Raw genomic sequence first — 57,227 nt, forward strand, 5'->3', positions numbered from 1 at the left:
CCAAACTCCGGTGCTAGCGCTAATCTATGACCGGCAGAAGGAAATCGAGAATTTTGATTCGCTGACTTACTATGAAATCAAAGCGGAATTTAAGCAGGATACCCGTAAGTATACCGGAAGCTGGCAAGGGGACCGGTTGACGGATAAGGAGAAGGCGGAGGCAATTGCCACGAAGGTTCGCGGCAAGGAAGGGCGCATCACCGAATACGAAGTGAAAGACACGAAAGAATATCCGTACAAGCTGTACGATTTGACGTTGCTGCAGCGGGAGGCAAATGCGAAGTTCGGATATTCTGCCAAGAAGACGTTGGACATTGCCCAGGCGCTCTATGAGCGCCATAAGGTGATCTCCTATCCACGGACAAGCTCCAACTATGTGACCGAGCAAAATATCGATGGGATGCATAAGGTGCTGCATATGCTGAAATCGTCGAGCTATAAGGAGCTGGCGGAAGGCGGACGTCCGAACCTGGTGCATGTCGGCAACAAGGCGGTGTGCAATCCGTCCCGGGTAGAGGATCACCATGCGATCCTTCCGACGCTTCGGCGTCCGGGCACGTTAAGCAAAGAAGAGCAGAACATCTACGATCTTGTGATCCGGCGCTTTTTGTCCCATTTCTATCCGGCGGCGGAATATAAGCAACACACTGTACTCACTGAGGTGGATGGTGAAACGTTTAAAACCAACGTGAAAGAGCTGTTGTCGCTGGGGTGGAAGGTATGTCTTCCTGGCGATGACGGAGCGAAAGCCGGTAAAGGACGCGGCAAGAAGAAAGACGAGGAAGAAGAAACCGAAGAGCTGATCAGCGAACCGTTCGAGATCGACCGTAACCGTCCAGTGCAATGTACAGACGCCGAGGCGAAGGAGAAAGCAACTCAGCCGCCAAAGCATTATACCGAAGGCACGTTGCTTAAAGCGATGGAAAGCGCCGGGAAAAATTTGGAGAACGAGGAGCTGCGCGAAGCGATGAAGGATGCGGGTCTCGGTACTCCGGCCACTCGGGCAGCAACGATTGAGCGGTTAAAGAACGTGGGATATATCACGATGCAGGGGAAAAAGATCACAGTGACGCAAAAAGGCCGGACCGCCGTTGAGCTAATTCGGCGCGCTGGTGTCGAGCTGCTGACCTCGCCGGAGATGACGGGGCAATGGGAGCGTCGATTATACCAGATTTCCAAGGGAGAAGCGGCGCGGGAGCAGTTTATGGAGAACGTGCGCCGATTCACCATCTCGATTATCGAGAAGGTGCGAACGCAGCAGAAAGCGGACGCCTCCATGTTCGCGTCGGCAGAAGCGGAGAAGGGTGGTCGGCGCGGAAGCCGAAGCAGCAGCGGCGGTAAAACGGGACGATCCGCCTCTTCTACAAGGGCAGGCGAGCGTCGTACAGCGCAAGCGACCACGAAGCAACTGCCGGCAGGCAGCCTTCAACCGTTGGCACCTTGCCCGCGCGAAGGCTGCGGCGGTCAAATCATCGAAGGTCGCAGGGGCTTTGGCTGCACGCACTACAAGCAGGGCTGCGGCTTCGTTATCTGGAAGGAGTTCGGCGGCAAGAAAATCTCGCCGTCGATGCTAAACGCGCTGTTGACGAAAGGCCAAACTCAGCTGTTATCTTTCAAACGCGAGGAAGGCGAAATCAAAGCCCGCATCGCTTTAGCCGATCGCACGTCGGGCAAGCTGGAGCTCATAGAGGCGGAGCCTTCCCGAACTTAAGCGAAGACAAAAAACGGACCTTATAAGGTCCGTTTTTGTTTTTGATGCGTATGGTTAAAAATCACGAGCGGAACTTCGACCAAGGACGTAACGGTATGCATTTCCGAATCCCTGTCATGCTGAAGCTCCACAATATTGTACAACCACTCGTTGGGGATTTTAATGTAAATCGCCTTAATTCCGACGGAAAGGGCTGGCATGACATCCGTCCGCAGGCTGTTGCCGATCATCCAGGTTCGGGAACGGTCAAACCGCCGCGACTGAAGAATTTCTTCTAAGGCTTCCGCATTTTTGTGTTGGCGAATGTAAATCCGATCCTCAAAATACTCGGCCAATCGCATCTGCTCGATTTTACGCTGTTGGATCTCGGTATCTCCGCCGGTATACAAGTGCAGTTCATGACCTTGACTGCGCAGTAGATTTAAGGTTTCGACCATGCCGGGATACGGTTCGATAGGTTGCTCATAAACGCTAAGCCCCAGCTTCATCAGCCGTTCTTCTTCCTCCGGAAGAGTCTGTCGTCCCGTAACTCTAGCGAAATAGCGGTAGGTGTCAACCAACGATTCGGGAAAATGCGAGCTGGCAAAACCGATTTGATGGACTCCGGCTACATCAATTTCCGTTTGCTTCTCTCGGATCTCATTTGACGTAATGCCGAATGTCTTAAACCAATCGGTCATTAGGTCAGCGAATTGGTCTAGAATTAGATCAAAATATTTATTGCAATAAACTAAGGTATCATCCAGATCAAAAATAATTTGTTGCGTCAAGGGCGTTTTCATATCTCACGGGTCACTCCTTATCCAAGAAACGCTTGTCTCTACGTATAGCTCTATCCTAACACAAGCGGAAGCGTCCCGCCAAAGCCAACTGCTTTGCTTAGTTCACAACTACAGCCGGATATAGGATTCCAGGAACATCTGGAGCTCTGCCGCTCCGTCTGGACGGATACTGAACTTCTCCGTATCTTGGGCGAGCAGATGGATGCGCAGCAGTCCGGCGACCCGGAGTCGCATCAAGTCGTGCATCAGCTGATCCTTAGGTTCGCCTAGATCCTTCAGCATATCTTGCATCGATTTGGGTTCGTCGGCAACATAGCGGAGTAGGCGCAACCGCTGCGGTTCGGCCAAGGCACGGGTCAACCGTTTTAACACCATCGGCGGTTCATCCTCATCAAGCTCCGGAATATCGAGCGGGTACTGGATGAACAGCACGTTTTCGTAGAAAACGTATGTATTTATCGGTCGAAAATGGATCGAAGGGGTTAACACGACCAACGAGATCGGCTTCAAAGGTTCCAGCACCAACCCGCCGGAGGCGTATTCGATCAGCGCGTCGGTGTCCATCTTTTGCAGCAGCGTATGCTTCTCGGCTGCATCTTCCTCCAGGAGCGGAAGAAATTGATGCTCGATAGGGCTCATATACAGCCGATGCCAGCATTTGAGCAACGGGATATAGTTGCTTTGAATTCGCGCGATTGTCTCACTATTCACAGTGGGAATGTAGGTTTTAGTGCGATCATATAGGGACTCGACAGAGCTTTCTGCAATGTCGTTCAGAAATTGTGGGATATCGATCGCGCCTTTTCGCTCCAAGGCCCAAACGTACAAAACGTCGTAGTCTGTGAACGGGTACTTGGCCGCTTCGACAAATTGATGTCGCTCCTCCGGCGTGAGGCGAGTGTCTACCTCAGCTATCCATTCCAAGCCTACATCGAGATTGTTCACCCATTTGTGTGTAGTATATATCATAAAGCTGCTGATCAGTTCGTAGACCAAGGAATGATCCACTTTCACGTCATAGGCCATGATTGAACTAACCTCCCAAAGAACTTTGCATTCAGATTCATTATGGCTTGTTCGGTAGTGGATTGTCTACTATAATGTTAAAGGATTATTCGGAAAATATTATTTGGGGAAAAGTCGTCAACATATTGACGATTTTCTTTGTTTTTTAAGGAGTGTTTTTCATTTGGAAAGTTCGATCAGAAGGCATCACCGCATATTTACCCCCACCTTTATTCTGATCTCTGTCATTATTATCGCGGGGCTCAGTCAAGGACTGCTGCTGCCGGTGTTGTCCATATTTATGGAAGAAAGGGGGATCCCCTCCTCCGTAAATGGGTTGCATGCTGCAGCTCTTTATGTCGGATCGTTTGCTATGTCGCTGGTGGCGGAGAAGCTGCTGCGACGAACCGGGTTTAAACTCTTACTGCTGAGCGGCGTCGTTCTCGTTATGCTGGCTTTGCCGGTGTTTTCGCTGGTCTCCGATTTAAGGTTGTGGTTTATTCTAAGATTGCTTGTGGGGATCGGGGATAGTGCGATTCATTTTACCTCGCAGCTCTGGATCATTCTTGTTTCACCGCCGGACAAAAGAGGCCGGAACATCTCCTTGTATGGAATGTCCTACGGATTAGGTTTCAGTATTGGACCGCTGGGCATCCGACTGCTGGATTACGGGCAAGCCGTTCCGTTCGTCTTGCTGGCGATCCTGTTCCTCATGATCGTGATCCTCGCCGCTATATATTTGCCAGATCGAGCACCGGAACCCGTTCGTCAGGAGGAAGCCGGTGCTCCGCGCAAGGTTCCGCAGATCTACCGGATGGCTTGGTTCGCCTTGCTGCCTGCCTTGCTATATGGTTATATGGAAGCTTCGATGAACAGCAACTTTCCGATATACGGCTTACGTTCAGGGCTTAGTGCGGCGGATATCGCGGCCTTGCTGCCGTTCTTTGGCATCGGCGGTTTGATTCTTCAGCTCCCTCTGGGCATCTTAAGCGACCGGTTCGGCCGCAAAAAAGTGCTGATGACCGCAGGACTCACCGGCGGACTTCTGTTTCTCGCGGTTCCATTGGCGGGGAATCACTTTATGGCGTTGCTGCTACTGTTCATGGGTGCAGGCGGCTTGGTGGGTTCGTTCTTCTCGTTAGGCCTGGCGTATGCAGCGGATTTGCTCCCGCGTCATTTACTTCCGGTGGCCAATGTGATTGCATCCTTTCATTTTAACTTTGGCAGCATCATTGGCCCGAACCTCGGTGGAGCGGCCATGCAGTTAGGAGCGGCTCCGATGTTGTTTATGCTTCTGGGGTCGGCATATCTGTTGTTTTCCGCATCCGGGCTGGTGTTTCGGCCGGAACGTTACAAAAAAAGCGTAAATATGAACAGGCTGTAATGGATTTTCGTTGATTTTTCCAATACACTAAAGGGTAAGAAAAGGTAATGCAAATTTCATGTTAGTTCAAAAAAGTGAACAACAACTTGAGTACCTCTTAATCGTAAAAGGAGAAATCGGACATGATCAGAGTCAACCACTTGCAGAAATCGGTGGATGGAAATAAGAAGAAGGTGCTTCGCGATATTACCGTCCAGTTTGGTGCAGGGGAAATGATTGGCGTTGTAGGGGCCAGCGGCAGCGGCAAAAGCATGCTCCTTCGTTGCTTGGCGCTGCGAGAGAGTTGGAACCGGGGCGATTATACCTGGAACGGGGATAAAGTGATTGAAGGCGGCGGACGCGGTTCACAGAAATACCGCTCCCAATGCGCCTATCTCGAACAGAACCCTTCCTTGTATCCGGAGAAAACCGCGCTCAAAAATGTCCTGATCGGACAAGCGGGTCAAACTCCGCTTCTGCGCCGACTGACCGGGATGGTACGATCGGACGATTACATGGGCGCCATGGACGAGTTGGAGAAGTACGGCCTGCTGGACAAAGCCCATGTTAAAGCTGGGAAGTTGAGCGGCGGCGAGCGCCAACGTGTGGCTATTTGCCGGGCATTGGTTCATGGGGCTAGCTTCCTGGCGGCGGACGAGCCGGTGATCGGGCTGGATCCTAAGTCGGCAGAACGCGTATTGGAGACGTTAAAGGAGCTGTGCACCCAGCAAAATAAGATCGTTATTACGGCATTGCCGCTGGAATTGGCAGAGCGTTACTGCACCCGGATCTGGGGACTGTCTGAAGGAGAGATCAAGCTTGACGTGTCCGGACGGCGGCTCTCGATGGAAGAGAAACGCCTGATTGATCTGGTATGAAACGAGTGGTGAGTATGTTGACGAAGAGGAGATTATTAGCTTGGGCGGGAGCTTGCCTGCTTCTGATCCTAAGCGGCTGCAGCGTGATCAGCGATCCGAAGTCTTTGATGCAAACGCCGCAGCTCTCCACCGACCGTGCCTCGTTAATCAGCGTCATTAAGGCCGAGCTGAAAGGCGGAGAGATCGTCTCGCCGCGGGACGTCCGCAATATCAGCTCCATTCGCACACCTGACCTGAACAACGACGGGATCAAGGAGGCGGTGGTCTTCTATGAGACGCCTGATGAAGCGGTGCGGATCCACGGCATGATTTTAGAGCATCAGGGCAATTCCTGGGCACTGAAGGTTCGCTTTGACGGCGAAGGCCAGGTCCTTGAAACGTTTGATATTCTGGACTTAAACGGCGACGGCAATTTGGAGATTATCGCTGGTTTCTCCAGCGGCTCCGATGAACTGCAGAAAGGATTAACCGTATATACTTACAATGGCAGTGAAGTCGAGAAGGCAATTGCGTTGCCGTACAACTACTTTATGGTGGACGATTTAAATCAGGATAACATTCCTGATATCACGGTCGTGAACTTAAAACGCGAGCAGTATACGACGGTGACGACGTATCAGTATGATGGATCGTTTAAAGAAATAAGCCATCTGGAACTCGACGATCCGATCAGCGAGTATTATAATGCGGTCAGCGGCAACATTACGCCTAACCTGAAGGGGATTATTCTTGATGCAACGGTGGGAACCCATTCCGCCTTCTCGACGGTGATTGTGATGAAGGACGGGGAGCTTGTTAACCTGTTGCCTTCACAGGATATGACGCTCAAAGGGTATCCGATTCTCAGCGGTGACGTTAACAATGATGGACTGCTGGAAATCGGCATGTTGGAGAAGCCCAAAGGCTGGGAGTATATTTCATTTGATGAAATTCCGTGGCTGTTCTCCTATTATCAGTGGGATGAGAACGAAGGCCTCAAATTCGTCATGCAGCAATACATGGATATGGCTGGACGCTTCTACTTCAACTTCCCGAAAGAATGGCAAGGCAATGTTACGATCGATACGAAGTCCGACAAAAATGAGCACCTCATTTTCGTCAAGATCGATACAAATGAGCCTGTCGCGGAAATCCGCTTCTTTACGCTGTCGGAATGGGAGCGCAATAAAGGAGATTGGGAGCTGCTCGCACGGGATGCCGATAAGGTGATCGGGTTCCTGAGTCATACGGATTTAAAAGTCAACAAAGGCGAGACGGAAATTAAACGTTAAGCCGTTTTTTGAAAGAGGGGGCAACCAAATTGAGCAAAGTGCTGATTTTGGAGGACGAAGAGTCTATCCGTAGTTTTATCGTCATTAACTTGAAGCGGAACGGCTTCGATGTACTCGAAGCGGCGGACGGCAACGAAGCGTTAAGCAAGCTGCAAAGCGTTCCGGACATTGACATCGCGCTCCTCGACGTGATGGTGCCAGGGATTGACGGTTTTGAAGTGTGCCGGCGGATCCGCGAAACGAATGAACGGATCGGGATTATTTTCCTCACCGCTAAAGTGCAAGAGCAGGATAAGGTCTACGCGTTGTCCGTGGGCGCGGACGATCATGTCAGCAAGCCGTTTAGCCCAACAGAGCTGATCGCCCGCATTCAATCCCTGCTGCGCCGGGTGAATGTTTACCGTGAGAGCAGTGCGAAGGTGACGTTTACGTCCGGACCGTTTACACTGGATTTGATCTCCAAGCAATTTAAGAAAAACGGGCAGCTGATTGAACTGACCCCGACGGAGTTTTCGTTGATTCAGTTTTTCCTGGAGAAGGAGAATACCCCGCTTAGCCGTGACGTCCTGTTGGATCACGTCTGGGGCAAGGAATATATGGGCGATCCGAAGATCGTGGATGTGAATATTCGTCGTCTGCGGCAGAAGATTGAAGCGAATCCGTCCGAACCGGCTTTCCTGCAAACCGTGTGGGGGCACGGTTATAAGTGGAAAGGCGAGGGACAATGATCAAGAAAGGGATTGGACGGCAAATCGTCTTACACTATTTCATCGTTGTATTCGTAACCTTGTTTATGGTCGAGGTGATTTTCACATTGGCCATTCGCATGTATTATTACGATACGATCTATAATCACATGTCCAATCACTCGATGTGGGCTTCGGACTACTTCCAGAAGTTCGTCCGATTGAATGCGGAGGGGGATCCGGATTATTTTACGGAAATGCTCCGCACTTTTGAGCTGGATAATACCGAACTGATGATTCTGGATCGCAACGGCGAGGTGAAGGCAAGCACCAATCCGTTCCAAGCTGATAAGGCGATTCAAACCAGCGATGTTCCGCAAGCGTTAGCCGGGAACGTTGGCAAATGGATCGGGCGGCAACCGACGACCGGCGAGCTGGTGATGGCCGTTTCAAGGCCGCTGCAGATCCAAGGGCATACGCAATACATCGTACGTTACGTCACCTCGATGGAGTCGGTCAATTCCAAGCTGCTGAACTTGACCTTCATGTCGATTGCGGTTTCGGCGGCTGTACTGGCTATCGTTACGTTGTTTAGCATCGGATTGGCGAACTCGATTGTTAAGCCCATTAATAATATTCGTGCCGTATCGGCGCAAATGGCGCGAGGGAAGTTCGATGCGCGAATCAAGGGCAATTACCGTTATGAGCTTGGTGAACTGGCAGCTACCTTGAATTATATGGCCGAGGAGATCGTCCGCAGCAATCAGATCAAGGACGATTTTATCTCATCAATTTCACATGAGCTGCGCACGCCATTGACGGGGATTAAAGGCTGGAGCGAGACGTTAACCTCCGGCGGCTTCGATCCAGAGGAGACGAAGATCGGGATGGGGATTATCGCGAAAGAGACCGATCGTTTGATTGGCCTCGTGGAGGAGATCCTTGATTTCTCGAAGCTGCAATCCAACGAGATGAAGCTGGTAATCGGCGAGGTGAACCTCAAAGAACTGCTTCAAGAGACGATGCTCAACGTTTGGGCCAAAGCGGAACAGAAGCATATTCAGCTGAAGCTTGAGGATAAAGCCGACGGCACCGCCATGGTCAGAGGCGATGGCAATCGTCTGAAGCAAGTGTTCCTCAACGTAGTGGACAATGCGATCAAGTTCTCCCATGAACAAAGCTGGATTCATCTGGTGATTGATCGTATCGATGATGAACGCGTGAAAGTGGATGTCATCGATTCGGGGATTGGCATCAGTGAGGAATATTTAAACAAAGTGAAAGATCGATTCTTCCAGGTGAATCATCAAGGCGGCGGTACCGGGCTGGGGCTGGCGATCAGTCAGCAGTTGGTTGAACTGCATCATGGGGAAATGGAAATTCAGAGCGAGCTTGGCGTTGGGACAACCGTTTCAGTCATCTTACCGATGTTAAGCGATTCCCAAACGGAAGCTGTAACCGAATCGGAGACAAAACCTCAATAGAGAGATATAAAAAGAGAGAAAGAAACTTGTGGAGAGAGGGACTTACTATGACACAGCTTATCGATCAACTAGAAACCGCTCAGGGAACGCTTGACATCTCACTGGCAGGCGAAGAGGATTTGGCGACAGTGCAGGAGATATTAGTTGAAGCCGCGACTTGGATGCAAGAAAATGGCGTAAATCAATGGAATCCGCTGCAGTTTACGCCGGAACTAATTCGGTCGTATTTGGCAGACCGTGAAATATACCTGCTGCATGAGTCAGGCGAACCGGTGGCCTTGTTTACGCTGCAGGATTCAGATCCCGATTATTGGGGTGAGCTGAACGTTCCCGGTTACAGTTACCTGCACCGGCTTACGATCCGGTTGTCTTACCGCGGACGCGGGCTGAGCAGTGAAATTTTACGCTATGCAGCGAAACGTTCCAAGGCGCTGGGTCGTCCTGGCATCCGGTTAGACTGCTGGAACCAGAACCCGAAGCTTGTTCAGTTATACGAGGGCTTAGGGTATCAGCTCCAAGGAACGGGCAGCAACAACGGAAGGGAATTTAACTTATATCAGTTGGACGCTGATATATATGCCCAACTTTAACTTTTGACAATAGCACAGTTAGAAACCAAAGGGACCGCCTCGAAAGATCATCCATGGATTCTTTCGAAGCGGTCCCTTTTGGGTTAGGAGAGCAACCCTTCGGCCCGCAGCCGAGGGGCGTTGTCGTACACTTCTTGAAGCAGACGGGAGGGTTGAGGTCGGCTTGCCGGTTTAGCAAACACGGTTTCGTACGGGGCCACAACGCTGATGTCTCCAGGCTCCGATTTAATGACGGCACCGTCTTTGATGATCGCGCCTTCGCCGATAATCGCCCGCTCAATCTGGACGTTGCGGCCGATTTTCGCGCCCGGCATGATGACGCTGTCCTTGATGCGGGAATACCGGCCAATTTCTGTTCCAGCAAAAATAACTGAACGTTCTACATAGCCTTCGAGTGAACAGTGATCATGAATGAGGGAGGAAGGGGCGGGAGTGTGACGTTTTTTAACCCATCCTTGCATGAGCGGCCGTTCTCGAGTAAACATGGGCCAATCCTCACGATGAAGCTTCCATTCGGAGGATTCAACCAGCAAATCCATATGCGCTTCCCATAGACTTTGAACCGTTCCTACATCCCGCCAATACCCCTTGAATTCATACGCGTGCAGCGGCTCGCTGCCTGCCAACATTTTAGGGATTAAGTCCTTGCCGAAATCATGACTGGAGTTCGGGTCCGCGGCATCTTCCTCCAACTGGCGCTTTAAGAACTCCCACTCAAACAAGTAAATACCCATGGAGGCGAGGTTACTCGCAGGTTGCGCCGGTTTCTCCGCGAACTCCGTAATCCGGTTGTGTTCATCCTTCGTCATGACACCAAAGCGATGGGCTTCTTCCCAGGGTACTGGCATAACTGAAATCGTTGCTTTGGCCTGGTGACTGAGATGGAAATCCAACATGTGACGGTAGTCCATATGGTAAATATGGTCTCCCGAAAGGATCAGGACGTATTTGGGCGAATGACCGTCGACAAAAGCCATATTCTTGTAGATGGCGTCCGCCGTACCTGTATATTCCTCAACGCCTTCCCGATACGCTGGCAGTAAAGTGATCCCGCCATGCTCGGAGTGCTTCAGCTTCCATGGTTCTCCTTCACCGATGTGCTCATGAAGCGAAGCCGCTTCGTATTGCGTCAAAACCCCGATCGTATCAATTCCGGAGTTGACGCAGTTGCTGAGAGGAAAATCGATGATCCGGTAATGTCCGCCAAAATGCACGGCCGGTTTCGCCTGCTTGGTGGTCAGCGGAGATAATCGTCGCCCCTCTCCGCCGGCAAGAAGCATTGCAATACAGTCCTTTTTCCTCATTTCATTTCCCTCCCGCATGTTTTGGTCTGTGTGGCACATACATTAGGATATAATGTAGATGAAATAAAATATGGAAAATATCCGAAAGTAATACATCTTTTTGATGTAAATACTGAAATTTTTTTTGAATTTCTAAAAATAATTGACGTTCTTTCATTTGGTGTAAAGGTGGTGACAGATTTGTTTGATGCCAGGACCGAATCAGCATGGGCTTCCGCCGTATCTCCCACGGATATTTACTTGTTCCGCGAGGGGACATTGTATCAAAGCTACCGCACGTTTGGCGCCCATCCCGTAACCGAAGGAGGAAGACGTGGAGTTCGCTTTACTGTTTGGGCCCCGAATGCATGCCAAGTCGCCGTTGTCGCCGACTGGAACGGTTGGAAAGGGACGCGTGATGTACTATATAAGATACCCGATTCGGGAATTTGGACTCGCTTTTTTCCGGATGTTCCGGTTGGAAGTTTTTACAAGTATGCTTTAACCGGACCGGATGGTAAGACCCGCTTGAAGGCAGATCCCTATGCTTTTTATGCGGAAGTGCGGCCGAAAACAGCTTCCATCATCACGGAATTGGACAACTACATCTGGGGAGATGAGAAGTGGATTCAGAACCGCAGCGCACCTTACGCACAGCCGCTCAACATTTATGAGCTTCACTTCGGGACCTGGCGGCAAAAGACTGACGGCTCGTTTTATACATACCGAGAGATGGTGGATTTGCTAATCCCCTACGTCAAAGAGATGGGGTACACGCATATCGAAATCATGCCGCTCTGTGAGCATCCGTATGATTTATCATGGGGATATCAAGCGACCGGTTATTTCGCCCCAACCAGCCGGTATGGGGAACCGCAGGATTTAATGTATTTCGTGGATTGCTGTCATCAGGCTGGGATTGGCGTGTTGCTCGATTGGGTGCCGGGCCATTTTACGAAAGATGATCACGGATTGCGTCTATTTGACGGAACGCCCTTGTTCGAGTATGCTGACCCGGCCAAAGCGGAGAAACCCGGATGGGGAACCCTCAGTTTTGATTTTAGTAAACCCGAGGTGCGTTCTTTTTTGATCTCCAGTGCGATATATTGGCTTGAAAAGTATCATTTCGACGGGCTGAGAGTCGACGCCGTGACCAGCATGATTCGCTACGATTTCGAGAAGCCGTCCTGGGCGGCGGCACGTAACGAAAAGGGCGGTACCGAAAATCTGGAGGCGATCGAATTCTTACGGCAGCTCAACACGGCAGTCTTCCGTTATTTTCCGCATGCTTTGATGATGGCGGAAGAATCTAGCGCGTGGCCGTTAGTGACCGCCCCTGCGCATCAAGGGGGGCTTGGCTTTAATTACAAGTGGAATATGGGGTGGATGAACGATACGTTGGATTATTTTGAGACGCCGTTCCGCGAGAGACCTCACCGTCATCACTTGCTAACGTTCCCGATTTGGTACGCCTATTCGGAGAATTTTACGCTGCCGCTCTCCCATGACGAGGTGGTACACGGCAAAAAATCACTGCTGGACAAAATGCCGGGCACCTACGAGCAAAAATTCGCCGGCCTTCGCCTGTTACTCGGGTATCAGCTGACCACTCCAGGGAAAAAACTGTTATTTATGGGTGGAGAATTTGGCCAATTTATCGAATGGCGTGATCAAGGGGAGCTGGATTGGTTCCTGTTGGATTACGAGTCACATCGGCAGATCCATGGGTATTGCCAGGCGTTGAATCACTTTTATTTGCAAGAGCCGTCGCTGTGGGAGCAGGATCATGAACCTGAGGGATTTCAGTGGATCATTCCGGATGATGATCTGCAAAGTGTCATTGGGTATGTGCGAAAAGGAACGCGGCCGCAGGAGCTGTTGCTGGTGCTGCTGAACTTTCTGCCGGAGGAGCGGAGGGAGTATCGTGTTGGCGTCCCTTTGCCTGGACGGTACGAGCTTGTCTTTAACAGCGATGATGTTCGATTCGGCGGGTTCGGCTGCCCACAGCCCAAGCTGCAATTAAGCGAAAAAACGGCTTGGAACGGCAGGCCCCAAAGCCTGACCGTTACGCTTCCTCCGCTGAGCATGACCGTGTGGAAGCGTCAAGCGCCAAGAAGGAGGGTGAAACGATGAAGATTTTGTTTGCTGCGGCCGAAGTCGCACCGTTTATCAAAACCGGAGGCTTGGCTGACGTGATTGGGGCACTGCCAAAGGCACTGATTGAAGCGGGCCATGATGTGCGGGTCATCATGCCAAGATATCGCGAGCTGCCGCAAGTTTACCGTGAGCGTCTGCATCATCTTGGCACCGGTACGGTTCCGGTGGGATGGCGGAAGAAGTATGGCGGCATTTCCCGGCTGGACTGGGAAGGGGTTCCCGTGTACATGATTGATAATGAAGACTATTTTGGCAGAACAGGGATTTATGGTCATTGGGATGACGGCGAGCGGTTCGCGTACCTGGATCGGGCGATGCTGGAGCTGCTTCCCCTTACCGGGTTTATGCCGGACATTATTCATTGCCATGACTGGCATACGGCGATGATCCCGCTCTTGTTAAAGGAGCATTACCGCGATCGGCACGAATACCGGAATATTCGAACCGTTTATACCATACATAACTTGTTATACCAGGGGATTTTTCCGAAAGAGATTCTGGGAGATCTGTTGGGACTCCCTTGGGACTATTTCACACCGGACGGCGTCGAGTATTATGATCAAGTCAGCTTTATGAAAGCCGGCTTAGTCTACGCCAATCATGTGACGACGGTCAGTCCCACTTATGCGGAAGAGATCAAGACCGAGCACTACGGTTATGGGCTGGACGGCCTGCTTCGCTCGATCAGCGGTCGGTTGTCAGGCATCGTAAACGGGATCGATACCCGACTATATGATCCGGAGACCGATCTGGAGCTATTCGCCCGTTACAGTCGCAATTTGGGACAGAAACGCGCCAATAAACCGGTGCTTCAGCGGGAGCTGGGCCTGCCGGAAGCACCGGATACGCCGCTGATCTCGATGGTTACTCGTCTGGTCGAACCGAAGGGGCTGGATCTGGTCATTCGGGTATTAGATGAATGGCTTAGCACAGACGATGTGCAATTAGTGTTGCTTGGCACGGGGGATCCCGCCTATGAAGATTGGTTCCGGGAAGCGGCATGGCGTCATCCCGGGAAGCTTTCGGTCCAAATCAAGTTCAGCGACGCGTTATCTCGGCGCATCTATGCCGGCAGCGACATCTTCCTAATGCCATCGCGGTTTGAGCCTTGCGGCATCAGCCAGCTGTTGGCGCTGCGATACGGCACAATCCCCGTTGTAAGAGAAACCGGCGGCCTCAACGATACCGTGCGTTCCTATAATGAATTTACAAGCGAAGGCAACGGCTTCACCTTCCATAACTATAACGCGCATGATATGTTGTACACGCTTCGCCGGGCGGTGTCGTTCTACCGCCAGCCTGAGCATTGGCATCGGATAACAGCAAATGCATTCGCCGGTGATTACGGCTGGGATGCATCGGCAAGACAATATATTCACATTTATGAGAGCCTAAAGAAATAGCGGACGAGTCGCTCGTCCGCTTTTTGTCATTATTTTTGAATGTGCCGATACAAAATGCGGAAGCCGTAAGGATCCAGGGAAATGCTCATGACCCCGTTCGTTGGTGTCACGGCTTCTTCGGTAAGGGCGTCCCGCCAATCGCTCGTTTGCATCGGATGGGTGAGGGTGACTGGCTTGGGGGTATTGTTCATCCACACGGTAAAATGCATCTTCTCATCCATTCGTTCGTATACGATACACGGATCCCCTGGTTCCGCGTGCAGAAACCGAAAATGACCGTGACGAAGCGCCGGATGCTGCTTTCGCAGCCTAATCATCAGCTTGTAGAAATCATACAGCTCACGATCCTGCTTGTTGTGATCCCACTCCATGCACTTCCGGCAATCCGGATCCCCGTCGCCAGTTAGACCGATCTCATCGCCGTAGAACATGCAAGGCGTTCCAATATACGTAAACAGAAACACCACGCAGAGCTTGAGCTTGCGCTTGTCGCCGCCGACACGGGTCAGCAGGCGAGGGGTATCATGGCTGCCCAGCATGTTGAAGATCACTTCATTCGTTTGATGCGGATATCGCATGATCAGCGCACCCATCTCATCGGAAAAGGCCGCCCCGTCTACACCGCCGTTAAAAAACTCCAGCACTTTATCCGCAAAGGGGTAATTCATCACGGAATCAAATTGATCCCCCAGCAGCCAGTTCAAGGAATCGCTCCATACCTCACCAATCAGATAAGCTTCCGGGTTCGCTTGTTTGACGACCTGACGGAATTCCCGCCAGAACGAATGATCTATTTCATTGGCGACGTCAAGCCGCCAACCGTCCAACTTGATCTCCTTAATCCAATATTCGGCGACTTCAAGTAAATACTTTTTTAGTTCCGGGTTGGCGGTATTAAATTTCGGCATGTTGGGGAAGAACCCAAACGTATCATACGTCGGGATCCCGTTCTCTACCCTCGCCGGGAACTGGTTGACATGAAACCAACCGGCATACGGGGAGGCTTCACCATGTTTGAGGACGTCCTGGAATGGAGGAAAATGCTCCCCGCAATGATTAAAGACCGCGTCCAACACGACCCGGATCCCACGCTGATGACATTGCTCCACCAACTCCCGCAGCAAGTCGTTGTTTCCAAAATGAGGATCAACCTGTTTATAATCCACGGTGTCGTATTTATGGTTGGATGGAGCCAAAAAAATCGGAGTAAGATATATCGCTGTGATACCTAGGTCGGTCAAATCGTCCAAGTGGTCAATGATCCCCTGCAAATCGCCGCCAAAGTAATTTTCACGGGTCGGCTTGCCTCCCCAGGCTTCAACTGGCTTGGGATCATTGGAGGGATCTCCGTTGGCGAACCGCTCCGGCATAATCTGATAGAAGACCGCTTGCTTTGCCCATTCCGGCACTCGGACTACTTCGTTCTCATGAATATACGGAAATTCAAAGCATTCCCCCGGCGGTTGAGGAGCCTCCGATTGAATGCCTGTGTCCAGCAGGTACACCGTTTCAGTTCCCGCCGTAAGCTTAAAGGCATAAGAAAGACGTTTGAACTTGGGACGCACCGCGACCTCCCAATAGTCGAACATGCGATCATGGGCCGTTTTTTCCATCGGCAGCTCCTGGTAGGTTCCCGTCCAATCGTATTTGTCCCCGGTCATGGCCATCACCTGCTCCACATCATCCCGTTTCGTCCGGATGCGAAGATGGATCGTCGATGAGTCATAGGCATACGCCCATTTGTCCCGGGGCACGTGGTAGAGCGCTTCAAGCAGCACAGATTGGCGCCTCCTCTCGTAAATCGCTAGGGTTGTGATGATGTTCATTATTCCCCAAGGCAGCAAGGAGCATGAACCAAATGGGTAACATAATTCAGATTTGAATTGACCAAAGTATGATAAATAAGATTTACGAGGTTTTAAAGGGCAGTTCTGTGAAAACTTTTGAATATCATGAAAATTGTTTTGCATATATATGCATTCTGATTTATAATTAGCCCAGTAATCATCGTCGTGTGATAAAAAGAAAAGCAGAATAGGAGAGAAAAGCATGAAAAAATGGGGCATGTTATTCATAGCGGTCTTGATGGTGACTATGGTGCTGGCCGCTTGTGGTCAGGAAAAAAATAACAGCGGCAACGCGGCAAACAACGCCGGTCAAGCTGCGAACCAAAATGAGACTCAAGCAGGTGGGGATCAAACCGAACCGGCTAAGAAACTGATCGTAGGCATGAGTGCGGACTTCCCGCCATATGAGTTCCACATCAAGAACGACCAGGGTGAAGACGAAATTGTTGGTTTTGACGTAGAAATCGCTAAGGAAATCGCCAAGGATCTGGGCGCGGAGTTGGAGATCAAGGATATGCTGTTCGACTCCTTGCTCAACGAACTTTCTAGCGGGCGTGTAGATCTAGTTATCTCCGGATTAAGTCCAAAACCAGAACGCGCTGAGCAAATCGATATGTCGAAAATTTACTACACTGCAGAACAAGCCATTGTGACGCGTGAAGCTGACAAAGATAAATACTCCACTATGGAATCGCTGGAAGGTGCAAAAATCGGGGTACAAAAGAGCTCGATCCAGGAAGATATGGCGAAGGAAATTCCAAACGCCAAGCTGACCTCGCTGGCTAAAATCAATGACATCATTATGCAACTGACTTCGAACCGTGTAGATGCTGCGATATTGGAAGGACCGGTAGCCAAAGCATTTGTGAAGAACGTCAAAGGCATCGTTATTACGGATGCTAAACCTGAGACGGAAGATGAAGGTTATGTTGTTGGTGTCAAAAAAGGCAATAAAGAATTGTTGGATCAAGTGAATGCGACGCTGGATCGCCTGATGAGTGACGGAAGCATCGACAAGTTCGTCACAGAAGCTACTGAACTCGCAGAGAAATAATACGACACTGATCCATCTTTGCAGAAAATAGCGAGTCCTATCGCTATTTTCTGTTTTTTTGCTTGAAGAGTCCTACTTTAGGCTGGGAGGAATGAACATTTTATGGATTTGATTTCAATGTTTATTGAGTACCGGACTTATTTTCTTACCGGCATTCAGTACACACTTCTGTTAGCAGCCATTGGTGTGTTGTGCGGATTCATTCTAGGGTTAATCGTGGCCCTCGTCCGGATGTCTCCCTGGGGGATCCTCCGGTTTATTGGGCATGCGTGGGTTGAATTTCTGCGGGGGACCCCGATGTTAGTTCAGCTCTTCATTATTCATTATGGTTTTTCTACGATGTTTGGCATTAATTTTTCGCCGATTGAATCCGGTTCAATTACGCTTTCGATCAACAGTTCAGCTTATCTGGCAGAAATTTTCCGCGCCGGGATTCAAGGTGTGGACCGTGGACAAGGAGAGGCGGCTCGTTCCTTGGGGATGACTAAAGGGATGACGATGCGCCACATCATCATTCCTCAGGCAATCAAATCGGTACTCCCTGCCATTGGCAACGAGTTTGTGACCATTATCAAGGAATCATCGATCGTTTCTATTATCGGGATTACGGAATTGATGTTCCAATCCGGCGCGATTGTGGGCATCACCTATGACGGAATGACGCCATACTTGATTGTTGCTATTCTGTACTTTATTCTGACATTCACGCTGTCTCGGATTTTGGGCGTGTTCGAAAGGAAGTTGAAGACCAGTGATCACCGTTAAAGGTTTGCATAAAAAATTTGGCCAACTCCATATTTTGCGCGGGATCGATCTGGAAATCTCCAAAGGCGAAGTTGTCGTCGTTATCGGTCCGAGTGGATCGGGGAAGAGTACGTTTCTTCGTTGCTTGAACCTGTTAGAGGTTCCGACCGAAGGGGAGATCACCTTTGAAGGAGCTTCCATCACTGCCAAAGGCCATGACATCAATAAAACCCGCGAGAAAATGGGCATGGTGTTCCAGCACTTTAATCTGTTCCCGCACAAGACCGTAATCGACAACATTACGCTGGCCCCTATTCGCGTTAAGAAGCTCGATAAAAGCAAAGCGGAAGCAATCGCCATGGATCTGCTTCGCACGGTTGGACTGGAGGATAAGAGAAACGCCTATCCGGCGCAGCTCTCCGGCGGTCAGAAGCAGCGGATTGCGATTGCCCGCGCATTGGCCATGGAGCCGCATGTGATGCTGTTTGATGAGCCAACGTCGGCTTTGGACCCGGAGATGGTCGGAGAGGTGCTTGACGTCATGAAGAACCTGGCTGAGCGGGGCATGACGATGGTTATCGTTACGCATGAGATGGGATTTGCCCGTGAGGTAGGTGACCGCATCCTGTTTATGGATCAAGGCGTCATTTTGGAGCAAGGTACGCCGCAAGAGGTGTTTGGGGCGCCAAAGCATCAGCGGACGCAGGACTTTTTAAGCAAAGTATTATAAATTTGAGGGACCGTCCGAGGACTTCGGGCGGTTTTTTTGTCCTTTGGAGTTCGAACGTACGCTCTAAGTTTACACGCTTTTTACTATTAAACACAAAAATGTAACCAGTCCAGTCAAGGGATTCCGCCGTTTGGTGGGATTTACCTGGCCTATTGGTTACAAAATTGTGATATATTGAGTAGGCCGAAACCTGAACTTGAGGTGCGGGGGACGAAAGATGAAAGCAGAAGCGGTCACGCTGACTGTTTTCTTGGGGTGAAGCGTATCGAAGCGATGCGCCGGGAATGATCCTTTTTCCCGAATCCGACAACTAACTCCGCAGGCGCAGTAAAAAGGAGGGCAATTCACTTGAATACTCGTATTTGGTCTAAACTTGCAGCAACGGCGCTGATTGCCGTAAGCCTTACGATTCCGATGCAGACGATATCCGTCCATGCAGACGCGGTACATAAAGCCGTGGAAGGAGATACATTTTATCTTCTTGCCAAAAAATATGGCGTAGACATGAATAAACTCATGGCTGCCAACCCATCCATCAATCCAAGTAATATATACGCTGGATTGAAAATCACCATTCCGGGCGTCCAGACGCAATCGACAGGAGTAGCTTCTGCTGCTCCGGCGAAGAAGGAAAATGCGGCGACGACAACCGCATCCGCTTCCAAGCTGAAAGTGATGTCCACGGGGAACGTGGTTGAAGCGTGGGGGAAAACCTTTACTTACTCGAAAACGATTAATGTGAAAGCTTCGGCGTATTCGGCATCCGCTAGCGAGAATGGAAAATGGGGAGCGGTTGACTACTTCGGCAACCCGCTGAAGCTGGGCACCATCGCGGTTGATCCCAAGGTCATTCCGATGGGCACGAAGGTGTTGGTAACCGGGCATAACCATGATGGGCTGCCGGATCAAGCTTTTGTAGCTACGGCTACTGACCAGGGGGGAGCTATCAAAGGCAATCGGATCGATATCTTTATTCCAGGCAGTGCGGCAAATGCGAAAGCGTTTGGGTTCCAAGATGTGACGCTTTACGTATTAAATTAAACATGAGGTGTAGATCAAAAAGTCGGTCAGGATATGTCCTGGCCGACTTTTTGGTTTTGCTGGCAAATGGCCGATTCATACGGGTCAGCGGTATTTGGTCGTATGCAGCAGCTCAGAAAGATCAACGAATTGATACCCTTGTGCCTGCAGGGCGTCGATGATCTTCGGCAAAGCTTGAATGGTGCCGGTTAAGTCGGAGCCGACGCCGCCGCCTGAATGTTGAAGGATGATCGAGCCGGGGCCCGCCGTACTCATCACATTGGAGAACACCTTCTTTTCGTCGATCCCTTTCCAATCCTGGGAATCCACATTCCAATTTACGAGGGTGTAACCGTTCTTCTTCGCCCATTGGACCTGTTCTTCCTTAATTTCTCCATAAGGCGGCCGAATCAATTGGGGACGATATCCAACGACGTTCTGAATAATTTTCTCCGTGCGTAAAATCTCGCTCTGGAACTGCTTAATGGAGCGGTTACGGAAGTTCGGATGACTATAGGAATGGTTGCCGATGAGGTGGCCTTCGTGACTCATCCGCCGCAACAAGCCGGGAAACTTCTTTGCTCGCGCCCCAACCACAAAGAAGGTGGCTTTGACCCCTTTGCGGTGAAGTACGTCTAAAATTTGCGGTGTAAACCGCGGATCCGGCCCATCATCGAAGGTCAGCGCAATCTGCTTCACCTCCGGTCCCCGGAAGATGAAGGTTTCTGAATATTTGCGGCGCAGTTCACCAAGATCGGCTGACGTGGTACCTGCAGGTATGAATGTATCCTTATTGTCCGCCTGATTCCCCTGAGATGTTGGGCCCCTAAGTTCGAGATCGCGTGCTGTGTCGGCTTTAACAGGATACAGTTGAGTCCCGCCTGCCATGACCAGAGAAGCGGTCATACAGCAGACCAGAACTTTCTTCAGCTGTATAAGCAATGTGAAGTCCCCCTTCAATCCGAAAACTGTACATGTTCCCTAGTATCCCCTAACTTTGCAAAGATCATAATGGACGGTGCAAAATCGCGCAGATTACTGCCTATGACCAGTTGTGAGAGATGTCACAGACGAACCCGTTAAAAACATGCATCCTTTGATGAAGTGTAATCAAATGGATGGGGGGAGCTTATGGCAATCGTAGTGGCGAACAAAGAAATATCACCAGGGGTGTTCAAACTGTCGGTACAAGGGCGATTTACGGGAAAAATCGGGCAGTTCTACATGTTGCGCGCCGGGGAACGCTACCCGTTACTGTCCCGACCGATCAGCATCTTTGATCTTGAAGAGGATCGGCTGGATTTCTTGATCCAGGTTGCGGGAGAAGGGACGACTCGGTTGTCTGAACTGAAGCCGGGCGACCGCTTGACCTTGGATGGGCCGTTTGGGAACGGGTTTCCGTCGCTTGTGGGAAGGATTGCCTTTGTAGGTGGCGGTATCGGAATTGCTCCGTTCTATTACGCGCTGAGGGAAGCACCGCAGGCGGACGTATATCTCGGCTTCAGCCGTGAGCCGTATATGGTAGAGGAGTTCCGTACTTTAGCCCGCGGTAACGTGACGGTGGATGTCGGCGGCTCGATTCTAGAGAAAGTGGATTTTCGCGCGTACGATACGGTGATCGCTTGCGGACCTCATCCGATGCTGCATGCCGTGCAGCGCAAACAGGAGGAAATCGGAGGTCAGGCGAAGGTATACGTCTCCTTAGAGAATCGGATGGCGTGTGGAATCGGCGCATGCCTTGTCTGCAGTTTGAAATGCAGAGATGGCCGGAAGAAGGCTTGCGCGGATGGGCCGGTATTTTTGGCGGATGAGGTGGTGTTCGCATGACGGATTTATTGTGCCAAATCGCCGGCGTTTCCTTTAAAAATCCGATTGTGATGGCCTCTGGAACGTTTGGCTTCGGGAAGGAATATGGTGCAATTTACGATATCAATCAACTCGGCGGGTTGTCAGGCAAAGGACTGACGCTGCATCCGAAGGCAGGGAACGAAGGCGTTCGCGTAGCTGAGACGGCATCGGGGATGTTAAACAGCGTGGGATTGGAGAATCCGGGCATCCACGCTTTCCTGCGTGAAGAATGTCCGAGATGGGAGCAGCTGAACTTGGTTCGGATCGTAAACCTGGGCGGAAATACAATCGAAGAGTATGTGGAAGGCGCGAGGCTTATCGATGAGGATGAAGCTTGGCGGAGACGAGAAGGCAGAACTGCAGTGGATATGATCGAGCTGAACATTTCCTGTCCAAATGTCAAAGCCGGGGGCATGGCGTACGGGATCAAAACGGAGATCGCCCGTCAGGTCGTTCGAGAGGTTCGAGCAGCAACGACGCTGCCGCTGATCGTGAAGCTGTCGCCGAATGCCGAGGATATCGTAGGTATGGCGGTGATGTGCCAGGAGGAACAGGCGGATGGCGTCTCGCTGATCAATACGTTTTCGGCGATGAAAATCGATATCTCCAAGCGGCGGAGCGTGTTCGATAATCTGTATGCGGGTCTGTCCGGCCCGGCAATTAAGCCAATCGCATTGCGGATGGTGCATCAAGTCTGTCAAGCCGTCACCCTGCCGGTGATGGGGATGGGCGGCATCAGCAGCGCAGAGGACGTCATTGAGTTTATTATGGCCGGCGCAGCCGTTGTTCAGGTGGGGACACATAACTTCGTGCATCTTCGAGCGGGAGAGCAGCTAATCACTGACCTTACGGCCTGGATGAAGGCGGAAGGGGTTCAGACCTTGGACGAAATCCGCGGAATCCTTTAAAATAAAGGGCATACTGCAAGTGGAAGGAGCTGCGGAAATTGGCTTTTGAAGATATTAGGCTGGAAGCGATTCCGGTTGGCCGCGATTTACTGCTGCTAATGACTGGAGGCGTTTCCCATATCGGAGCGGCGTCCACCGCTTATCAAGCAGGGGGAGACATCGAAGTATTGACCTCTGCCGTACCGGGGCATAAAGAACACACCTTAACCGAGGGCTATGCCCGCCGCGCATCCAAGGCGCTTGGTCGAACTGTTACCGTGGTCATGGGAATTCATTACGACAATTTAAGCAAAGAAGAAATTAGGGAGATTGCCAAGAAAACCTCCGAAATGCTGGATCAATATTTACAGGAGCAGCAAGGGAATGGAGTGGATCCCCAATGAAGACAACGGACCAGGCGAAATTTCGCCGCAAAGCGTTGCCCGTGCCTGAAGCCCAGGCGATCGTTCTGCCGTACGCCAAGGAGATCGAATCGGAGATAGTTCCCTTGCCGGAGGCGTTAGGTCGAATATTGGCGGAGCCGGTAACTGCGCCTCATGCCTATCCACATTTTCGGCGTTCAGGGATGGATGGGTTCGCCATTCTGAGCGAAGATACGATGGGTTGTCATACCGATCATCCGGTCTACTTGGAAGTTGTCGACGAGATTCCTGCTGGCTCTGTTCCCAACGTCAAATTAAAACCAGGACAAGCCGCCCGAATCATGACCGGGGCGAAAGTACCCGATGAAGCGGACGCCGTGGTAATGTTTGAGATGACTGAGGCCGTGACTCGGGAAGGTAAGCCTTATATCCAGTTGATTCGTGAAATTGAATCCGGGAAGAACATCACGCCGGTGGGTCTTGAGCTGTCGGAGGACGATGTGATTCTTGAGCCTGGCCGCAGGTTGTCCGCTGGTGAACTGTCGGTGCTGGCGACGTTTGGCATTCACCGCGTTCCGGTGAAGAAGCGGCCGCAGGTTGCTGTCTTCTCCACCGGCTCAGAGCTGCTGCGCATCGATGAACCGCTTCAGGACGGTCGTATCCGTAACAGCAATACCTATATGTTGTATAGTCAAATTATCGAAGCGGGCGGCGAACCGATACTATTTGAAGCAATCGAGGACGATTTGGCCCAGGCAAAGGCGCAGGTGGAAGCAGCGATCGCCAAGTATGATCTGGTCGTAACCACCGGCGGTGTGTCTGTAGGTGATTATGATATCATGGCCGACCTGTTGTCGAGCGACAGCGTGGAGATGTTGTTCAACAAAGTTACGATGCGGCCAGGCAGCGTCACGTCTGCCGCAGTGAAGGATGGCAAGCTATTGTTCGCTTTGTCTGGCAATCCCGGGGCTTGCTTTGTGGGCTTCGAGCTGTTTGTGCGTCCGGCAATTGGTCGGATGATGGGGGTCGCGAAGCCGTTTTTACCTGAGTTCACCGCTGAACTCGCCCGTTCTTACACAAAGATCAACAACTTTACCCGGTTCGTCCGCGGCCGGTTGGAGGTGCGGGAAGGCAGGCTCTTCGCAATTCCAGCGGAGCTGGATGAATCGGGCGTAATGATCACGATCAAGGACAGCGACGTACTAATCGTGATTCCTCCTTCTAACACGGAGATGCAGGCAGGCGAGCGGGTGACCGTACTGAAGCTGCCAGGCAGCGATTTCTAATGGAATGTGTTCATAGGAAGGACGAGGGAGGAAACGGGCGTGGCACCGGTAGTACAAATCGTCGGTTATAAAAACAGCGGAAAAACAACGCTTATCACCCGGTTGGTGAAGATATTTAATGATATGAATCTTCGCGTAGCTGTCATCAAACATGACCTGCACGGTTTCGAGGCCGATCGAGAGGGAACGGATTCGTTTCGTTTCCGAGCGGCAGGAGCAGCGGCGGCGGCGATTACTTCGCCATGGCGAACGGCCGTGTTCGAGGAGCAGGAAACACCGCTTGTTCAGCTGATTGAGCATTTTGCTCAATATGATTTGATTCTGGTTGAAGGATTTAAGCGGGAAAGGTATCCGAAAATGGTCTTGTTGCGCTCCACAGAGGATGAGCCGTTGATCGAGGAACTGCAGCAAGTCATCGCTGTTGTTCAGAAGGAGGCGGACTTCTCCGCCAACTCGTCGGGGCCCCGGCGGTTTCAGCGGGATGAGATCGAGCAAATGGCAGGGTACATCCGACATAACTGGATGTAGGCGGAGCGACAAAAGGACTTCCCTTCGTTGAGAAGGGAAGTTCTTTTGTTATATACCTAATGCTATCCGCTGACCCGGCGCTCAATCGCCTCGGACATCGTCTTATCCGTCAGATGGGCATACACCTCGGTCGTTTCAGTCGAGGCGTGACCGAGTTGCTCTTTGGTCTTGTAGATATCATTTTGCAAATAATAGTCGGTGGCGAAGGAATGCCGCAGCTTATGCACCGTCAGGTACGGCTTGCCGAAACGTTTTGCGTACTTGATGATCATCGCTTGGATCGCGCGTTTCGTCATCCGTTTGCCTTCTTTCTGTCCATTGGGGATGGCTACGAACAGGGCTTTCTCCCGCTTGGGTGTACGGTATCGTGATGTACGAAGCGTCAGATAGGCGGCTATATCGTCTCTGCATTGCTCTCGGAAGTACACCGGCGTTTTGAACGACTCGTCATTGTTACCTTTCCGGTATACATAAACCAGCTTATTCGCCAGATCCAAATCATCGATGTTCAGGTTAACGACCTCAGAGACGCGTAATCCGGAGTTCAGAATCAAGCTGGCGATGCAGGCGTCGCGTTCTTTGTTCTGCTCATACGCATAAAGCGCCTGTTTATTATCTGCTACATCCCGCCCATATCCTTCGGCGATGTAGGCAATAAATTCGGTTAACTCGTCTTCTTCCAAAATTTTGCCTTTAAGTTTAGCCGCGGTATCCTTCGGTTTATGGATCCGTTTAATCTCTACCTTCGCCATAATGTTTCGTTTTAACAACGGGTAGAAGTTCTCGTCTTCGGCAATTTGGCTGAGATAGTGGAATAACGAGCGTAAGGAAGACATTTTTCGCGATACCGTAATTTTGGAGTTCGTGCTTTCGGTTCGTGTGGTTAAGTAAAGACGATAACCCACAATGCTCTCCATATGCAGAATCTCCAGGTCGTGAAGGGTCACCTGGTCGTTCGTCTGCGCGGCAGTTAAGCCTTCGGCTCGAAGCCAGCTGAAGAACTGTTCGTAATCCCGTACATACTCTAAAAGTGTAGAAGGGGAGAGATCCGGCAGCTTATAATCGATGAACTGCTGCACGAACCAGGGCATGGATACGACCTTCTCATCCAATTTCTTGCGGTCGATCGCTTTTTGAATTTGCATAGAGGCACCTCCTGATTGGCTGACTTAGCAGTGAGATCCACGGACATAGAAAATATAATCGGGCTCCCCGTGGGTTTGCGGTACCTCACGGATCTCTACGTCTCCGAACGCCTCCTTGAGCCGAAGGGCGAAATCCGGGGAAGGGGTAGCACTCCAGAAGGAGAGGCAGCCGCCGGGACGCAGCCGGCTTTGCAGCGCCGCCAGACCGGCTTCATCGTATAATGAAGCGTTGTCGTCAAACACTTTCCAATCCGGACCGTTGTCAATGTCCAGACAGATCAGATCAAAGGTCTCCATCGTTTCTCGAATCCAGGCGACCAGATCTGCATGAATCAACCGTGTTCTCGGATGCGTTAAGGCACGATCGTTCACATGCGCCAACACGGCCTGGTTCCATTCTATTACCTTGTCTTCAATCTCCACTACGGTTGCTTCCTTTACGCGCGGATCGAGAAGGGCTTCCTGCAGCGAGAATCCAACCCCTAAGCCGCCGATCAGCACCTTCTCGGGGGAGGGCACGAGTTCTAACGCGCGGCGGACCAGCAAGCGCTCAGACTCACCGTTATACGTCGCCATCAGAAAGGTGCCGTTGCTGATAATCTCGAACTCCTCGCCGCGACGTTGGAGTTGAATTTCCCCACGGGGGGATTGGGCACGTTCGATGATTTCAACAGGCAAATCGATATGATTCATCAGAGCAACCTCCTATAAGTTGACGCAAGAAATATTATGTTAACTATATGCCGCGCTATTCCGATTTTAATTTCATCAGTTCGTGATTAAATTTTTGCAACAAAGCAGCAAACGACACGGTGTCTTCCGAAGGCCAGTCTTCAAGCAGTTCTTGAATCCGCGCTAACCGGTTGGCCTTGTAAGTTGTAAACTCCTTCAGGCCGAGCTCCGTGATCTCCATGAAGAAGGCGCGACGATCCGCTGGATCCGGGATTCGTCGGACATAGCCTTTATGTTCCAAAGCCGCTGCTTGGCGGCTGACGGTTGAGATGTCTAATTGAAATTCTTCGGCCAAAGCTTTGACACCTACCGCACCTTGATCATGGATCCGATGTAGTAACAGATATGCGGCACGGTCTAAATTCCCGTTTTTGCGGGAAGCCGTTACAGTGGTCATCCGTCGATAAAGGATGGCGAGTTCCAGTTCGATTGCTTCTAGTGATTTGTCATCCATAATTTTAAATACCTCACAGCCAGATAGGATATTTTTATCGTATCATAGAATGGAGAGGAAATTAAATGAATGCGGGCTGCCTGAACAGAAAGCGCTTTTATGCATTCAAGCAATTGACAACAATTTATATAGTTGTATAATACAATTACATGAGGGGGATAACCATGCAAGCGCATGAGATCATGATCAAACACGTTTACAAAGTCAAAGAGACCGATACGGTACGTTCTGTGATTGAACGATTCATGGAATACCGGATCAGTGGACTTCCGATCGTTAATGAACGCAATGAGATCGTGTCCTACATTAGTGATGGCGATATTATGCGTTACATCGGTAAACATCGCGACGTTGTGGTAGATTCAATTTATTACGTTGCTGTGTTTAAAGGAGACCATGAAGATTTTGAACAGCGTGTACGGCGCCTGCTTGATCTCAACGTCATGGAAATCGGGAAGAAGAAAGTTTACACCGTGCCGTGGGATGAGGAAATTGAGAACATTGCGGCGATCTTAGGGAAGAAACAGATTAAGAAGCTCCCGGTCGAACGCAACGGAGTGCTTGTTGGAATTATCAGTCGGGGAGATGTGATCAGGCATTCCTTTAAATCATTTTTATAACCCGGGAAAGGAGTCTTTATGTCATCATCAAACACCATTCAGTACGCAGAAACGAAGGAGCGTTTAGAACTCGAGCAGGCGAGTCTTATCAAACAACCCAAGGCCGTTTGGGCTGTTTTTTTTGCCGCGATCATCGCTTTTATGGGCATCGGATTGGTTGATCCGATCCTGCCGGCGATCGCGAACAGTTTGAACGCAACCCCCAGCGAGGTGACGTTACTGTTCACCAGCTATAATGCTGTCATGGCAGTCGCAATGTTAATTACAGGCACACTTTCTTCACGCATTGGCATGAAATGGACCTTGCTTTCTGGCATCATTTTGATCGCGGTCTTCTCCGCGCTTGGCGGATTAGCTGGTAATGTCTGGACAATCATCGGATTGCGCGGCGGCTGGGGACTTGGAAACGCCTTGTTTGTCGCTACCGCCTTGTCGGCCATCGTCACATTATCCGGCAGCGGGACGGCCAGAGCGGTCATTTTGTACGAAGCTGCAGTAGGTCTCGGCATCTCGGTTGGCCCGCTCGTTGGCGGTTGGCTCGGTGCGGTGTCGTGGCGCGGACCGTTTCTTGGGGTCGCCTCGCTGATGGTGATCGCCTTCATTGGACTTAGCACCCTCATGCCTAATTCGTCCGCAAGTACCGGCTCAAAGGCATCTCGTACTTCATTGGCGGCTCCGTTTCTGGCCATGCGTCATCGTTCGCTAGTGGTGTTCGGATTAACTGCTTGCTTCTATAACATCGGTTTCTTTACGCTGATGGCTTATGCTCCCTTCGTGATGGGGCTGGATGAACATGGACTAGGTTATGTGTTCTTGGCGTGGGGGATTTTGTTGGCGATCACCTCCGTATTTACTGCACCAAAGCTGCAGGAGAAGTTTGGTACGGTAAAATCGATGGCAGTGATGCTGTTCCTCTACACACTGATGATGCTTGTAATGGGCATTTGGACAAACCACCAATGGGTGATTATCATAGCTGTCATTGCCGCCGGGGCAGTGCTGGGGAATAACAATACACTGATCACAACAGCCGTTATGAACGCGGCACCTGTTGAGCGTTCCACAGCATCGGCTGCCTACAGCTTCCTGCGTTTTCTGGGCGGAGCGGTCGCACCGTTTATGGCAGGCAAACTGGCCGAGTGGTTTAATCCACATGTCCCGTTCCTCGTTGGCGCAGGTTTCGTCCTGTTGTCGGTAATTTTTATTGCCCTAAACCATAAGCATGTGAAACATGTTGATGAGCTGAAGGCGGGGCATTGATCCAGCGACAGAATATGCGAAGCAGACCGGTGCAGAGATCAGCCAGCTTATAAATTAACCTAATGAATTATAATGATTAACGAGATGAAATAAATGCAAAAAAGAACGTCTGGGACCGCAAATAAGCAGTCCGGACGTTCTTTGCATTTTATGCGGGGAGGATCACAGATTCAGCTTGGCGATTTCCGCCTTCAACTTATTTGCCGAAGCATGGAACCGAGTTAACTCTTCATTGTCCAGATTCAAATCCAGTACTTCGCGGACGCCGGAGCGGTCAACGATGCTCGGTACCCCAAGGTATACATCGGAGACACCGTTATAATCCGTCAGCAATGTCGAGACGTTCAGAACGGAGCCTTCGTTCTGCAATATCGAGACGATGATGCGGTCTAACGCCAGCGCAATCGCGTAGTATGTAGCCCCTTTGGCGTTGATGATCTCGTATGCAGCGTTTTTCGTATTATTGAAGATTTCTTCACGATCTTCATCAGAGAATTCCAAGCCGATGCCGGCGACATTCGCCAAGCTCCAGAGCGGAACCTCGGAATCCCCGTGTTCGCCGATGATATGAGCATGAATGCTGCGTGGGTTAATTTTCTTGTTCTGTCCGATGAGGTAACGGAAACGCGCGCTGTCCAGCAGGGTACCGGAACCGATGACACGGTTGGACGGGAATCCGCTTTTCTTCAATGTAACGTAGGACAGAATGTCGACGGGGTTCGTTGCTACGAGAATGATGCCGTGATTATTGTATTTCACAATATTCTGAATGATGCTGTCGAAAATAACGGCATTTCGTTTGAGCAAATCGATCCGCGTCTCGCCTGGACGTTGAGAAGCGCCTGCGGCGATAACAATGACATCAGCCTCCGCACAATCGCTGTAATCTCCAGCCCATAGCTTTACACCACCAGTGAAGGGAAGACCATGGTTCATGTCCAGGGCTTCGCCCAGTGCCTTCTCCTTATTGGCGTCGATCAAGACTAACTCGGACACCCGTTCTCTTAAGAGCAACGTATAAGCGGTAGTTGCACCAACTGCTCCGGTGCCGATAATGACAACCCGGCTGGAACTCATCTTGTTTTTCATGTTTTTCATCTCCTCGTCGTGTTCTCCATGCTTTAGCTTGCACCGTTGGTGGGTTTCTTAACCTTCAGGATGCAAGCACTTCAGGGCGCTTCGTTTCATCATAGAATGAAAGCGCGTTATGTATTTGGGTTACAACCATTGTACCCGAAGAAAGTTCTAAATTTAAAGTAAAATCTGGAATGTTCGCATTTTAAATAATAAAATAAGCACAATCATTTTCTAAATTAAGGTGGGACTTCAAGTGCATTACATGATGATTGTGTTATTGGAATTTTACCCTTCTTGGCTGGCATTACCACGAGAGGAACGCAGGAAGTATGCGGGGGGTTTACAAGAGATTATCGATAAATATCATCCGCATGTGAGGGTTCGCTTTTTCGATGCAGAAGCATTACCTGGGAAGGACTATACGGATTTCGCCGTATGTGAGACTGACGATATGCGCAAGTACCATTATTTGTGGGAAGAGATCCGAGATTCTATTCCGTATACCAGAGGTTATATGAAGATCAAAGATGTGATCATCGGCTTGGAAAATGCTTTTCAGTCCTATGAGTCAGAAGTGTTGAAGAAGGATGAATAGATAATATCGGATTTTACATCCAATGAGCCGCTTTCTAATGGAAGGCGGTTTTCTTATGTTCCCTTTCAATTATAAACATAAATATTGTTATGTTAACTAAGAGTCGTTTTTTGAAAGTTGTTATCACATTGTAACCAGCGATTAACGATTCTGTAAGGACGAAACTCTCACTTTATATTATTCTATTAAATAGAAAAAGAGAGAGAGGAATCCGGTGAATGAGATGTCGCCTTACGGGAAACGAAGTAACAAGCATGGAGAGCGTAACGCACATTCCAAAATGATTCGACGTACGAGACTGATTATCACAGCTGCTCTCGTGCTGACGGCATCATCCCTTGCTTTGACTGCGGTAGCAGTCACCCCGATGATCAACGGATCCCTTCCGCATAAATCACCAACCCAGGTGGTCATCCCGGCAAAATTGGCATCTGCAGGGGAAACGGAGAAGGGACAGAGCGTTAATCTTGCGTCCTCACAGCAAACGACGGAGCCAACGGTTACACCGGCAGATTCAAACAGCACTCCGTCAGAACCAGATAACACCCAAGCGGAGCCGAAGGGGACTCCAAGCCAGGAGGAAGGTGCTTCCCAGAAGGCGGAATCCGAACGGGCACCTGCTCCGCCAGCTGTACTACCTGAGGTCGAAGCAAAATCTCCAGCACAGCAGAGTAATCAGTCAAAAACGACTGTAAAGCCCAAAGTCATCTATCTGACTTTTGATGACGGACCTAGCAAGTATACGGAGCAGCTGCTCGATATTTTAGAGCATTATCAGATTCATGGGACCTTCTTTATGATTGGGAATCAGGTAAGCAAAAATGAGAAAATCGTAAACCAGGTGTTGCAGGAAGGACATTACATAGGTTTGCACAGCATGACGCACAACAAGAAGATTTTATATAATGGCAAAGGGTCGACGAACTTCATCGCAGAATTTACGAAGGAACAGAAGCTGATGGAGAAGCTTACCGGCACTTCACCAACCTTGATTCGTGCGCCTTATGGCAGCAAACCGGAGATCGGTGAGAAATTCCGCGGCGATATCGCGGAAGCGGGATTTAAGATGTGGGATTGGACAGTCGATTCCATGGACTGGAAATACCCGAACAGCCCAAGCACGATTCTGAAAGAAGTGAAGCGGCAAACGCACCGGGATACTGAGGTTATTCTGATGCATGAGAAGGCGCAGACGGTAAAGGTTTTGCCCCAAGTTATCGAATATTTACAGAGTAAAGGGTACGCTTTCGCTGTCTATAAACCCAATCAGCATTTCTCAGTTAACTTTGGGAACGACCCCCGATTGTAACGGTGAGAAAAACATGTATGTTATAATGAAGCATATCTAACTGCAGAAAGCGAGGTGGTTCAGGTTGAGCCTATGGCTTAAGATTGCCGGAACCGCCCTGGGTATGGTGCTGCTTCTGACGGCTTGCAATTCAGAGCCGCCTCCGGCTGCCACTCCGGTACTAGACGAGCCTTCTGAGGATGATGGACAAACGATTACTGTAATCAATCCTGCAGCTTCCGAGAACCAGGGGAATCCTGCCGCCGCTCCGGCGGAGAACACGAATAACCGCTACCAGATTCAAACCCGTCTCACCGATTTTCAATTGCTCAGTGAAACGACGGGATTAGCGTGGGGGATTACGCGTAACGAGCTGAGACTTTATATTACAGCAGATAACGGCAAAACATGGACGAACATCTCACCTGCCGCCTCCGTACCGTTTGCTACGACGCCGGAGTATGGCAAGGATATCTTTTTTCTAGATCCGAATCATGGCTTTATCGTGCGCAATTCTGCCGGTTCCGGAGACACGATTGTCCTCCGTACAACCGACGGCGGAACCACTTGGAAGGTGACCTCGTTCCCGGGAACAGGGGAAGTGAAGGCGATGGTCTTTGCCGATCCGGATCATGGATGGTTGCTCTCTGAGGGCAATGTGCGAGAGAATAAAACACGATCTTTATATGAGACGGATGACGGGGCCCAAACCTTTGAAGTTCTGCTTGGAGGGACGGATCCGATGCAACTGCTGCTTGAGAACAAGGACAGTCCTTTATTAATCCCTGGGACGCAAACTTCGATGGCCTTTACGAGCCCGCTGCATGGTTTTGTAACCGAAATCAATCAAGGACTTCCAACGTTGTATACGACTCAGAACGGTGGATTAATTTGGACTCAAAACGATCATTTCTTTAATCCGGACAAGTATAAAACCTGCGACAGCTTTACAGTTGGACCTGTATCCTTCTTCTCTGGCAGCGTGCGAGAGGGGTGGATACCTGTGGGCTGCAGCCGGGGAGATTCCACTAAGTTTAATGGTTACTTTACGGAAGATGCCGGCAACACCTGGACTTTAGCGCCGTTTCAGTTGTCCTGGCAAACCGGCCTAAACGAGAAGCTGGCCCCGACTTTCCTGACGCGTAACGAAGGTTGGACGATATTAGATTCAACCGTCTATCATACGCTAAACCAAGGCGCGAGCTGGGAGCCGTTGCCGGTAAGCAACAAATTGGTTGAAACGATGATCGACTACCCTGAAATTGTGAAGCTTCAGTTCTTTAATTCCCGAGTGGGGTGGCTGCTCGTTGCCCAAGAGAATCAGAAGCGTTCGCTCCTGATGCAAACGAAGGATGGGGGACGAACCTGGCAGGTGTTATAAACGAAACGAAGGTTGTAAGCAAGCATGGCGTAAGAGCCATGCTTTTTTGTATAAAAAATAAGTAGGATGATCATGTTCATTATATTGTGAAATAAATCACGTACTATCTCCAGACTTTGTGATATATTTAACTTGTAAGGAAGATCAATCACAGGCAAGTCAAAATCGGAGCGAACGCTCCCATAATGATAGGAGTGGAGCCTTATGAAAACTGTTCAAGAAGAGGTTGTAACCCGTAATTACCTGCAGTTCTGCTACACCTGTGAAGATGCTCATCTATGCACGACAGAAGAAGCTTGCAAAGCTTGTTGGGCAGAGAAAGGACTTGACGAAGCATTCGAAATGGAAGCCGATGGCGCTGAAGAGACCCGTCAACTGATGTTTGAGTACTATGCTTAAGATAGATCGTTCTGGTTTCACACCATAATAACCTCCATTCATAACTACGAATCGGAGGTTTTTCTTTTCTCTCAGATATCTTGGACAAGAGTGGCATATTTTCCGGACAGGATGAATAACAAGTTTTTTTCGGGACCGCATATACTTAGGGGGAAAGGAGAGAACAGCGGTACGGAGCAACCTCTCGAAGGAGGGATAAGCGATGCAGTCGTGGACGGAAATGTTTGGGGTAGTGGAAACGGCGCTGCCCATCTTGTTTGTTGTCATCGTCGGAATTTTGGCTGCGACAGCAGCAGGAGGGCTTCTTCGCGCGATTGGAAACCATCGGCAGCCTGTACTCAGCGTCCATTCCGTTATCGTCGGAAAACGGACCGAGGTCAGCCACCGCCATGACACCGATACCTCGGTGAACCGTTCTGACACGAAGTATTATATGACCTTTGAGGTCGAAAGCGGTGATCGTTTGGAGTTTGCTGTGTCGGGCGTGGAATACGGACAATGTGCGGAAGGAGACGAAGGCAAGCTGACCTTCCAAGGCCGTCGTTACCATGGGTTCGAGCGGTCTGTTCGCACCTATCGGACTGAGCTGCAGGAATACCGAAAATTTCATAGCTCCGGGTAAGTGAGAAGAAGGAAAGACACACGATAATTACAGGAAAGGCAGGCAGAGTAAGATTGGAATACAGCAAAAAAACAGAAGCGTCTCAATACGTCGGACGATCCCGACTGTTGTGTACGCTTCTGTTTTTGTTTGGATTAAATGGATAAGGCCTTGGTATTCGCTTGTTCCAGGATCATCTGAGCTACAGCCCGGCCGCTGGAAAAGGCGCGTTCAGCTAACTCACCTTTCCCTTGGCAGCCGTCGCCGCAGAAGAAGAACGGCACACCTGCCAGACGGTTAGGCAGCAGCTGATTGGTGTAAATATTTTTGACGCTTGCTACCATCGCTTTCTTCGACACGCGTTTGACTTCAACAAACTCGCGCCAATTTGGATAGTACGTATCAAAGAGAGCTTCCATTTGCTGGGTTTTCTGTTCAAGGTATTGCTTCTTCTGCTCCTCATCAGGGAAGTCATCGTTCAAGTAAGCGATACCTTGCAATAACTGGCCATGAACAGGGGCCACCGTGAAATCTGTGGCAGAGACGTCACTGATAAAGATTTTATGATCGATGTCGCTGATATAGTGGAACGGACGGGCAACGACTTTCGAGAAGCCAACATCGTAAACAAGCACTTCGGTTGAGGTGTTGTTCTTGTACGGATCCAGTGCACTTGCCCAAGGCGTTTCCTCCAGCAGTTTAGTTACCTGCTGCACTGGCATGGCGAAGATCACTTGATCGTACACAAGCTGCTGTCTGGTCTTCGTGTTTAACACGAATTTCCCGTCTTCCATCGTAATTGATTCGACCGGCTCCTTCACTGCGATCTCCCAAGACTCATTGTCTTTGATTTTATTGATCAGTTGGTCGGTAATTGTGGCCCAACTGCCAAGAATGTAGCTGACCGGTCGGCTGGAGAGGAAGAGGTTATGATAGTACTCGGAGATGACAGAACCCGGCACTTTGCGAGCTTCCTCCGGTGTAATAAAGAAGTTGGAGCACACGAGATGCTCCCACAACTCCTTCACGTCTGCCGAGGCGTGGGAATGCTCCAAATATTCGCCAAGCGTCCGATACTGCTTCAAATGATGGATGTTACCGATCACGGCCGCGATTTCAGCGACAAACCGGACTTTCTCCATAGGAGTCAACACATTCGTCTTCATAATGTTTACGAAATCCAGCGGGGCAGGGGTTAACCGTCCGTGCTTAGCGTACATCACTTTACGTTTATCGACCTGTTTGCTCTGGAATTTCAAATGCAGCTCTTCTTCCATCGCATGGAGCGTATGTCTGTCGATGCCGTACACTGCGTGTGCTCCATAGTTCAAAGTAAATCCCGATTTCTCATAGGTGAAAGCCCGTCCGCCGAGCTGGGGGCTCCGTTCAAACACGGTACCAGACGTATTGCCGTTGTCCGACAAGTATGCAGCAGCCGTAAGCCCGGCCAGGCCGCCGCCAATAATCGCGATTTTCATGAGGTAACCTCCTAAAAGGTATAATGAAGCAACCGTTTTATAAACAAACCAGCAAAACCGTATAAAAAAACATTATTTAACTACAGTATATGCTATTCATGTAAGCGCGTCCATAGAAATAGACACGAAATGTTCAAGATTGTAACCGTATTCACATAAAACCTTGCCTCCTCGCCTTGACACCGAATTTTTACCAGCTTCTAGCACCAAAATAGGCAGATGCACATAAGATATACCGTTCAGCAGAGAGGGAGGAGGACCCAACTTGGCCGTCATTAAAGCGAACTCCGAAGATGTGAAGCTGCTGGCGCGCCTGATGCGCGCAGAAGCGGAAGGAGAAGGCGAACAAGGGATGTTGATGGTCGGCAATGTCGGCGTGAACCGAATCTTGGCAGATTGCTTGGACTTTCGGGATGTTCGCGACATGAATCGGATGGTGTTTCAACGTCCAGGCGGATTCGAAGCAACGATCAAGGGGTATTTCTATCAACGCGCACGCGACCGGGATATCAAATTGGCCCAACGTGTCATTAACGGGGAACGAATTTGGCCCGCGTCGAATGCGTTATGGTTCTTCAGGCCAACGGGTGATTGTCCTGGCACTTGGTATAACCAACAAAATACCGGCCGATATAAGGCACATTGCTTCTTTGCTCCATCCGGGCAAGACTGTCCATCCGTCTATTAACTCTATCGTATCGCTTGATTAATTTTGAGGAGGAATGGAATTCATGTTTACTCAACAATTCCGGCCAGCTGCGTATCCTGCGGGCCAAAGTACTTATCCGATGATGCCGATGGGAGGCGGATATCCGCAGACAACCGGAACTGGCATGCCGCCGCAAGTATCCAGCGGAAGCCCGATGACGCCCACCGGAATGGTGATGCCAATGCCGACGCAGGTGTATGAGCAATCTTACATTGAAAATATTTTCCGTCTGAATTTGGGCAAAGTTGGCACGTTTTACATGACCTACGAGAACAACAGCGAATGGAACGCTAAAGTCTTTAAAGGTGTGCTGGAAGCGGCTGGTCGCGATCATATCATTATTAGCGATCCGGTTACCGGCGTGCGGACCGTCTTGCTGATGGTCAATTTCGACTACGCGACGTTTGACGAGCCGTTGATTTATCAATATCCTGGTGTGATTGGATCCCCGCCGCCAACTCGATAAGCGCACTCTGGTTCCCTTGGGATTTCAAGGGGGCCTTTTTTTATTTTTTCCAGCCTGCCACGCCTGTTCGTTAGGAATACCGCAGCGTTTGACTGTGTAGTGTATAATAATATAATTAAGAAGAATTCATATATCGAATGTAACGGTTTGGAAATAAAGGAGATGAATCCCTTGGGAAATTAAAGCTGTCTTTCTCATATCGAATGCAATTGAATATTGATGATTTTAATCCACGAAGGAGGTGCACCTATTCGCCGCCGGATCGGCGGGAATAGGAAACGTATTGAGTGACCCTTTACCGAGTCTTTATTCCGTAGGATTCATGGTGTTATTGGTGTTGCTTAACGGACTTTTTGTGTCGGCTGAATTTGCCATTGTGAAGGTGAGGAGCTCCCGCATCGAGGCGTTAGCTGAGGAGGGGCGAAGGAGCGCGAAAATCGCGAAAGAGCTGTTAAGCAAGCTGGACGGTTACTTGTCAGCCTGTCAGGTCGGGATCACCCTCAGTTCGCTTGGGCTTGGATGGCTTGGCGAGCCTGTCGTTGCCCGTATTTTAGGGCCGATGTTTGAGATGATGGGCTTGGGTGAAAGGCCGGGTTTTATCATTTCGTTAGCCGTTTCGTTTCTCTTGATCGCCATTTTGCATATCGTGCTGGGAGAGTTGGCCCCCAAGACGATCGCTGTCCGTAAAGCCGAGACCATTACGTTATGGCTCGCTTGGCCGATGAGCATCTTTTACCGGTTGATGTACCCGTTCATCTGGCTGTTAAACGGGCTCTCCGCCGGTCTCTTGCGACTGTTTCGCATTGCGCCTGTAACGGAGCAGGACTCGCTGCACACGGAAGAAGAAATCCGTGTGATGATGAAGGAAAGCAGCGAGAGCGGTTTGATCGATAGTACGGAAATGTCGCTGGTCGACAATATTTTTGAGTTTGCTGATACAACCGCCCGGGAGATTATGATCCCCCGAACAGAAATGATCTGTTTGTATACGCAGCATTCGCTGGAAGAGAACCTGGAAATCGCCTTGGAAGGTACAAGAACACGTTATCCTGTCTGCAATCATGATAAAGATCATATTATCGGATTTATTCATATTAAAGATCTGATCCGCTCCCAAAACCGGAATTTCCGCGACCTAATACGTCCGATTATGGCCGTCCCGGAATCGATTCCGATCAGTGATTTGATGAAGCGCATGCAGCGGGGACGGACGCAAATCGCGATCCTGATCGATGAATACGGCGGGACCTCTGGGATGGTGACGTTGGAGGACATTGTCGAGGAGATTGTGGGCGAGATTCAGGATGAGTTCGATGAAGAACGTCCTGGCATCGAGCAGCTGGACACGAATGTGTATTCGATCGACGGGCTTATGCTGATCGAGTCCATCAATGACCGATTTGGCCTGGAGCTGGATTCCGACGACTATGACACCATTGGCGGTTGGTTATATTCAAGGATCGATATCCTGCCTCCGCAGGTCGGGCAAACCGTAGAATATGGCGGAATCACGTACGTGGTGGAGGAGACCGACAACAAACGAATCTCTCGCGTCAAGCTTATTCGCGAGCAGCTCTTGCCGTTGGAAGAAGCGGGCGCTTAATAAAATAAAGCCGGATGACTCTCTTGGATCGAGAGCATCCGGTTTTATTGTTTTTTCAATTAGAATGCCCAGTTGCCTTTAATGAAGATCGGCTCTTCTTTGCCGTCTGCCGTGATGCCGAAAATATCCATCTCTGCGGATCCAACCATAAAGTCTTCATGCGCCAAGCTGGAGTTCAACCCGCGTTGTGCCAGTTCTTCCTGGGACATTGATTTGCCGCCTTCCAGGTTAAACGCGTAGGCATTTCCGATGGCCAAGTGGTTGGAGGTATTCTCGTCAAACAGTGTATTGTAGAACAGAATACCGGATTGCGAGATCGGAGAGTTATGCGGTACTAATGCCACCTCTCCCAAGTAATGCGAGCCTTCGTCCAGCTCCACGAGCTGTTTAAGGACATCGGCACCTACTTCGGCTTTGTAATCCACGATTCGGCCGTTCTCAAACGTCAACGAGAACCGGTCGATGATCGTGCCGCGGTAGCTCAGCGGTTTTGTCGCGGAGACCGTGCCGTTTACCCCTGTTTTAAGCGGAGCCGTGAACACTTCCTCAGTTGGCAGGTTAGCCAGGAACGTGTTACCTTGGGCGTTGATGCTCTCAGCAGCGACCCACAGATGGCCTTCCGGCAGCTCGATGGTCAGGTCGGTACCTGGTGCTTTATAATGCAGCTTCTTGTAGCGTTTCGCATTTAAGTAATCGGATTTTTGCGTGAGGTTCTCGATATGTTGCTGCCATGCCGCGATCGGGTCAGGCTGATCCAGGCGAACCGTACGGAAGATCGCTTCCCACAACGCGGGTACACGTTCTTCTTCAGGAAGGTTAGGGAAGACTTTGTCTGCCCATGCCTTGGAAGGTACAGCTACGATCGACCAGCTGAATTTATCGGACATCTGCATTTCACGGTACTTGCTCATCGCTTTGCCGTATGCTTTCTGATGATTGGTGAGCCGTTGCGTCGACACGCCTTTCAACAGGTCAGGGTCGGAGGAGATGACATGCAACACCGCGGCACCGTTCTCTACGTATTCCAACATCTCGCCGGCATACCATTTCGGTTCATCCAGAAAGGATTCTTCGGCAGCCATATCATAGCGAAGACGGGTGACCACATCATCGCTCCAGTTAACTTTAACGAAGCGAGCGCCAGCTTCATAGGCTTGTTTCACAATAAGACGGACGAGCTCCGCGCTATCGATGGTCGTGTTGATAATTAGATTTTGTCCGGGTTGAACGTTAACGCCAATTTTGACAGCGAGTTCTGCATATTTTTCCAGTTTCTTTTGAAAATCGGACATCTACGGGTTCCTCCAAACTTTAGGAATTAATTACATGCTTAATCATACACCATTTGCCAGCAAAATTGGAATGCCGCGCGATGGCGATCCTTCGTTTCTACATTTGATATTCCCCCAAAACATGGTACGATATTGCAAAGAGACTGTCCCATAAAAAGGAGTTACGTACATGATGAACGAATTGACCATTGTTCATGCAGAAATGCGCCGGGAGGAGGATGGTTCCTACATCGGCAAGACTATTTTCGAAGTAAGCTCGCATAAGGCTGCTTATGAAATTACCTTCTACAGTGAGAAGGGGACGGATTGGGATTACAGCCTTCATTATGCCAACGAACCGGGCATTGAGGAGCAATTCCTTGCCGTTGACGAACGGATCGAAGAGGACGACGAGTTGTTTGATACCTTGTTGGATGCTGCGTGGGATACGCTGCCGGAGGCTTAAACCGTTGACTTCCGTTGGATAGCGGAAGAGTGGGGGAGGAGGAATAAACCTTGTGGCAACATCCGTTCTATCGCACATCACTTGGGATTATTATGGTGCTGACCATCATCTATTTGTTATCCAAGGTCAGTTTTATCTTTAATCCGCTGGTGACACTGGTATCCATATTAATTGTTCCACTTACGATCTCCGGATTTCTGTATTATCTGCTGCGACCGATCGTCCAGTTCCTGGAACGGAAGAAACTGAACCGGGTACTGTCGATTTTGCTCATTTACTTATTATTCGCCGGAGTTATTACGATCTTCTTAATCGTGGTCTGGCCGCCGCTGCGGAAGCAGATCATTGAATTTATGAACAATGTGCCGAAAATGATCAATGGACTGCAGACCCAATTCAACGACATCCGCGACAATCGCTACCTCTCTATGGTGACGAATGAAACCAGTCCGGAACTGATGAGCAAAGTCACGGAATATTTGAACTCGGCTATGGAAGCCATTTCCGGTTACTTGTCTCATGTGGTGACCTTCCTGAACGACTTCGTCATTGTCGTAGGTACTGTTCCGATTCTGCTCTATTACATGCTGAAGGAGGATGAACGGGTCACGCCAATGCTGGTGCGGATGCTGCCTAGTCGTTACCGCCGGGATGGAGCCAACGTCATCCATGAAATCGACAACATGCTCAAAGGGTTTATCGCCGGGCGTATGATTAGTGCGTTGCTGCTGGCGTTTATGAGCTTTATCGGTTTTTGGATGATCGGGTTGCCGTATCCGCTGCTTCTTGCGGTAGTAGGGGCGTTGTTTAATTTCATCCCATATTTCGGGGCACTGCTGGGGGCAATTCCTTGTGTGATCGTGGCATTCACCGTGTCTCCGACCATGGTGCTCTGGGTTATCGTGGTTGTGGTGGTTGCGCAGCAAATCGAAGGCAACCTGATCTCTCCCTACATATATGGCAAGACGATCAATATTCATCCGTTAACTACGATCGTTTTGTTGCTGGTGGCCGGTGATTTTGGCGGCATTCTGGGGATGATCTTGGCGATTCCGGTGTACATGATGCTGAAGATTATCGTACTTAAGGCACATAAACTTTATTTTGCAGAAAAAATGGAGGATCTCACCGAAACAAATCCATAAACTTATCAGCGACCTGCAAGGTGATGAATATCATATCTCCCATCCCCGCGATTGGGCGATGATTATTCTATTAGGTAGACATTCAAAGAGTCGGATCCATCTCGCGAAACAGCTATGGACGGCTTTTTGAATATCCTGTTCGATAGAAATCATCAATTTGCTCGGGGGATGATGTACATGGCAGTGCAAGCCAAAGGCGGGAAGTACTTTTATGCATGGAGCAAGATTCTTCCCGACGGATCGTTTTACCTTCCGGATCAAGCCCTGCAAGAGTACCAAATTCGACCGGATTCCAACATTATTCTGATGACCGGCCGGAATACGGCCAAAGGCTTTAGCGTTCTGTGCAAAGAACTGATCGCCAACTCGCCGCTGGCCCCGATCTTCGCCAGCATTCCTCAGCTTCAGCAATTCGCCATCCCGGAAGGGGAACCGGTTATCGTGAAAGAACGGACGTTTTGCTGGGTGTACTTGAATAGCAAAGGATATTTTACGCTGCCGTTGACCACCTGGCAGCAATTTGGCCTCAAGCCGGGCGACCAACTGCTCAGCTTGCGTGCCACCCATTTAGCGTTTAACAATTTGGCGGAGGGGCCTTATATTGAGCAAGCGAAGCAACTCCGTGATATTCTCGTCTATGAATGAAAAGCAGCTTACAAAGAAACCAGCCAGTCGTCTAAGCTTTAGCGGCTGGCTGGTTTTCATTTCTCTTTTCCTTTAGGCGGATTCGGTTGACGACGGGTATTTCGCGATCAAATTTCTGTAGGCATCCTTCGGCCGCAGCCCGATCAGCTTCTCCACTGGTCGGCCTTGATGAAAAAAGATCACGGTCGGCATCGACATCACACCAAATTGTGACGCCAAATCCGGGAGTTCATCACAGTCAACCTTCAGCAGGTGAACGGCCCCGCCGTACTCCTCATGCAGCTCGTCCAAGATAGGGGATAGTACCAGAGCGGATGCTGACACCTGTAGCTTTGGACAATTCACCAATTCTCATCGCTTTTGAATCACCTGCTTTCTTGGGTTCATTATAAACCCTGATGTGAGGGTCAACCGTTTTTATCTCGAATCGCAAAAAAAACTTCATCGTCAACTACGATGCATGAGTTCATGGATCGTGTATAATGTAGGAAATTGGGCGTCTGCCATACAGGCGGCAAAGGAGGAGAGCATGAAACCTGCCTTATTAATCATCGATATGCAGCAGGCTTTTTTGAACCATCCACGCATCCAAAGTGAAATCCCAGAGGTTTGCGAGTACATTAATGCGGTCGCTGACTTGTTCAGAGAAGCAGGGCGGCCGGTTGTGGTGGTCCAAGATCAGGATGGAGGTGTGGGAACTCCAGGTTACGACGTTATCCCAGAGGTCAAACTGGTTGAATCCGACCTGCGGGTCTCCAAGGTATGGAATAACTCGTTCTGGAAGACGAACCTGGAGGAGCTTCTGCGTGAGCAGGACACCGACTTCGTCGTGGTCTGCGGATTTGCCGCCGAACACTGCGTTACGTTTACGTTTAATGGCGCGGTAGAGCGCGGGTTTGGAGCAGCAATTTTGCAGAAAGGCATCCTCGGCGAACACCCCGATGCGGTGACCGCTGTCTATCGGGACCGCAGCTTGATCAGCTACGCCGTGATCCGCGCGCTTTTGAAGCAAGATTAATTTATGGCATTACATATCTAAAGCAATGTGAAGTTGCGAGCTAGTTCATTTTTCATATCAGGAGGCGGTATGTTCCATGAATGCACATGAAATCGATTATCGGATTATTGGAAGTGAAATGCAGTGTGTGGAAGTCCATCTGGATCAGGGAGAGAGCGTCGTAGCGGAAGCCGGCAGCTTTATGATGATGGATCCCGATATCCGGATGGAGACGATTTTTGGCGATGGCAGCAATCAAGGCGGCGGTCTCATGGGCAAGCTCATGGGGGCAGGTAAGCGGTTGTTGACCGGTGAGGGCTTGTTTATGACGGTCTTCACCAACGCCGGGTATCAACGGCAGGCCGTTACTTTTGCTTCACCCTATCCTGGAAAAATCGTCCCGTTGGACCTGCAAATGCTTGGCGGGAAGGTGATTTGTCAGAAAGACGCGTTCCTGTGCGCAGCCAAAGGCGTGTCCGTCGGCATTGAATTCCAGCGGAAGCTGGGTACCGGCTTTTTTGGCGGGGAAGGCTTCATCATGCAGAAGATTGAAGGCGATGGGCTTGCTTTTGTGCATTCCGGCGGTTTGGTCATCGAGAGAGACCTTGCCCCTGGTGAAGTGCTTCGCCTCGACACCGGTTGTTTGGTGGCCATGACGGCTTCGGTCGATTACAACATCGAGTTCGTCAAAGGAGTTAAAACTGCCTTGTTCGGCGGGGAAGGTCTGTTCTTCGCTACGCTGCGCGGCCCCGGCAAAGTTTGGGTACAATCACTGCCGTTCAGCCGTTTGGCAGACCGGGTATTGTCCGCATCCCGCTATTCGGGCCGCAAAGATGAAGGCAGCCTGCTCGGCGGCTTGGGGAACCTGCTCGACGGAAAATAATAGAGGTACGGAAGTTCAGCGAGTTTGCATGGTGAGAAAGGCGGTTGACATTCCGCTCCTCAAGTAACTAATATGGTTACATGATGATGGAAAGGGGGAGCGGCTTATCATGACGATTAGCTCCAGATTTTCTGTGGCGATTCACATCTTGTCCCTGCTTGAAATCAGTAAGGACGAGATTTGCACATCGGAATATATTGCCGGCAGCGTGAACACGAACCCAGTTGTCATCCGCCGCATTATGGGCATGCTAAGCAAAGCGGGCTTGGTAGAAGTCCGTACGGGGGTGGCCGGAGCCAAGCTGTCACGGCAGCTGGATCAGATTACTCTGCTGGATGTATACCGTGCCGTGCATGTTGTGGAGGAAGACGGATTGTTTGCCGTCCATGATCAGACCAACCCCGATTGCTTGGTCGGTAAGAATATTCAAGCGGCCATTGAACCGATTTTCTCCAAGGCGCAGAAGGCAATGGAAAATACGCTTGCGGCGGTAACGCTGCAGGATGTGGTGAACGAAATTTCGGTCGTCAACAATCCATCCGTGTAACGCGAAATTCACCTTTAGCGGTCAACGGAGTGAAGCCCCCTAACGATAGGGGGCTTTTTTTGAGCGAAAAATTGACAATGCAGGCTCCTGTAACTATACTGATTACAACGATGCAATTGTAACATTCTCTGTTACACCTGCTTAACGGTCATTTATTTGTTTTTACATTGTTTTCAATTATGAAGGAGGACATCGATCTTGGCTCATCCCTTACCGATTCATCCCGCCACAAAACTGGGCGTTGTTCAACTGAAAGTTCGCGATCTGGAGCGCTTGCTCACCTTCTATCAAGAGGTGATCGGCCTTCGGCTGTTGCGCAAAAGCGGTCATGTGGCCGAGTTAACCGTCGACGGCCAACATCCTTTATTGATTCTGGAGGCAGATCCCCGTTATCGCGTGCTGCCGGAGCAGTCTGTATCTGGGCTGTACCATTTTGCCATCTTAGTTCCGGGGCAGGTGACCTTGGGGCTTGTTCTGCGCAATTTGATCCGGCATCAAATCCCCGTGGGCCAGGGGGATCACTTGGTCAGCGAGGCGCTGTACCTAAGTGATCCGGATCAGAACGGCATTGAGATCTATGCCGATCGCCCCCGCGCTACCTGGCAGAAAACGGCATCCGGCGAAATTCACATGACAACCGATCCGGTGGATATCCAAAACCTGTTACAACTCTCCGAACATGCGCAGTGGAACGGTTTGCCGGAAGGTACGCGCATGGGCCACGTGCATTTTCACGTAGGGGATTTACAGGTGGCGGAACAGTTCTATTGCGGCGTATTAGGTTTTGAGGTCACACTACACTTCGGCGCATCGGCGTTATTTATCTCGGCTGGCGGTTACCATCACCATATCGGCTTAAACCTGTGGGCGGGCAAAGGTGCACCGCCAGCGCCGGAGGATGCGGTGGGCATTCGTTACTTTACGGTAGAGCTGCCGGACGTTCCGGCATTGGACGCCGTTGTAAGCCGGTTAGATGAAGCCAAGGTGGCTTATACGCGGGAGGGGAATGAGCTGCGGCTTAGTGATCCTTTCGGCATTGGCATTAAACTTACGGTTGCTGCTTGAAGAGTGCGCTTGCAGCGGAAGTTCTGAAGATTTTAAGTCTTCCTTTTGGCGCGGTCCTTCACCTATAATAGATTTACGTATTATTTTAGGAGGAAAGGACCGGTCGTTATGAAAATGTTCCCTCAATTAGAAACGGAACGTTTTGTACTCAGAAGGCTGACGACGAAGGACGCCGCCGATTTGTTCCATTATTTCTCCAACGACGAAGTGACCAAATATTACGATTTGGATCGTTTCGTGGAGCTCCGAGAGGCCGAGGAACTCATCCAGAAGTGGAACAGCCGCTATTTGGAGAAGCGGGGCTTTCGCTGGGCGATTACGGTTAAGGCCGAAAGCGACCGGGTGATCGGCACTTGTGGTTTTCATAACTGGTCGAAGGAGCATTTCAAAGCAGAGGTCGGATACGAGCTCAACCCAGACTATTGGCGCCAAGGTGTGATGACGGAAGTGCTGCAGGAGATACTGCGCTTTGGCTTCGAGGATCTAGGGCTGAATCGGATTGAGGCTTATATCGACCCCGACAATATTCGATCCAGGTACTTGTTGGAGAAGACGGGCTTTCATGAGGAAGGATATTTAAAGGAAACGTTCTTCGAGAAAAATCAATTTGTGGATGCGGTTGTCTTCGCTTTGCTGAAGAAGCAATATGAAGCGAAACGGAATCGGCAGTTCCGGTAGAGCTATTTCCAACCTTCCACGGTCATGCATAATTCCCCAGTCTCGGCAAACAATTGTAACAGGATGTTACTTTGACTGAGGATGGGGGTTAAGGCAAATGGTATTTATCGTTTCTTTTCTGATTATTCTGTTGTTCGTCCTCTGGGGAGCTATTGCTCCAGACCATTTGGCAGCGACAGCGGATCAGGTATTAGGTTTTTCCATCGGAAGTTTCGGCTGGTTTTATTTAATGACCACGCTGGGACTTCTTGTTTTTTCGCTATACTTGGCGTTTAGCAAGCATGGTCAGATTAAGCTGGGCGATGATGACGATGAGCCCGAATATTCGAATCTCTCCTGGTTTGCCATGCTCTTTAGCGCAGGGATGGGCATCGGGCTCGTCTTTTGGGGAGCGGCCGAACCTTTGTCGCATTATTTAATCCCGCCCGAAGGGGCAGAGGGAGGTACCCCGCAAGCAGCCCGACTGGCAATGCGATATTCGTTTTTCCATTGGGGTCTGCATCCTTGGGGCGTGTATTCGCTCATTTCGCTTGCCCTCGCCTATTTCCAATTCCGCAAAGGGTACCGCGGACTGATTAGCATGACCTTCATTCCGCTCTTAGGCGAGAAGCTGGTTCAAGGCGTTCTGGGGAAAATCATCGATATTCTCGCTGTGATCGCAACGGTTTTCGGTGTAGCCACCTCGTTAGGTTTAGGCACTCTGCAGATTAGCAGCGGGCTCAATCATTTATTTGGGATCCCCAATGCGATAATGACCCAAGCGATCATTATTGCGGTTGTGACCGTCTTGTTCCTGTTATCTGCCACCACCGGGCTCGATAAAGGCATTAAGCTGTTAAGCAACACCAACTTGATCATTGCCATTACATTACTTCTGTTCGTGTTATTGGCAGGTCCGACTTCCTTTATCTTCGATACGTTTACGACCACGTTGGGGGATTACTTGCAGAACCTCATCGTCATGAGCTTACGCATGACCCCATTTACTCAAGGGACCTGGGTAGGGAACTGGACGCTGTTTTATTGGTCGTGGTGGATTGCTTGGGCCCCGTTTGTGGGAACCTTCATCGCCAGAGTGTCCCGCGGACGAACGATCAAGGAATTTGTGCTTGGAGCCCTTATCATTCCCAGTGCTTTCGGATTTGTATGGTTTGCTGTCTTCGGCGGGACCGGATTGAATTTGGAGATCTTTCAACATGCGGGATTGGCTCAAGCGGTACAGGAAGACGTGACCACCGCATTGTTTCTCATGTTGGAGCAACTGCCACTAGGTACGTTGATTGCGGGAGTAGCTACGTTGCTCATTATTACGTTCTTCGTAACTTCGGCGGATTCAGCAACCTTTGTGTTAGGGATGCTGTCCTCCAAGGGGACGCTGCATCCTCGCAATAAGGTGAAATTAACGTGGGGGATTTTGCAGTCCTTGATCGCCTTGGTCCTGCTGATCAGCGGAGGTCTTAACGGATTGCAAACTGCTTCGATCGTGGCGGCACTGCCTTTTGCCGTCATTATGCTCGGAATGTGCGTTTCCTTGTTGAAGGCGTTAAAAGGTGAAGAGAAAGAACGTAAGCGCAAGGAACGGCAAACCCGACAGTTTATCGAACGGTTGAAAGCGAAGGAGCAAATCGATCCTTCTCCATCCAAGGAATAGAGAGAGTGGGGCTAGGGAGACACCGCATATTTAGCGGTGCTCCCGAAGATACTCCGTTTGATAGAGGGTATGGACTCGGCGAAGCACCGTCTGGGCCTGTTCACTAAACTTCATATCCACGATTTGATCTTTGATCAGAAAGACACCGGTTTGCCCGCGATGTTGGCCTTGTGCTGCGGCATACAGCAATCCAGCTCCATGGGTCGGCGGGGAGAAGAAGAGCTTCATCACCGGCTTCAGCCAGATGGGAAGACCCGAACGTTTCCCTTTACGTAAGGTGTTGTTGCTTCCCGGATCCACGCTCCGAATCTCGATCCCCTCTGTGGCGAGCTGTGGAGCAACCGCTTTGGTCCATAAAGTAAGCGCCAGTTTAGAGGTGGCATACGGACCTAACAGCTTGCGGAATTTCACCGGACGCTCGAGCTGGTTAGGGTCAAACGCTTTAACCCGATTGATGACCGCAGACGAGGTATTGATAATCGTTTTGAAATGACCACGCTTCAGCAAATCCTTGAGTTCCATGGTGACGATATACGGCACAACGCTCATCAGCTCATAGTGAAGCTCCCGTCCTTGCTTCGAATACTCCAACTCCGGGAAGCTGCGGCCGGCATTGTTAAACAGCACATCAATCGACGCTTCATTCGTTTTAATCTGCTCCAGCGTATGCCGCAGACTAGCAAAATCCGATAAGTCCGATGTCTTGTAAGTTCTGAGCTGTCCCGCTTGAGCAGCACTTAGCAGCTTCGGATCATCCGCCGGCCAGTCCGATCGGTTTAAACCGATCACTTGCCACCCCTCTTGGATCAGCATCCGCGTTAACTCCAGCCCGATTCCGGAGCTGGCCCCCGTAATTAAAGCAATAGGTTGATTTCCATGATTCATGTTCACAGAGCCTCCTTTACTGTTATGAAGCCCTTCACTGACTTCAGGCCGATTGTAGATCTTGGAGTCGACTCCAAGTCAAGTCTTGATTTTCAAGTATTCCGAATATTGACTTGGAGCTGACTCCAAGTTGTATAATGCAGAAAAGATGGTTAACGGAGGGATCAAGCGATGGCGGTTCAATCCATCAGTCCAGACAGTTTCACGATCAAGCAAGTTGCTGAGCATACCGGGATATCCGAGGATACGATTCGATATTACGAGAAAATCGCACTTCTCCCTCGAGCCGAGCGGAAGGAGAATGGACATCGCATTTATCACAAGGAGGACCTGGATACGATTCGTCTGATTTCTTGTTTGAAAAAGACCGGGATGCCCCTGGACGAAATGCGCCCCTTCCTGAAGGTGTCTGCTGATGCGAATGCCGAGGACTACCCGGAGCTCGTGGAGAAGATGATCCGGCACCGGGCCAGCATCGTTGAACAAATCGCCTCCTTGCAGCAGGTGGTTGATTTTATTGATTTGAAGTTGAAGCAGGGGAAGTACCAGCCTAAGGAATGTGAGATGGAAGGGATGACCGGCCCCCCTGCTGACCATGCAAAGGATGCAACGCCGGGCAAGCCCATATCGACGGCAGAGCTGCGTTATTTTTCCGCGTCACCGAGTGAAAGCCCTTATTGAAGAATCGCTGTTCTTTTGCCATAATTAATCGAAGCAGATGACTCGTCCGCGCTGGCGGGAGTCTTACATAAAGGAGGAGCTTGGGTTGAAGGGGATTATTACCGTACTGGGTAAAGACAAAGTAGGCATTATCGCCAAGGTATGCACGTATTTGGCCGATCACAATGTGAACATTCTTGATATTTCACAGACGATTATTCAAGGGTATTTCAATATGATGATGATCGTGGATATTTCTTCACCGACCAAGAGCTTTGAGACGCTGGTTGAAGAATTGCAGGAGCTGGGCCGTTCCATCGGTGTGGAAATTAAGCTGCAGCACGAAGATATTTTTAATACGATGCACCGGATCTGAGGAAGGGAAGGGACACTATGATCTCACGCGTTGAAGTACAAGAAACCAATTCGATGATCCGCGAGATGAACCTCGACGTACGCACGATTACGATGGGCATCAGCCTGATGGATTGCGCTCACGAGGATATGAACGTCTTTAACCGGAACATCTACGATAAAATTACCCGGACTGCCGAAAACCTGGTCAAAACCGGGGAGGACCTGGAGAAGCATTTTGGCGTGCCCATCGTGAATAAACGGATCTCGGTAACGCCGATTTCGATCGCTGCCGGCGGGCTGAAAACGGATACGTTCGTGCCGGTGGCTGAAGCGCTGGACCGGGCGGCGAAGGAAGTAGGCGTCAACTTTATCGGCGGCTTCTCGGCCCTTGTGCAGAAGGGTTTTACGAACGGCGACCGGGTGCTGATCGACAGCATCCCTGAAGCGCTGGCCGTTACCGAACGGGTTTGCTCCTCAGTGAACGTGGGCTCCTCGCGCAACGGGATTAATATGGACGCGGTGAAAAAGATGGGCGACATCATCCTCCGTACCGCGGAACGGACAGCGGATCGGGGTTCGATCGGCTGCGCCAAGCTGGTGGTGTTCTGCAATGCGGTAGAAGATAACCCGTTTATGGCGGGCGCATTTCACGGTGTTGGTGAACAGGAGTGCGTCATCAACGTGGGCGTCAGCGGCCCTGGGGTCGTGAAGCGTGCGCTGGAGGAAGTGAAAGGTAAGGACTTTGAGACGTTGTGCGAAACGATTAAGCGGACAGCGTTTAAAGTCACACGGGTAGGTCAGTTGGTTGCACAGGAAGCGTCGAAGCGCCTTGGCGTTCCGTTTGGCATTATCGACTTGTCGCTGGCTCCGACACCGGAGATTGGCGACTCCATCGCAGAGATTTTCCAAGTGATGGGCTTGGAGGAAGCAGGAGCGCCGGGAACGACGGCCGCGCTGGCGATCTTGAACGATAACGTGAAAAAAGGCGGCGTCATGGCCTCCTCCTACGTTGGCGGCTTAAGCGGTGCGTTCATCCCGGTCAGCGAAGACCACGGGATGATCGAAGCGGTGCAGCGCGGTGCACTGACGCTGGAGAAGCTGGAAGCGATGACGTGCGTGTGCTCCGTTGGCCTTGACATGATCGCGATTCCGGGGAACACGAGCGCCGCGACGATCTCGGGCATTATCGCGGACGAATCGGCTATCGGCATGGTCAACAACAAGACGACCGCCGTTCGGATTATTCCGGTGATCGGCAAGGATGTTGGCGAGGTCGTGGAGTTTGGCGGTTTGCTGGGCTACGCGCCGATTATGCCGGTTAACGCCTTTAACTGTGCGCCATTCATTGAGCGGGGCGGCCGGATACCGGCGCCGATCCACAGCTTTAAGAACTAACTAAGCGGCGGGGGACGCAGCTATGTTCAAGACGATTGGACTTCTGGCGCATGTTGACGCTGGGAAAACCACCTTTGCCGAAGCGTTGCTCTACCACACGCAAACGATTCGCAGCCGGGGCCGAGTTGATCATCGCGATGCCTTCTTGGACAGTCACGAGATCGAGAAGGCAAGGGGCATCACCGTATTTGCCGACCAGGCGGAAATGAGATACGGGGATAATACCTACTTTTTGCTGGATACGCCGGGACACGTCGATTTTTCCGCAGAAATGGAACGGGCTTTGCAAGTGCTCGACTATGCGGTGATCATCGTAAGCGCGGTGGAAGGGGTGGAAGGCCACACGGAAACGGTCTGGCAGCTGCTTCGGGCATATGGAATTCCTACGTTTTTCTTTATCAATAAGACGGATCGTACCGGAGCGGACCCGGACCGGGTTCTGGAAGATATCCGCCGCGAGCTGAGCGGAGATGTGCTGGATCTGTCGGCTTGGGCAACGACCGGCCAACTGGACGAAACGGATAAGGCACGGCTTGCGGAACGAGATGAGTCCTTGCTGGAACCGTTCTTGGAAGGGACCTTATCCGATGCCGAATGGAACGAACATCTCATACGGATGGTTCAACACGGCCATGTGTTTCCTTGCCTTTGGGGATCTGCGCTGCTGGATATCGGCATTGACGTGTTTCTGAAGGCGCTGGATCGTCTCACAGTGACCCGGTATGATCCGATGCTTCCGTTTGCGGGGCGGGTGTACAAAATTCGCCATGATGAGCAAGCGACGCGCATCACCTTCATCAAGGCGTTACAAGGCTCGTTAAAAGTGAGAGATGAACTCACCTACGGCCCGGAAGGCGAACAACGCACGGAGAAAATAACCGCCATTCGCAAATACAACGGACAGCGGTTTGTGCAGGCCGATTCCGTTCAAGCAGGAGAACTGTTCGCGGTAACCGGCTTGACGGCGCTATCTTCCGGTGAAGGCATCGGGGCGTTGGTTGACCCGATTCGCCGTGAGCTCGCCCCCACGTTGCAGTCGAAGGTACAATTTGAACCGCCGCTCCATCTGAAGGAAGTCCTGCGCGTCTTTCAGCTGCTGGACGCCGAGGACCCGACATTAGGAACCCGCTGGGATGAAACGCTGCAGGAGCTGCATATCCATGTCATGGGCAAAATTCAGTTGGAGATCTTGCAGCAGGTCGTCCAGGGACGATTTGGGATGAAGATTACGTTTGGACCGCCGGAGATTTTGTATAAAGAGACGATATCTACATCGGTGAAGGGCTGCGGTCACTTCGAACCATTAGGGCATTATGCCGAAGTCCATTTGCGGCTGGAGCCTGCCGAACGGGGCAGCGGAGTGACGTTTGTAAATACTTGTCACGCGGATGATTTGTCCGTAGGCTATCAAAATATGATCGGCCAACATGTGCTGGAACGAGAGCATCACGGCCTGTTGACCGGCTCGCCATTGACGGACGTGCGCGTTACGTTGCTCACCGGCCGCTCGCACAACAAACATACCAGCGGAGGCGATTTCCGCGAGGCGACGTACCGCGCGATTCGGCAGGCGTTGGAGCAGGCAGAGAATGTGCTGCTGGAGCCGGTGTATCATTTTAAAATCAAAGTGCCCTTAGATCAGCTTGGTAAAGTGTTAACCGATATCCAGCAAGCGCATGGCCGATTTGATCCGCCGGAGACGGGAGAAGAGACGGCTGTGATTTCAGGTGTCGTTCCGGTAGCGACATTTATGGATTATCCAACAGAGCTGGCAGCGATGACGCACGGGAAAGGTTCAATCATGCTGAAATTTGGCGGTTATGAGCCTTGCCATCAAGCTGAGACGATCATCGCCCAGAAGGACTATAATAAAAATGCCGATCCGGCATATACCTCGTCCTCGATCTTTTGTGCAAAGGGGCAAGCGTTTTCTGTGCCGTGGGACGAGGCGCCTAAACATATGCACGCTTCGGTATCATGAGGTGATTTAATGTATCCCAAAATTTTGATCGCCTTCGTTCTATCGATCATTCTCACCTCGTGTACAAGTCAGCCTATGAAAGATGATCCGAATTCCGAGGCGTACACCTTGTACCACAATATTTTTTATCATCAATATTCGACTCAACTCGCTCTTTTGGCAGACATTTTGGAACGGATCTCCCAAGTGGAGCTCGATCAAGAAGAATCGGCTTACATTCAAGGAAAAATTGACGGGTACTCCGAAAATAGTTGGTTTGTTTTCTACTCGATGAATCGCACGGATAGTCCGTCTCTGGATCAGGCAGTGCCCGCAGAACTTCGTTCTGCCATGTATGAGGTCATTGACGAGACCAATCAGTTATTAAGTTCCTTGAACGAAAAATTGGATGCGCATAATAAACTTACCGTTGCACAAGATAATCAGGAGCTTATTCAAGAACTGATTCAGCAGTGTGATGAGCTGAACGTCACCTCAAGTTATATCAAAGACGAGAAAAATTGGAGCTCCTACAAAGAACAGCTACAGTTGGCTCTGCTGAAGTTTCAAGAGTTTCGAGACAAACTCCAGTCGGAATAATGGATTTCTTCTCTTTATGTTGACAATCCGTTATTAGGTGCATATAATATCCAATAATTCCATATTGCCAAATGTGTTGATTAGAAATAGTAAACGTGATTTGACCTTTCAGAGAGCCGTTGGGTGGTGCGAAACGGCAGCGTCCGTCATGTTGAACTCGTCTATGAACAGCTGCCTGATATGTAGGGTAAGCCGGGATTCCGCCGTTACAAGGATAGATGGTGTTCGCCATCGAAAGAGATCATTTCATCATGTGAAATGAATTAGAGTGGTACCGCGGGTTCAACCTCGTCTCTATAGCAGAGACGGGGTTTTTTTGTTGATTAAAGTCCGGGTTTAATCAACCCCGCTTCACATAGATTCAATCCAAATTCCAAAATCAAGGAGGAACTTTCAGATGGAACGTTACCGCAACATTATCGTACTGGATACAACGTTACGCGACGGGGAGCAAGTCCCTGGTGCCAAGTTAAACGTACGGCAAAAGCTGGAGTTTGCTCAGCAGCTGAAGCGCCTCCGTGTAGATATTATTGAGGCCGGCTTCCCTGCGTCCTCACAAGGTGATTTTCAGGCGGTGCAGCAAATTGCCCGAACCGTAGGAGACAGTGTAGGCATTACCGCATTGGCACGGGCGGTAAAATCCGACATTGATGCGGTGTACGAAAGCATCCGTGAGGCCGAACAGCCGTTAATCCATATCGTGCTTGGTGCCTCTAACGTCCATGTGGAGAAGAAATTTAACCGCTCCAAAGATGCCATTCTGCAAATGGGTGTCGATGCGGTGAAATATGCGAAAACACTGCTGCCGCAGGTTCAATATTCTACCGAGGACGCTTCGCGGGCGGACTTTGAATATTTGTGGAAGACGATCGAAGCCGTTGTCAAAGCCGGTGCGACGATGATCAATATTCCGGATACCGTCGGTTACGCGGAGCCGGAGGAATTTGGCCACCTGATCCGGCGCATTCACGAGCGGCTGAAAAACCTCGACGATTCTGTGATCCTCAGTGTCCATTGTCATAACGATCTCGGTCTGGCTACGGCCAATACCTTAAGCGCCATCAAAAACGGGGCCGAGAAAATTGAATGCACCATTAACGGTCTGGGAGAACGGGCCGGCAATGCTTCGCTGGAGGAAGCGGTGATGGCACTGAAGGTACGCGAGGGGCTGTACGGCTGTCGCACGAACATCGATACGACGGAGCTGATTCGTACGTCGCGGCTGCTGACCCATTTAACGGGGCTCGATGTGCAGGTGAACAAAGCGATCACCGGCGACAATGCGTTTGCTCATTCCTCCGGAATCCATCAAGACGGTCTGTTGAAAGATAAGCAGGTGTATGAAATTATGTCCCCTGAAGAGGTGGGGGCGGAAAGTATGGAACTGATCCTGACGGCCCGTTCGGGTCGGCATGCGGTGAAGCACGCGGTGGAGAAGCTGGGCTTCGATACATCGGATACCGTAGGGTTTGAGCGGTTGTTCCAACGGTTTTTGACATTGGCTGATGCGAAAAAAGAAGTGTACGACCATGACCTTTATTACCTGCTGAGTGAACATCAAGAGCCAAGCGATGCTGCTCATCCGCTGTTCGAGCTCACGTCGTTCCAAGTCGTGACGAATGACATATGCCCAACGGCCACCGTCACCTTGAAGATCAACGGACAAGAGCGGAAGGGCAGCGCAATTGGAGATGGTCCGATCGACGCGTTGTATAGTGCGATCAAGTCGTTAACTGGCATCGATGCCAAACTGACCTCCTATAAGATCAACAGCATTTCCCATGGGAAGGAAGCGATCGGACGGGTGAACATTCAACTTGAGGCCGGAGGAAAAACCTACACAGGACGTGCCATGGACACCGATATTATCAAAGCGAGCGGTCAGGCCTTCGTGAATGGCATCAATGCGATGGTATTAGCTGGTGCGATCGAAAATGATAGTGACATAACAAATGTTATGTAAACTACGTTAAATGGCTTGCAAAATAAAGAGGCAGAAGGAGCTCGCATCAAACGAGAGCCTTCTGCCTTTGTTTTATTGTTCATTCAGTTGGGATAATGCAACTTCTTTTTCGTTCTCCGGTTGACTAAGCGGATAAATCCGAGCGGTTTCTTTCTTATCGTCAACATGTTGAATGTACACCGGTTCTCCATCGTAAGTGACGTTGATCATAGTAGGGGAAGCGACAATCTCTTTCGCGCGTTGACTGTCCATTAGGTAACCTCCTGTTGTCTTATAGTTCAGTCTTTTTGCCGATCATAAAATACCCGATTCACCCAGTTTTTATTCTTTTATGTCATGAAACATGAAAATTTGTAAATTATAATCATTAATTTGATTTAAATGATTTACTTTAAAAACTCTTCTACTTATATTTAATAGAGTAGTGTATCAAAAAATGGTAGAGGAGGAATTAGATTAATGGTTTGGAGAAACAAAGCCGTCGGCAAGTTTCTGGCGATCAGTACCCTCGTTGCAGGACTTGCTTCTGGGGCGGTGGGGTTGTCCGTAAATGCGGCGGAATCCGGTAGTACAGCGGCCAAGGACTTCGAACTGCGCGTCCTACATACGAATGACACGCATGCCCACCTGGACAACATCGCTCGCAGGGTGACGGCCATCAACACAGCAAGAAACGATCACACGTTGTTGCTGGATGCGGGGGATGTATTTTCGGGAACGTTATATTTCAATCAATTCAACGGATTGGCCGATCTGTTCTTTATGAACGAGCTGAAGTATGATGCCATGACGTTTGGGAATCACGAGTTTGACAAAGGACCAGGTACCTTAGCCGAGTTCATTAAGCAGGCGAAGTTCCCGTTTGTCAGCGCTAATCTGGACTTTAGTGCGGATGCAGACCTGAAGGGGTTAAGCCATTCCGAGCTAGGCAAGGGAGAGCCTGGTCAAATTTACCCGGCTGTGATTAAGGAAATTGCCGGGGAGAAAGTGGGGATCATTGGCTTAACTACGCCTGAAACCTCCGTGTTATCCTCGCCTGGTCCTGACATCAAGTTCGCGGATGAAGTTGAAAGCACACAGAAGCAAGTTGATGCTTTGGAAGCCGAAGGGATCAACAAAATCGTTGTGTTGTCTCATTTAGGGTATACCGTTGACCAACAACTGGCTGAAGCCGTCGATGGGATTGATATTATTGTAGGCGGCCACTCCCATACCGTTCTGAATGCTCCGGAGGTCCATCATGCCGATGAAGAACCTACGTTGATCGTGCAGACCGGCGAATATAATCAAAATTTAGGTCAACTGGATGTC

The 57,227-nt window shown here is 50.3% G+C and carries 58 protein-coding genes, 1 riboswitch and 1 other annotated feature (2 of these 60 cut by a window edge); of the genes, 44 read left to right on the forward strand and 14 right to left on the reverse strand.

Features of this window, described 5'->3' with window-relative positions; all coding sequences use genetic code 11:
- A protein-coding gene (locus tag PBA01S_RS01285; protein ID WP_085278571.1) for a type IA DNA topoisomerase crosses the window boundary here: on the forward strand, positions 1-1,711 show its 3' portion. Its footprint begins 566 nt before the window's first position; the window shows 1,711 of its 2,277 coding nt (coding positions 567-2,277); its start codon lies off the left edge, out of view; its stop codon occupies positions 1,709-1,711.
- A 20-nt stretch (positions 1,712-1,731) separates the two neighbouring features.
- Here PBA01S_RS01285 and PBA01S_RS01290 read toward each other — a convergent pair whose 3' ends face one another.
- Entirely contained in the window at positions 1,732-2,493 is a 762-nt protein-coding gene (locus PBA01S_RS01290) for an HAD family hydrolase (RefSeq protein WP_127575130.1), read from the reverse strand.
- A 108-nt stretch (positions 2,494-2,601) separates the two neighbouring features.
- Positions 2,602-3,519, reverse strand: a complete 918-nt coding sequence (locus PBA01S_RS01295; RefSeq protein ID WP_016312080.1) for a helix-turn-helix domain-containing protein — start codon at positions 3,517-3,519, stop codon at positions 2,602-2,604.
- A 163-nt stretch (positions 3,520-3,682) separates the two neighbouring features.
- On the opposite strand from PBA01S_RS01295, the gene PBA01S_RS01300 reads away from it, so the two are divergent.
- From PBA01S_RS01300 to PBA01S_RS01325, 6 genes are all read left to right on the forward strand, one after another.
- Positions 3,683-4,882 (forward strand): MFS transporter, encoded by a 1,200-nt coding sequence (locus PBA01S_RS01300; protein WP_016312081.1) that lies wholly within the window; start codon positions 3,683-3,685, stop codon positions 4,880-4,882.
- A 122-nt stretch (positions 4,883-5,004) separates the two neighbouring features.
- The gene (locus PBA01S_RS01305) at positions 5,005-5,739 is read left to right on the forward strand and encodes a phosphonate ABC transporter ATP-binding protein (protein WP_016312082.1); all 735 of its coding nucleotides are present in this window, start codon (positions 5,005-5,007) and stop codon (positions 5,737-5,739) included.
- Between the two features lie 14 nt (positions 5,740-5,753).
- Positions 5,754-7,010 carry a hypothetical protein gene (locus tag PBA01S_RS01310; RefSeq protein ID WP_255315261.1) on the forward strand — a complete coding sequence of 419 codons (1,257 nt, stop codon included), beginning with the start codon at positions 5,754-5,756 and terminating at the stop codon, positions 7,008-7,010.
- Between the two features lie 29 nt (positions 7,011-7,039).
- Positions 7,040-7,738, forward strand: coding sequence for a response regulator transcription factor (locus PBA01S_RS01315; RefSeq protein ID WP_016312084.1), 699 nt, complete (start codon positions 7,040-7,042; stop codon positions 7,736-7,738).
- Positions 7,735-9,180: a sensor histidine kinase gene (locus PBA01S_RS01320; protein ID WP_127575131.1), complete on the forward strand. Its 1,446-nt coding sequence runs from the start codon at positions 7,735-7,737 to the stop codon at positions 9,178-9,180. Before PBA01S_RS01315 ends, PBA01S_RS01320 begins: the two co-directional genes overlap by 4 nt.
- A gap of 47 nt (positions 9,181-9,227) precedes the next feature.
- Complete coding sequence (locus PBA01S_RS01325) at positions 9,228-9,770, forward strand: GNAT family N-acetyltransferase (protein WP_127575132.1); 543 nt, start codon at positions 9,228-9,230, stop codon at positions 9,768-9,770.
- 83 nt (positions 9,771-9,853) lie between these two features.
- On the opposite strand, the gene PBA01S_RS01330 is transcribed toward PBA01S_RS01325, so the two are convergent.
- Positions 9,854-11,074 carry a glucose-1-phosphate adenylyltransferase gene (locus PBA01S_RS01330; RefSeq protein WP_016312087.1) on the reverse strand — a complete coding sequence of 407 codons (1,221 nt, stop codon included), beginning with the start codon at positions 11,072-11,074 and terminating at the stop codon, positions 9,854-9,856.
- Positions 11,075-11,254: 180 nt separating this feature from the next.
- Between PBA01S_RS01330 and glgB the strand changes: the two genes are divergently transcribed.
- The gene (gene glgB, locus PBA01S_RS01335) at positions 11,255-13,186 is read left to right on the forward strand and encodes a 1,4-alpha-glucan branching protein GlgB (RefSeq protein ID WP_255315262.1); all 1,932 of its coding nucleotides are present in this window, start codon (positions 11,255-11,257) and stop codon (positions 13,184-13,186) included.
- Positions 13,183-14,613, forward strand: a complete 1,431-nt coding sequence (gene glgA, locus PBA01S_RS01340; protein ID WP_127575134.1) for a glycogen synthase GlgA — start codon at positions 13,183-13,185, stop codon at positions 14,611-14,613. Before glgB ends, glgA begins: the two co-directional genes overlap by 4 nt.
- Positions 14,614-14,642: 29 nt before the next feature.
- Here glgA and PBA01S_RS01345 read toward each other — a convergent pair whose 3' ends face one another.
- Entirely contained in the window at positions 14,643-16,391 is a 1,749-nt protein-coding gene (locus tag PBA01S_RS01345) for an alpha-glycosidase (protein ID WP_016312090.1), read from the reverse strand.
- A 271-nt stretch (positions 16,392-16,662) separates the two neighbouring features.
- On the opposite strand from PBA01S_RS01345, the gene PBA01S_RS01350 reads away from it, so the two are divergent.
- From PBA01S_RS01350 to PBA01S_RS01365, 4 genes are all read left to right on the forward strand, one after another.
- Positions 16,663-17,514, forward strand: a complete 852-nt coding sequence (locus PBA01S_RS01350) for a transporter substrate-binding domain-containing protein (RefSeq protein WP_016312091.1) — start codon at positions 16,663-16,665, stop codon at positions 17,512-17,514.
- Between the two features lie 102 nt (positions 17,515-17,616).
- Entirely contained in the window at positions 17,617-18,279 is a 663-nt protein-coding gene (locus PBA01S_RS01355; RefSeq protein ID WP_016312092.1) for an amino acid ABC transporter permease, read from the forward strand.
- A complete protein-coding gene (locus PBA01S_RS01360; protein WP_016312093.1) occupies positions 18,266-18,988 on the forward strand; it encodes an amino acid ABC transporter ATP-binding protein in 723 nt (240 codons plus the stop codon). The genes PBA01S_RS01355 and PBA01S_RS01360 overlap by 14 nt, the downstream gene beginning before the upstream one ends.
- A 171-nt stretch (positions 18,989-19,159) precedes the next feature.
- Positions 19,160-19,328, forward strand: a riboswitch (cyclic di-AMP (ydaO/yuaA leader).
- 8 nt (positions 19,329-19,336) lie between these two features.
- Positions 19,337-20,029, forward strand: coding sequence for a 3D domain-containing protein (locus PBA01S_RS01365; protein ID WP_016312094.1), 693 nt, complete (start codon positions 19,337-19,339; stop codon positions 20,027-20,029).
- A gap of 84 nt (positions 20,030-20,113) precedes the next feature.
- On the opposite strand, the gene PBA01S_RS01370 is transcribed toward PBA01S_RS01365, so the two are convergent.
- Positions 20,114-20,944, reverse strand: coding sequence for a polysaccharide deacetylase family protein (locus tag PBA01S_RS01370; RefSeq protein ID WP_036624805.1), 831 nt, complete (start codon positions 20,942-20,944; stop codon positions 20,114-20,116).
- Between the two features lie 195 nt (positions 20,945-21,139).
- On the opposite strand from PBA01S_RS01370, the gene PBA01S_RS01375 reads away from it, so the two are divergent.
- From PBA01S_RS01375 to mobB, 5 genes are read left to right on the forward strand one after another with little or no spacing between them, the layout of a single operon-like run.
- Entirely contained in the window at positions 21,140-21,835 is a 696-nt protein-coding gene (locus tag PBA01S_RS01375; RefSeq protein WP_016312096.1) for a dihydroorotate dehydrogenase electron transfer subunit, read from the forward strand.
- A complete protein-coding gene (locus tag PBA01S_RS01380; RefSeq protein WP_127575135.1) occupies positions 21,832-22,764 on the forward strand; it encodes a dihydroorotate dehydrogenase in 933 nt (310 codons plus the stop codon). Before PBA01S_RS01375 ends, PBA01S_RS01380 begins: the two co-directional genes overlap by 4 nt.
- 38 nt (positions 22,765-22,802) lie before the next feature.
- The gene (gene lpdD, locus PBA01S_RS01385) at positions 22,803-23,147 is read left to right on the forward strand and encodes a prenylated flavin chaperone LpdD (protein ID WP_016312098.1); all 345 of its coding nucleotides are present in this window, start codon (positions 22,803-22,805) and stop codon (positions 23,145-23,147) included.
- Positions 23,144-24,412, forward strand: a complete 1,269-nt coding sequence (locus tag PBA01S_RS01390; protein WP_016312099.1) for a molybdopterin molybdotransferase MoeA — start codon at positions 23,144-23,146, stop codon at positions 24,410-24,412. The genes lpdD and PBA01S_RS01390 overlap by 4 nt, the downstream gene beginning before the upstream one ends.
- A 39-nt stretch (positions 24,413-24,451) precedes the next feature.
- Positions 24,452-24,940, forward strand: a complete 489-nt coding sequence (gene mobB, locus PBA01S_RS01395; protein WP_127575136.1) for a molybdopterin-guanine dinucleotide biosynthesis protein B — start codon at positions 24,452-24,454, stop codon at positions 24,938-24,940.
- Positions 24,941-25,002: 62 nt separating this feature from the next.
- Here mobB and xerS read toward each other — a convergent pair whose 3' ends face one another.
- The 3 genes from xerS to PBA01S_RS01410 are packed head-to-tail and all read right to left on the reverse strand — an operon-like array spanning position 25,003 to position 27,271.
- Positions 25,003-26,085: a tyrosine recombinase XerS gene (xerS, locus tag PBA01S_RS01400; RefSeq protein ID WP_016312101.1), complete on the reverse strand. Its 1,083-nt coding sequence runs from the start codon at positions 26,083-26,085 to the stop codon at positions 25,003-25,005.
- A gap of 24 nt (positions 26,086-26,109) precedes the next feature.
- On the reverse strand, positions 26,110-26,778 hold the full coding sequence (locus tag PBA01S_RS01405) for a spermine/spermidine synthase domain-containing protein (protein ID WP_016312102.1): 669 nt from the start codon (positions 26,776-26,778) through the stop codon (positions 26,110-26,112).
- 55 nt (positions 26,779-26,833) lie between these two features.
- Positions 26,834-27,271: a MarR family winged helix-turn-helix transcriptional regulator gene (locus tag PBA01S_RS01410; protein WP_016312103.1), complete on the reverse strand. Its 438-nt coding sequence runs from the start codon at positions 27,269-27,271 to the stop codon at positions 26,834-26,836.
- 164 nt (positions 27,272-27,435) lie between these two features.
- Here PBA01S_RS01410 and PBA01S_RS01415 point away from each other — a divergent pair, with 164 nt between their 5' ends.
- Both PBA01S_RS01415 and PBA01S_RS01420 read left to right on the forward strand, forming a co-directional pair.
- Entirely contained in the window at positions 27,436-27,891 is a 456-nt protein-coding gene (locus PBA01S_RS01415; RefSeq protein ID WP_016312104.1) for a CBS domain-containing protein, read from the forward strand.
- An 18-nt stretch (positions 27,892-27,909) separates the two neighbouring features.
- A complete protein-coding gene (locus PBA01S_RS01420; protein ID WP_127575137.1) occupies positions 27,910-29,151 on the forward strand; it encodes an MFS transporter in 1,242 nt (413 codons plus the stop codon).
- Between the two features lie 162 nt (positions 29,152-29,313).
- Here PBA01S_RS01420 and PBA01S_RS01425 read toward each other — a convergent pair whose 3' ends face one another.
- Positions 29,314-30,240 carry an L-lactate dehydrogenase gene (locus PBA01S_RS01425; RefSeq protein ID WP_127575138.1) on the reverse strand — a complete coding sequence of 309 codons (927 nt, stop codon included), beginning with the start codon at positions 30,238-30,240 and terminating at the stop codon, positions 29,314-29,316.
- 241 nt (positions 30,241-30,481) lie between these two features.
- Between PBA01S_RS01425 and PBA01S_RS01430 the strand changes: the two genes are divergently transcribed.
- From PBA01S_RS01430 to PBA01S_RS01450, 5 genes are all read left to right on the forward strand, one after another.
- The gene (locus PBA01S_RS01430) at positions 30,482-30,823 is read left to right on the forward strand and encodes a darcynin family protein (RefSeq protein ID WP_127575139.1); all 342 of its coding nucleotides are present in this window, start codon (positions 30,482-30,484) and stop codon (positions 30,821-30,823) included.
- Positions 30,824-31,046: 223 nt separating this feature from the next.
- Complete coding sequence (locus PBA01S_RS01435; protein ID WP_085278587.1) at positions 31,047-32,132, forward strand: polysaccharide deacetylase family protein; 1,086 nt, start codon at positions 31,047-31,049, stop codon at positions 32,130-32,132.
- 64 nt (positions 32,133-32,196) lie between these two features.
- Positions 32,197-33,492, forward strand: coding sequence for a WD40/YVTN/BNR-like repeat-containing protein (locus PBA01S_RS01440; RefSeq protein WP_255315263.1), 1,296 nt, complete (start codon positions 32,197-32,199; stop codon positions 33,490-33,492).
- A gap of 204 nt (positions 33,493-33,696) precedes the next feature.
- Positions 33,697-33,891, forward strand: coding sequence for a hypothetical protein (locus PBA01S_RS01445; RefSeq protein WP_016312109.1), 195 nt, complete (start codon positions 33,697-33,699; stop codon positions 33,889-33,891).
- A gap of 202 nt (positions 33,892-34,093) precedes the next feature.
- Entirely contained in the window at positions 34,094-34,513 is a 420-nt protein-coding gene (locus tag PBA01S_RS01450; RefSeq protein ID WP_028537610.1) for a DUF2500 domain-containing protein, read from the forward strand.
- A gap of 134 nt (positions 34,514-34,647) precedes the next feature.
- On the opposite strand, the gene PBA01S_RS01455 is transcribed toward PBA01S_RS01450, so the two are convergent.
- Positions 34,648-35,970: a phytoene desaturase family protein gene (locus PBA01S_RS01455; RefSeq protein ID WP_028537611.1), complete on the reverse strand. Its 1,323-nt coding sequence runs from the start codon at positions 35,968-35,970 to the stop codon at positions 34,648-34,650.
- A 265-nt stretch (positions 35,971-36,235) separates the two neighbouring features.
- Here PBA01S_RS01455 and PBA01S_RS01460 point away from each other — a divergent pair, with 265 nt between their 5' ends.
- The 3 genes from PBA01S_RS01460 (at position 36,236) to PBA01S_RS01470 (ending at position 38,748) form a co-directional block, all read left to right on the forward strand.
- Positions 36,236-36,658: a cell wall hydrolase gene (locus PBA01S_RS01460; protein ID WP_016312112.1), complete on the forward strand. Its 423-nt coding sequence runs from the start codon at positions 36,236-36,238 to the stop codon at positions 36,656-36,658.
- A gap of 43 nt (positions 36,659-36,701) precedes the next feature.
- A complete protein-coding gene (gene gerQ, locus PBA01S_RS01465; RefSeq protein ID WP_016312113.1) occupies positions 36,702-37,145 on the forward strand; it encodes a spore coat protein GerQ in 444 nt (147 codons plus the stop codon).
- Between the two features lie 322 nt (positions 37,146-37,467).
- Entirely contained in the window at positions 37,468-38,748 is a 1,281-nt protein-coding gene (locus tag PBA01S_RS01470; RefSeq protein WP_174844448.1) for a hemolysin family protein, read from the forward strand.
- A 59-nt stretch (positions 38,749-38,807) separates the two neighbouring features.
- Here PBA01S_RS01470 and PBA01S_RS01475 read toward each other — a convergent pair whose 3' ends face one another.
- Entirely contained in the window at positions 38,808-40,040 is a 1,233-nt protein-coding gene (locus PBA01S_RS01475) for an aminopeptidase (protein WP_127575141.1), read from the reverse strand.
- A 169-nt stretch (positions 40,041-40,209) separates the two neighbouring features.
- Here PBA01S_RS01475 and PBA01S_RS01480 point away from each other — a divergent pair, with 169 nt between their 5' ends.
- The 3 genes from PBA01S_RS01480 (at position 40,210) to PBA01S_RS01490 (ending at position 42,275) form a co-directional block, all read left to right on the forward strand.
- Complete coding sequence (locus PBA01S_RS01480; RefSeq protein ID WP_016312116.1) at positions 40,210-40,485, forward strand: hypothetical protein; 276 nt, start codon at positions 40,210-40,212, stop codon at positions 40,483-40,485.
- A 50-nt stretch (positions 40,486-40,535) separates the two neighbouring features.
- Positions 40,536-41,630: an AI-2E family transporter gene (locus PBA01S_RS01485; RefSeq protein WP_028537615.1), complete on the forward strand. Its 1,095-nt coding sequence runs from the start codon at positions 40,536-40,538 to the stop codon at positions 41,628-41,630.
- A gap of 177 nt (positions 41,631-41,807) precedes the next feature.
- Entirely contained in the window at positions 41,808-42,275 is a 468-nt protein-coding gene (locus PBA01S_RS01490) for a hypothetical protein (protein ID WP_028537616.1), read from the forward strand.
- 72 nt (positions 42,276-42,347) lie between these two features.
- Here the strand turns inward: PBA01S_RS01490 and PBA01S_RS01495 are convergent, their stop codons facing one another.
- Complete coding sequence (locus PBA01S_RS01495) at positions 42,348-42,620, reverse strand: thioredoxin family protein (RefSeq protein ID WP_009226132.1); 273 nt, start codon at positions 42,618-42,620, stop codon at positions 42,348-42,350.
- Between the two features lie 184 nt (positions 42,621-42,804).
- On the opposite strand from PBA01S_RS01495, the gene PBA01S_RS01500 reads away from it, so the two are divergent.
- From PBA01S_RS01500 to PBA01S_RS01525, 6 genes are all read left to right on the forward strand, one after another.
- Entirely contained in the window at positions 42,805-43,293 is a 489-nt protein-coding gene (locus PBA01S_RS01500) for a cysteine hydrolase family protein (protein WP_016312120.1), read from the forward strand.
- Positions 43,294-43,369: 76 nt separating this feature from the next.
- Positions 43,370-44,155 carry a TIGR00266 family protein gene (locus tag PBA01S_RS01505; protein ID WP_127575142.1) on the forward strand — a complete coding sequence of 262 codons (786 nt, stop codon included), beginning with the start codon at positions 43,370-43,372 and terminating at the stop codon, positions 44,153-44,155.
- Positions 44,156-44,264: 109 nt separating this feature from the next.
- Entirely contained in the window at positions 44,265-44,702 is a 438-nt protein-coding gene (locus tag PBA01S_RS01510) for an Rrf2 family transcriptional regulator (RefSeq protein ID WP_009226129.1), read from the forward strand.
- Positions 44,703-44,897: 195 nt separating this feature from the next.
- Positions 44,898-45,767: a VOC family protein gene (locus PBA01S_RS01515; protein WP_371859487.1), complete on the forward strand. Its 870-nt coding sequence runs from the start codon at positions 44,898-44,900 to the stop codon at positions 45,765-45,767.
- A gap of 108 nt (positions 45,768-45,875) precedes the next feature.
- Positions 45,876-46,445 carry a GNAT family N-acetyltransferase gene (locus PBA01S_RS01520; protein WP_009226127.1) on the forward strand — a complete coding sequence of 190 codons (570 nt, stop codon included), beginning with the start codon at positions 45,876-45,878 and terminating at the stop codon, positions 46,443-46,445.
- Between the two features lie 97 nt (positions 46,446-46,542).
- Positions 46,543-48,096 carry a glycine betaine uptake BCCT transporter gene (locus PBA01S_RS01525; protein ID WP_028537618.1) on the forward strand — a complete coding sequence of 518 codons (1,554 nt, stop codon included), beginning with the start codon at positions 46,543-46,545 and terminating at the stop codon, positions 48,094-48,096.
- 30 nt (positions 48,097-48,126) lie between these two features.
- Here PBA01S_RS01525 and PBA01S_RS01530 read toward each other — a convergent pair whose 3' ends face one another.
- A complete protein-coding gene (locus PBA01S_RS01530; RefSeq protein WP_127575144.1) occupies positions 48,127-48,981 on the reverse strand; it encodes an SDR family NAD(P)-dependent oxidoreductase in 855 nt (284 codons plus the stop codon).
- Positions 48,982-49,152: 171 nt separating this feature from the next.
- Between PBA01S_RS01530 and PBA01S_RS01535 the strand changes: the two genes are divergently transcribed.
- From PBA01S_RS01535 to PBA01S_RS01560, 6 genes are all read left to right on the forward strand, one after another.
- Complete coding sequence (locus tag PBA01S_RS01535) at positions 49,153-49,662, forward strand: MerR family transcriptional regulator (RefSeq protein ID WP_127575145.1); 510 nt, start codon at positions 49,153-49,155, stop codon at positions 49,660-49,662.
- An 85-nt stretch (positions 49,663-49,747) separates the two neighbouring features.
- Positions 49,748-50,017 carry an ACT domain-containing protein gene (locus PBA01S_RS01540; protein ID WP_009226124.1) on the forward strand — a complete coding sequence of 90 codons (270 nt, stop codon included), beginning with the start codon at positions 49,748-49,750 and terminating at the stop codon, positions 50,015-50,017.
- A gap of 17 nt (positions 50,018-50,034) precedes the next feature.
- Positions 50,035-51,393, forward strand: coding sequence for a PFL family protein (locus PBA01S_RS01545; RefSeq protein ID WP_127575146.1), 1,359 nt, complete (start codon positions 50,035-50,037; stop codon positions 51,391-51,393).
- A gap of 22 nt (positions 51,394-51,415) precedes the next feature.
- Positions 51,416-53,374 (forward strand): elongation factor G, encoded by a 1,959-nt coding sequence (locus tag PBA01S_RS01550; protein ID WP_127575147.1) that lies wholly within the window; start codon positions 51,416-51,418, stop codon positions 53,372-53,374.
- 9 nt (positions 53,375-53,383) lie between these two features.
- Positions 53,384-53,953, forward strand: coding sequence for a hypothetical protein (locus tag PBA01S_RS01555; protein ID WP_028537622.1), 570 nt, complete (start codon positions 53,384-53,386; stop codon positions 53,951-53,953).
- 67 nt (positions 53,954-54,020) lie between these two features.
- Positions 54,021-54,252: a binding site (T-box leader), on the forward strand.
- A 98-nt stretch (positions 54,253-54,350) separates the two neighbouring features.
- On the forward strand, positions 54,351-55,916 hold the full coding sequence (locus PBA01S_RS01560; protein ID WP_127575148.1) for a 2-isopropylmalate synthase: 1,566 nt from the start codon (positions 54,351-54,353) through the stop codon (positions 55,914-55,916).
- Positions 55,917-55,988: 72 nt separating this feature from the next.
- Here PBA01S_RS01560 and PBA01S_RS01565 read toward each other — a convergent pair whose 3' ends face one another.
- Complete coding sequence (locus PBA01S_RS01565; RefSeq protein ID WP_028537624.1) at positions 55,989-56,168, reverse strand: small acid-soluble spore protein H; 180 nt, start codon at positions 56,166-56,168, stop codon at positions 55,989-55,991.
- A 207-nt stretch (positions 56,169-56,375) separates the two neighbouring features.
- On the opposite strand from PBA01S_RS01565, the gene PBA01S_RS01570 reads away from it, so the two are divergent.
- Positions 56,376-57,227, forward strand: partial view of a 5'-nucleotidase C-terminal domain-containing protein gene (locus PBA01S_RS01570; protein ID WP_127575149.1) — the 5' portion only. Its footprint extends 1,311 nt past the window's final position; 852 of the gene's 2,163 nt are visible here — the first part of the coding sequence; the start codon lies at positions 56,376-56,378; its stop codon lies off the right edge, out of view.

Origin of the sequence: Paenibacillus barengoltzii NBRC 101215, from assembly GCF_004000745.1 — a bacterium.
Lineage (GTDB): Bacteria > Bacillota > Bacilli > Paenibacillales > Paenibacillaceae > Fontibacillus > Fontibacillus barengoltzii.

Excerpts from the sequence above, each read along its gene's own strand:
- PBA01S_RS01555 (WP_028537622.1), top strand. The coding sequence starts at position 53,384 with ATGTATCCCAAAATTTTGATCGCCTTCGTTCTATCGATCATTCTCACC.
- PBA01S_RS01475 (WP_127575141.1), bottom strand. The coding sequence starts at position 40,040 with ATGTCCGATTTTCAAAAGAAACTGGAAAAATATGCAGAACTCGCTGTC.
- PBA01S_RS01535 (WP_127575145.1), top strand. The coding sequence starts at position 49,153 with ATGGCGGTTCAATCCATCAGTCCAGACAGTTTCACGATCAAGCAAGTT.
- PBA01S_RS01455 (WP_028537611.1), bottom strand. The coding sequence starts at position 35,970 with ATGAAAATCGCGATTATTGGCGGCGGCCTGGCCGGGCTTACGGCTGCT.
- PBA01S_RS01470 (WP_174844448.1), top strand. The coding sequence starts at position 37,468 with ATGGTGTTATTGGTGTTGCTTAACGGACTTTTTGTGTCGGCTGAATTT.
- glgA (WP_127575134.1), top strand. The coding sequence starts at position 13,183 with ATGAAGATTTTGTTTGCTGCGGCCGAAGTCGCACCGTTTATCAAAACC.
- PBA01S_RS01325 (WP_127575132.1), top strand. The coding sequence starts at position 9,228 with ATGACACAGCTTATCGATCAACTAGAAACCGCTCAGGGAACGCTTGAC.
- PBA01S_RS01295 (WP_016312080.1), bottom strand. The coding sequence starts at position 3,519 with ATGGCCTATGACGTGAAAGTGGATCATTCCTTGGTCTACGAACTGATC.
- PBA01S_RS01510 (WP_009226129.1), top strand. The coding sequence starts at position 44,265 with ATGACGATTAGCTCCAGATTTTCTGTGGCGATTCACATCTTGTCCCTG.
- PBA01S_RS01530 (WP_127575144.1), bottom strand. The coding sequence starts at position 48,981 with ATGAATCATGGAAATCAACCTATTGCTTTAATTACGGGGGCCAGCTCC.
- PBA01S_RS01435 (WP_085278587.1), top strand. The coding sequence starts at position 31,047 with ATGTCGCCTTACGGGAAACGAAGTAACAAGCATGGAGAGCGTAACGCA.
- PBA01S_RS01505 (WP_127575142.1), top strand. The coding sequence starts at position 43,370 with ATGAATGCACATGAAATCGATTATCGGATTATTGGAAGTGAAATGCAG.
- PBA01S_RS01545 (WP_127575146.1), top strand. The coding sequence starts at position 50,035 with ATGATCTCACGCGTTGAAGTACAAGAAACCAATTCGATGATCCGCGAG.
- xerS (WP_016312101.1), bottom strand. The coding sequence starts at position 26,085 with ATGCAAATTCAAAAAGCGATCGACCGCAAGAAATTGGATGAGAAGGTC.
- PBA01S_RS01565 (WP_028537624.1), bottom strand. The coding sequence starts at position 56,168 with ATGGACAGTCAACGCGCGAAAGAGATTGTCGCTTCCCCTACTATGATC.
- PBA01S_RS01550 (WP_127575147.1), top strand. The coding sequence starts at position 51,416 with ATGTTCAAGACGATTGGACTTCTGGCGCATGTTGACGCTGGGAAAACC.
- PBA01S_RS01520 (WP_009226127.1), top strand. The coding sequence starts at position 45,876 with ATGAAAATGTTCCCTCAATTAGAAACGGAACGTTTTGTACTCAGAAGG.
- PBA01S_RS01375 (WP_016312096.1), top strand. The coding sequence starts at position 21,140 with ATGGCAATCGTAGTGGCGAACAAAGAAATATCACCAGGGGTGTTCAAA.
- PBA01S_RS01380 (WP_127575135.1), top strand. The coding sequence starts at position 21,832 with ATGACGGATTTATTGTGCCAAATCGCCGGCGTTTCCTTTAAAAATCCG.
- PBA01S_RS01405 (WP_016312102.1), bottom strand. The coding sequence starts at position 26,778 with ATGAATCATATCGATTTGCCTGTTGAAATCATCGAACGTGCCCAATCC.
- PBA01S_RS01355 (WP_016312092.1), top strand. The coding sequence starts at position 17,617 with ATGGATTTGATTTCAATGTTTATTGAGTACCGGACTTATTTTCTTACC.
- PBA01S_RS01560 (WP_127575148.1), top strand. The coding sequence starts at position 54,351 with ATGGAACGTTACCGCAACATTATCGTACTGGATACAACGTTACGCGAC.
- PBA01S_RS01480 (WP_016312116.1), top strand. The coding sequence starts at position 40,210 with ATGATGAACGAATTGACCATTGTTCATGCAGAAATGCGCCGGGAGGAG.
- PBA01S_RS01410 (WP_016312103.1), bottom strand. The coding sequence starts at position 27,271 with ATGGATGACAAATCACTAGAAGCAATCGAACTGGAACTCGCCATCCTT.
- PBA01S_RS01500 (WP_016312120.1), top strand. The coding sequence starts at position 42,805 with ATGAAACCTGCCTTATTAATCATCGATATGCAGCAGGCTTTTTTGAAC.
- PBA01S_RS01445 (WP_016312109.1), top strand. The coding sequence starts at position 33,697 with ATGAAAACTGTTCAAGAAGAGGTTGTAACCCGTAATTACCTGCAGTTC.
- PBA01S_RS01425 (WP_127575138.1), bottom strand. The coding sequence starts at position 30,240 with ATGAAAAACAAGATGAGTTCCAGCCGGGTTGTCATTATCGGCACCGGA.
- PBA01S_RS01350 (WP_016312091.1), top strand. The coding sequence starts at position 16,663 with ATGAAAAAATGGGGCATGTTATTCATAGCGGTCTTGATGGTGACTATG.
- PBA01S_RS01525 (WP_028537618.1), top strand. The coding sequence starts at position 46,543 with ATGGTATTTATCGTTTCTTTTCTGATTATTCTGTTGTTCGTCCTCTGG.
- PBA01S_RS01310 (WP_255315261.1), top strand. The coding sequence starts at position 5,754 with ATGTTGACGAAGAGGAGATTATTAGCTTGGGCGGGAGCTTGCCTGCTT.
- PBA01S_RS01330 (WP_016312087.1), bottom strand. The coding sequence starts at position 11,074 with ATGAGGAAAAAGGACTGTATTGCAATGCTTCTTGCCGGCGGAGAGGGG.
- PBA01S_RS01305 (WP_016312082.1), top strand. The coding sequence starts at position 5,005 with ATGATCAGAGTCAACCACTTGCAGAAATCGGTGGATGGAAATAAGAAG.
- PBA01S_RS01415 (WP_016312104.1), top strand. The coding sequence starts at position 27,436 with ATGCAAGCGCATGAGATCATGATCAAACACGTTTACAAAGTCAAAGAG.
- gerQ (WP_016312113.1), top strand. The coding sequence starts at position 36,702 with ATGTTTACTCAACAATTCCGGCCAGCTGCGTATCCTGCGGGCCAAAGT.
- PBA01S_RS01490 (WP_028537616.1), top strand. The coding sequence starts at position 41,808 with ATGGCAGTGCAAGCCAAAGGCGGGAAGTACTTTTATGCATGGAGCAAG.
- PBA01S_RS01290 (WP_127575130.1), bottom strand. The coding sequence starts at position 2,493 with ATGAAAACGCCCTTGACGCAACAAATTATTTTTGATCTGGATGATACC.
- PBA01S_RS01390 (WP_016312099.1), top strand. The coding sequence starts at position 23,144 with ATGAAGACAACGGACCAGGCGAAATTTCGCCGCAAAGCGTTGCCCGTG.
- PBA01S_RS01420 (WP_127575137.1), top strand. The coding sequence starts at position 27,910 with ATGTCATCATCAAACACCATTCAGTACGCAGAAACGAAGGAGCGTTTA.
- PBA01S_RS01450 (WP_028537610.1), top strand. The coding sequence starts at position 34,094 with ATGCAGTCGTGGACGGAAATGTTTGGGGTAGTGGAAACGGCGCTGCCC.
- PBA01S_RS01320 (WP_127575131.1), top strand. The coding sequence starts at position 7,735 with ATGATCAAGAAAGGGATTGGACGGCAAATCGTCTTACACTATTTCATC.